Here is a 57,671-nt window from a genome sequence, read left to right on the forward strand (position 1 = left end):
GGACACGAAGAAAAAATTACGACCTGTGAAATAGGTTTATACAAATATCCCCCAATAGAGGGTGAGAAGGTGAGAAAGAGAATAAACAGGTCGCTCCTCTGGAGCTAATTTGTTATGAGAGATATATCTTACAAACATGTCGCTCCTCTGGAGCTAACCTGAATAAAGCTTCGGAGGAGTAATCTGTTTGTAGTATTTCACAAAAGCAATATATTTGCCGCTCCGTAGGAGCGACCTGTTTTTAGTAGTAGTAGAGCTTGAATATCTATGTCGAGGGGAAATTTCTTGCATTTTATTAGACCTATTTCACAGGTCGAAAAATTATTTAAAGATGGGATTAAAAGATTTGTTTTATCTTCGTGCCCTTCGTGTTCTTCGGGGTTTTTAAAAGATGTGAGTAAGGATAAGCCCCTCAAGGGAGAGGGAATTTTGCTTTGTCTCCCAACTAACTGCTTAACTTAGTCTTGAGTAGTTACCTGTAGGACAACCCTTTAGGGTTGCTTGCAGCAAGGTTAAAGCCGTGCCCTACGTCTACTTAATTTTAGCGTTCACTATAGATTTCGGAGGGAAAAGCTATGCAAGAAAAGGGTCGGATAATCAAGATCGAAGGCAATCTGGCTGAGGTGGCTTTGGAGCCTAAGGAAGCGTGCCATAGTTGCAAGCTCTGCCAGGTAGGCCGAAAGGGTGAGATGATTATCCGGGTAGAGAACTCGGTTGACGCCCGGCCGGGTGATCAGGTGAAGCTGGAGATTGAAGCAGAGATGGTGCTGAAATCAGCCTTACTCCTTTACGGAGTTCCACTTCTGGGACTCTTGATAGGATTTCTGGGAGGAGAAATAATGATCGGATCTGAAGGGGGGATAATAGCCAGTGGGTTGATGGCCCTTGGTCTTAGCTGGCTGGGACTCCACCTCTATGATAAGCGACTAAAAAAAACTGGTCAGCGGACAATTCGGTTGGTTCAGACATAATGCTCTGGTTTATCTACGCCCTTCTTTGTGCCTTTTCTTTAGCTACGGCTGATGCCTTTAGCAAAAAAACCCTGGAAGCCAGCGGGGCATACCTCATCGCCTGGGTAAGATGGGCTTATGCCTTCCCCTTTCTTTTACTTACCCTGCCCTTTATTTCTATTCCCCAATTGGATTCGACCTTCTTTGGGGTGACTCTCATCCTGCTCCCTCTGGAGATTACCACGGCCGTCCTTTATGTGAAGGCCATCAAGGACTCCCCTCTCTCGCTGACCATCCCCTTTTTAGCCACGACACCGGTCTTTACTATTCTCACCTCCTTCCTGATCTTAGAAGAACTGCCGGACCGGTCAGGGACATCAGGTATTATCCTCATTGGAATGGGGGCCTATCTTTTAAATGTGCATACCGGTAAAGCCGGAATACTTGCGCCCATCAAGGCTATCAAAAGGGAACGCGGCTCTGTGTTGATGCTGATTGTGGCCTTCATCTTTAGTATCACTTCTAATTTAGGCAAAGTAGCTATCCAGCACTCTTCACCGGCCTTCTTTGCCCTCTGTTACGATGCCCTTCTTTCCGTGGTCATTTTCCCCCTGGTCTTACTCAGAGAAAAACCCGGATTCAGCGGATTTATCTTGAAGGGCAGGGCCTTCCTGGTCATTGGTTTTTTCTACGCCCTGATGATCATTTTCCACAACCTGGCCATCACCCTGGTTGAAGTGCCCTACATGATCTCGGTTAAACGGACCAGCCTGATCTTCAGCGTTCTCTACGGGGCCGTCCTTTTCAAGGAAGCCTATATCAAAGAACGAATAATAGGAAGTATGGTAATGGTGGCTGGGGTGATATTGATTACCCTTTTTTAAGATACGTTCCGCTCTTGCCGCCGCTCTTTTTGACCAACTGAATAGACTCAACCTTCATCGCCCGATCAACCGCTTTACACATATCGTAGATAGTCAGAGCCGCTACTGATACGGCCGTCAGGGCCTCCATTTCTACGCCCGTTCGGGCTACTGTTTCTACCTGTGACTCTATTTCTATTTGACTTGCCTCTTCCTTTATCTCAAATCTTATCTCAATCTTGGTCAGTGGCAGTGGATGACAGAGGGGAATAAGTTCTGAGGTCCTTTTGGCCGCCATAATCCCGGCAATCCTGGCTATGCCCAAGACATCACCTTTTTTCGCCCCGCCTTCTTGAATTAAGCTGAGGGTCGCCGGCTGCATTGAAATATATCCTCTGGCTACCGCCATCCGGTGGGTCTCTTTTTTATCACCGACATCTACCATTACGGCCCTACCGCCCGCGTCAAAATGAGACAACTCCCTATTGCAGATTGCGCACCCATTTTGTGGGTACCCGGGATTGCGGATGGGGTCATTAGACATTATCCCTTTCTTCTCCTTTCTCCCCCCTTCTCTTTTTCCTGGCCAAGGCCACTCTTGAGACCCAGATGCTGCCTTCGTAAAGGATCATCATCGGCATGGCCATCAAAAGCTGGCTTACACAGTCGGGTGGGGTAAGAATGGCCGCTACTACCAGAATTACTAACAAGGCATGTTTTCTTTTCTTAGCTAAGAAGTCAGGCGTAACCACTCCCAGTTTGGTTAAGAAAAGAATAACCAGCGGTAATTCAAAGATAACTCCAAAGGCCAGTATCATCATGCCCAGAAAAGAGATATAGCTGGTTACAGAGATCATAGGTCGGATAGTTGAGGTAGTGAACCCCAGGAAGAATTTTATCCCAATAGGTAAGACCACCAGATAGCTGAATACAGCACCTACGAGGAAAAGAATAAGAGAGGCCGGTAAGTAAATAAGCGCCAGCCGTCTTTCAGAGACAAAAAGTCCGGCTGAAATAAACTTCCAGGCTTGATAGAGAGTAACAGGTAAAGAAAGAAATATACCAACGAAAAGGGCTAATTTTAGATAGGCGAAGAAGGCTTCATGGGGAGACAGGAAGACAAGGCTGGCCGCTTGTTCTGTCTTCGTCAGCGGCTTTATCAAAAAATCTATTATTCGCTCGATAAAAAAATAGGCGACTCCAAAGCCAATCATAATAGCTATGGCCGAAATAATTATCCTTCGCCTTAGCTCTTCTAAATGCTCTATTAAAGTAAGCTTCTCCTCAGTCCGGTCATTTTCCATAGCCTATATATTACCATAAAACTTACCATAAAACAAGACGAAAGTTGAAAATTTTGCTTGACCTTATGGCTTTTGGGCTTTATAATAATAAGTTAGAAACCAGGAGACAACATGAATATTCCGATATATCAAGTTTATGCCTTTACAAGTGAAGTCTTCTCGGGCAATCCAGCAGCTGTTTGCCTCCTTAAAGAGTGGCTTGATAATAGCATGATGCAAAGCATAGCGTCAGAAAATAACTTGTCAGAAACTGCATTTATAATACAAAGGGATGGCCAATCCAAAATCAGATGGTTTACACCAAAGATAGAAGTGGATTTATGTGGACATGCTACATTAGCAAGTGCGTTTGTTTTATTCGAGGAAAAATTGATTGAAGATAACACCGTTACATTTGAATCTCAAAGTGGACCTTTAACTGTAGAACAGTTAGATAATGGGTTGTTATCTATGAATTTTCCTTCAAGGAGACCGGTTGCCTGTGAAAAGCCAGAAGTGTTAGAGGAAGCATTGGGTACTAATGTAGTGACTACTTTAGCCTCCAGAGACTTATTAGTGATTCTTGAAAATGAAGAAGAAGTGCAAAGTCTCTTGCCAAATTTGGAACTTTTATCAACGATCGAAGAATATATGGCTGTGATTGTATCTGCCAAAGGAAATAAGGTTGACTTTGTTTCAAGATTCTTTGCTCCAAATGCGGGTATTCCAGAGGATCCTGTTACTGGCTCAGCACATTGTACACTAATTCCTTATTGGTCCGAACAGTTGAGGAAGGATAAATTGCATGCCTTACAACTTTCTCCAAGAGGCGGTGAGTTGTTCTGTGAAAAAATAGGAGCAAGAGTCATTATCAAAGGTAAAGCAGTAATGTATATGAAAGGTGAAATTTATATTTAAGTTTCTAACAACTCGCTGCAGCCGACCTCGCTTACGCTCGGCGGCTGAGCTCAGTCGTTAGGCGGATGGTGGAGACATGAATGAAGAATATCAACGGTATCGAGTAATCCCGAATTGGTGGGATAGAATCAATGACATCTTCAAGGAACTTGACTCAGGCCGTGAAGTTAGTAGGAAGAGGGGTCTCAGTGAACTCACCACTGAAGAGCTTGCTGCCACACTGAGACGTGTTTTAACGAATTCCCTGAATCTCAACAACAAAATCAACATAGCTCTCATGGATGCGTCAGTTGAGCTTTCAAGGGCGGAGTCAGAGTACCATCACAACGCCTTTGCGCCATTCTGGGATGCAGTTGAGAATGCCGCACAGGATCTCAATATTGCTCAAACGGCCATTAAGGATCTGGCGAAGAACGCGCGACTATACTACAATATCCTTAGCAACAGACGCCATACTTTTCCAACCTTCAATGTTCGGCTTGAGTCCATTCCTGATCCGATGCCACTTGCTGAGGAGCTGCGACGGATAGTTCGGATGGGTCAAACCAACTTCCAATTCGCAACCATATGGGAGCATCGCAGAACCCGAGAATGTCTAATTGCAGGATTCCGTACACTCGGGGAGGCCATAAACAACTTGGACCAAGCGATTGTGTCTTCGATAGTGGACCTCCGCGACTCAATCTCTTCTGACCTGGCGCGCGTTATTGAAGAGCATATTGCCACACGAGAGGCTATTGAGCGTAAAAAAGGCAGGATGGTGTAGAAAGCAAAAAATGAGCAAGAGAACTGCGAAGTGGAGCTTTTCGCCTAACCATTCGCTGCACCTCAAGCGCAGCCTATAAATCTGGTAGGACAAGCGGGTGAACCCCGTTAGATAGTGAACATCTAACGGGGTGAAAGTCCCGTCGGTGGAATTCCCGTTTTACCACACAAGTTTATCCGACCTTGTGAAGGGGTGATCCTTTGTGGGGAAAGCTTGGAAGTAAAAGTCTCATTTTAGTGGGGCGAGCAAGTATGAGGGCTCAAGCGATAAGCGAACATCTGTTTGAAGCATCGTTAAGCGATTAATTAAGAGTGCCAAGTCCATTCAGGTGGGATAATGGCTACTACCATCACCGAAGGAAACCTGATATGCAGGTGATGGGCTCTTCCCTGACAGAGGAGATGCTAATCTATACAAGTCTTGCAGACAAATTAGGGAAGGACTGAATGGCAGACAGGACTACCCTTGAATGACAAAGACTTCCTGTATAACCTAAAAGGGAAATCTCAAGAGAGCTATTCAGTCTGGCGGATGGGGCAGTAGTAGCGATGACGATAAGGACAACATAACCTTATCAGAGTAAAGAGCCCCTGGGCGTGGGTGGCCTTAAGAAAAGGGGAAAGCTGCCTGTAGTTGCCTGAATAGGCTATTAACACAGGGTTCGATAAAAGTTCCAGCGGTGAACCGAGTAATGAGGTCGAAGGCTTGATCAAACTTGTAGACAAGGTGATGTATGTTGAGTAGAACTTAAATCATTGGGTCTATGAGGAAGGTTCAAGTTGAACTGATAAGTGCCTACAGCTTGAAGCCGTATTGGGGAAAACCCAATGTATGAGAATTTTAGAGGGGGCGTTGGAAACAGGGTAGGACACTTCAAGGTTAGTAGATGCGTGCATCGAAAACCTGAAGGAATGAATATCACTGCACCAGCGCTCTACTCGACCTGCGGGGGCTGTGCCGTTTTCAAAGTTTTGTGATTTATCAAGCTTTTATCTTGCTTACAAGGTTAGTAGTAATTCTCCCTGCTGCAGGTGAACTCAATCGTTAGACAGATGCTGTGAAAAAGTATTAGAGGTAAAGAGAGGGAAATGAAATCACGAGTATATATAGAGACTACTATTCCAAGCTATTATCATGAAATTCGCAAAGATTCAGAATCTATTGCTAAAAGACAATGGACAAGAGAATGGTGGGATAACCATCGTCATAACTATGAGTTGGTAATAAGTCCAAGCGTTATGGACGAACTTGAACGAGGGAACTATCCCAGCAAGATAGATACCTTGAAACTTGTTGAAGGATTACCACTTTTAGAAGTTACTGAAGAGGTTGAAGATATTGTTTCTGAATATCTTTCTCATAAGCTTATGCCACAAGACCCTGGAGGTGATGCCCTTCATCTTGCTTTAGCATCATATTATCATTGTCATTTTCTTCTAACTTGGAATTGCCAGAATTTGGCCAATGCCAATAAATTTGAACATATTCGTCATGTCAATACTTTGCTTGGGTTATTTGTTCCAATACTGACAACGCCTTATGAATTAATGTATGAGGAGGTTTAAGATGCGACCAGATCCAACAATTGAAAGGATTCGTAGGATAAGACATGATATTTCAGAACAATGTGACCATGATCCCAAAAAGCTTGTCGAGTACTATCGGAAATATCAACAAAAGTTTTCAGGAAGACTTATCAGAAAACCTAAAATTGTATCGATGTCAATGTCCTCTGATTAGGTTAATCATCAAGACAATTGAGAAAGAAGTTATTTGTCTAACCCATCGCTGCACCTGACCCTCGCTTCGCTCGGGCACTCGGGCAGGTGAGCTCAGTCGTTAGCCAACAAAAAATGAGTACTATGAATTTGAGTAAATTTCGCTATATCCACTGAAAAATTAAAAAGGAATAGTATTATGCCTGACTTATGGACAAAAGAAAAGGAAATTGAATTCTTTCAAAATTGTGCTAAATTTGCAACACCTGAACAGTTATTCTATTTGGGTGATGATTCTCGTTATTATGCTTATTGGCCTAAGACATATAAAGGTAAAAAGACTACATTGCAAAGCAGAAATGCCTTAATTGGTAATTTTACAGAGAAATACTCGGTTGATTTGCTTCAAGGATTTGCCAGTTCTAAGGGACTTTATGCTGTTCAAGGCGCTATATGTAATGAAATTAGCTTGACTCCTCAGTCCCCTGCCGATGTTGTCTTATGTAAAAACAAAGGAAGAGAACAGGCAGCCAAAGACATTGCAGCAATTTTTGAAGTAAAAATGTCAATTGTTTGGAATTGGGTGCTAAAGAATAATCAGTTGATTTGTCTTGGCGACTTCAAAACTCATAAGGGCAATCCAGGACTATTACGTTCAGATTCAATGTTGAAAGCAATTTTGGCAAAAGCATTAGCATTCGTGTTTCCTCCTTACAGTGCTTCGCAAATTCCAATCATTATTCTTGGCAATACTCCAATAACTGAAAGCTACATTCAAAAAGTAGACCACCTTCTTTGCGCTGGAATCATTCAAGGCTTTTGGTCCGTGAATCCAAATCCGTTAGACGATGACGGGAACAATTTAAAACGAACATCCGGCAATGGCTTTATCAGAATGGATTCGTACAGTGAGTTAAAACAGAATCTCGATAATTTATTGTCTGAAAAGAGGGAATTCTTCTCCAGTATGAATTCGAGAAAAGAATTAGGAAAGATAATCGAAATTGCAAACCAAGAGGCACATTTTGAAGCAAAAGCAGAGAAATTTTTAATGCTTACAAGAGAAGGGGTATAAAAAAATGGCAATCAGTGAACAAATATATCGGCGAACAGGAACAATGACAAGTTCATTCGGGATTCCAGGTCGTATAAATCATGATTCGACAAGGTTCTATAGTAGTAGGCTCTACGAAGGATTGAATAACGGGAAAAAAGTAGACTACATCGAAAACAAAGTTCCTGAAAACATTCTGAATCAAATTTTTTGTAAATCCAGTGAAAAAATGAACGAATTACCAGATAATAGTATTCACTTGATGATTACTTCACCACCTTACAATGTGTCTAAAGAATATGATGATGATTTAAGCTTAAAAGAATATTTGGATCTACTGAATCGCGTTTGGAAAGAGACATACAGAGTATTAGTTCCTGGCGGACGTGCTTGTATAAATGTAGCTAATCTTGGGCGGAAACCATATATCCCGCTTCACAGTTACATTATTTCTGGGATGCACGGAATTGGTTTTCTGATGCGTGGAGAAATAATCTGGAATAAAGCTTCAAGTGCAAGTCCTTCAACCGCCTGGGGGAGTTGGCTTTCAGCTGCGAATCCTGTTTTGAGGGATATTCATGAATATATTTTAATTTTCTCAAAAGATACTTTTTCAAGAAAGAGAAAAAATAAGGAGAATACAATAAGGAAGGAAGAATTCTTGGAGTGGACAAAAAGTGTATGGACATTTCCTGCTGTTTCAGCAAGACAAATTGGACATCCCGCTCCCTTCCCAGAGGAACTACCCCACCGATTAATTCAACTATATACTTTCAAAGGTGATGTTGTTTTGGATCCCTTTGTTGGGAGTGGGTCGACTTGTTTGTCGGCAATAAAGGATAAAAGGAATTATGTTGGGTATGATATTGAGCCAGAGTATGTCAGATTGTCAAAAGAAAGGATTTATAGTTATACCAGTCAATTACAGCTATTTGCTAGTTAAATTAGCGCTGGAGCTGACGGGAAACCGCCCAAGGTAGTCGGTTGGTAATCAAAGGCTTCATGTGGTGGCCTCCCGCAGATCAGCTTTATCGTCAGGTTTGCATATACTTAAGAAGGAAAAAGGGAAACCTGTGATTGAAGTTGAATATTTGACGGACAAGAACGGCCAAGCAAAAGCCATTGTTGTGCCTATTGAGTTGTGGAAACATCTGCTTCCAAAAGATGATGCTTCTGTTGAGGATTTATCTGAGGGGATGGAAGGTTACTGTTTAAGTAAAGCAATGGATGAAGCTAAAAAAAGTCCTTTATTGACTCGGGAGGAAGCTCTATCTTATTGAGAGGAATAGTCAGGGTGGAAGTTCAATAGGGTCAACGTGAATTCGTGGGGTAATATTGTAAGTGTTCAGGTATCAGGTGTCATCTGTCAACAGTGAGCTAACCAGTGATGCCTGACACCTGACACCTGAGGGCGTTTACCCCTCGAATCTACGTTGAGCCGTTCAATATCGCTGCTTCGTAGCAGCAGTTGATCCCGGATGTTAGAGGTTAGTTAGAGATTAAATGAGCAAGCAATCCGCAATCAAATATATTTTATTAGTCGGAGACGGTATGGCGGATTATCCTATTCCTGAACTGGGAAATAAAACCCCCTTAGAGGCAGCCTCGACTCCAAACATGGACCGGCTGGCGGCGGAAGGGATGATAGGCACGGTGAGAACCCTGAGGGAAGGACTACCTCTGGGAAGCGATGTGGCCAATCTTACCCTTTTAGGTTACGAACCAGCCCAATATTACACGGGCCGGGGGCCGCTTGAGGCAGCTAATATGGGTATTGATCTGGGTAAGGACGAAACCGCGGCCCGATGCAACCTGGTTACGATTAAAGATAATCTACTTTTAGATTACAGCGCCGGTCATATCTCCAGTCAAGAGGCCGGAGAACTAATCGATGTCTTGAATGAGCGGCTGGGTTCTTCCCAAAAAAGATTTTACCCGGGGGTAAGCTACAGGCACCTGTTAGTTCTAAAAGGAGACTTCACTTCAGTAGAGGCTGTGCCACCTCACGATATAATAGGGAGACCTTATCGAGAATATTTGCCGGGAGGTAAAGGGGCCGAGGTATTTAGAGAGCTGATGGCGGCTTCATATCAGATATTGAAAGATCATCCTTTGAATCAATCACGGGACAAACCGGCTAATATGATCTGGCTCTGGGGTCAGGGCAAGGCCCCAACTCTACCTACCTTAAAAGAGAGGTTTGGGATTTCAGGGGTGGTAGTGGCGGCGGTTGATCTGGTCAAAGGTCTTGGCCGCTATGCCGGCCTTGAGGTAATTGATGTCCCTGGGGTAACAGGTTATCTGGATACTAATTATGAAGGCAAGGTGGCGGCCGGTCTGGAGGCCCTTAATCAGGCTGATTTTCTCTTCCTACATGTAGAGGCCCCGGATGAGGCCGGACACAGTGGCGTGCTTAAGACAAAAATAGAGGCGATAGAGGCCTTTGATGCCCGAATAGTTGGTCCTGTCCTTAAAGGGCTATCTAATTATAAAGAGTATCGGGTGCTGTTAATGCCCGATCATCTCACGCCCCTTTCAGTCAGAACTCATACCGTCGAACCAGTGCCTTTTTGTCTATTTGGTTTTGGAATTAAGCCAGATGAGGCTAAGGCCTTCAATGAAACCGAGGCTCAGAAAGGCTCAGTTCATCTGGAGCAGGGGTGGGAGTTGATAACCAGGTTTTTAGGAGGAGAATAGGTAAAAAAAAGATGGCTCTTATTGTTCAGAAATACGGCGGCACATCGGTGGCTAATCCGGAACGAATAAAGCGGGTGGCTGAGCGGATTGTTAGAACCAGGAAGGATGGTCACCAGGTAGTAGTGGTTGTCTCCGCCATGGGGGATACCACCGACGATCTGATTGATCTGGCCCGAAAGATATCTCCTCAACCCGATGAGAGAGAAATGGATATGCTGGTGGCCACGGGGGAGCAGGCTTCCTCCGCCCTGATGGCTATTGCCCTTCATACGCTGGGTGAACCGGCTATTTCCCTTACTGGCGCCCAGGTAGAAATCCTGACCGATGAGGTTCACTCTAAAGCCAGAATTATTAAAATCGGCGCAGACCGAATTAGAAAGGAGCTTGAAGCCGGTAAAATTGTGATTGTAGCCGGATTTCAGGGAATAACCCGAGAACAGGATATTACTACCCTGGGGAGGGGGGGGTCGGATACTACCGCGGTAGCTCTGGCGGCCGTCCTCTCTGCTTCTTCCTGTGAAATTTACACCGATGTGGATGGGGTCTTCACGGCTGATCCAAGGATTGTCCCTGAGGCCAGGAAACTTTCCCGTATCTCCTATGAGGAGATGTTGGAGATGGCCTCTTTAGGGGCCAAGGTTCTCCATGCCAGGTCGGTTGAATTTGCCAAGAAATACGGGGTTATTATCCATGTTCGTTCCAGTTTTACGGATCAAGAAGGAACCATTGTTACTGAGGAGGATAAAGATATGGAAGATGTCCTTATCACGGGAGTAACCCATGATGAGAATCAAGCTAAGGTAACGATTGTTGATGTTCCTGATCAACCTGGTATGGCGGCTAAGATCTTTTCGACTTTGGCCGCGGCTAATATCAATGTGGATATGATCACCCAGAGTTCCAGTGCTACGGGGACGAATGATATCTCGTTTACTATCGAAGAAAACAGCCTGGATAAGGTTCGGCCTTTGGTGGAACAACTGGCTAAAGATCTGACGGCCTGGGGGGTAACCTCTGATCGCAATATAGCCAAGATTTCCGTGGTGGGAATTGGTATGCGCTCCCATGCCGGTGTGGCCGCCAAAGTGTTTGAAGCCTTAGGATCTGAAGGGATTAATATTCAGATGATTTCTACTTCGGAGATAAAGATTTCATTCATCATTGAGCGAAACCGGGTTGCTCAGGCAGTTAAAGCTATTCACCAGGCATTTGAGCTGGGGAAAAAATAGAACACAGAGCCCAGAAGAGTCTGTCTTCTGACTTCTGTGTTTCGAGGAGATGGAAAAATGGAACGGATATATATCTTTGATACTACCCTTAGAGATGGGGAACAAACACCAGGGGCGGCTCTGAATACGGAGGAAAAGCTAACTATTGCCAGACAGTTAGCCAAGTTAGGGGTAGACATCATCGAAGCCGGATTTCCCATTTCTTCCCTGGGTGACTTTGAGGCGGTGAAACTGATCGCCCAGGAAGTAAAAGGCCCTATTATTTGCGCCCTATCCAGGGCCAGGCCTGAAGATATCGACCGGGCAGCCGAGGCCCTTAAACCAGCCGAACATCCCCGGATACATACCTTCATTTCCACCTCTGATATCCACCTTAAATATCAATTCCGAAAGACCAGGGAGGAAGTCTTAGAGATAGTGGGTAAAATGGTAGCCCGGGCTAAGGGCTATGTCAAAGATGTCGAATATTCTCCTATGGATGCCACCCGGTCTGATCCTGAATATCTCTACAAGGTCCTGGAGACAGCCATTGAAGCCGGGGCAACTACCGTCAATATCCCTGATACGGTAGGATATACTACGCCGGCTGAGTTTGGTGATTTAATCAGGGGGATTAAACAGAGGGTGAAAAATATCGACCAGGCAGTCATTAGTGTTCATTGTCATAATGATCTGGGCATGGCCACGGCCAATTCTCTAAGTGCGGTAATGGCTGGAGCCAGACAGATAGAATGTGCGGTCAACGGCCTGGGTGAACGGGCAGGAAATACTGCCCTGGAGGAGGTAGTGCTTAGCCTGGCTACCCGGGCGGACAATTTTAAGGCTGAAACAGGGATTAAACTGGATGAAATCTATCACACCTCCCGAATGGTCTCTTCTCTAACCGGAATAGTGGTGCAGCCCAATAAGGCTATTGTGGGGGCTAACGCCTTTGCCCATGAATCAGGCATCCACCAGGATGGAGTCCTTAAGGAGCGAAGCACTTATGAGATTATGCGGCCTGAGACGATCGGTCTTTCCAAAAGCCGGCTTGTTCTGGGAAAACTTTCCGGGCGGCATGCCCTGGGGCAACGTCTTCAAGAGTTAGGTTATCAGCTTTCTAAGGAAGAACTGGATGCGGCCTTTGTTCAATTTAAGGAATTGGCTGACAAGAAAAAAGAGGTCTTTGATGAAGACCTCATTGCCCTGGTGGAAGATGAGGTCTTTAGCATTCCTGAGACCTTTTCTCTGGAGGATGTTTATACGGTAAGCGGCAGCAGGCAGATCATCCCTGAAGCCACGGTCAAACTCAGGCGCGGGGATGAGGTCTTTGAGGAAAAAATTTGGGGTAATGGCCCGGTTGACGCTATCTATATGGCCATAGACAAGATTACCGGCGTGTCCTGCGAGCTGTTGGATTATTCTGTTAGGGCAGTCACTGAAAAAAAAGATGCCCTGGGTGAGGCGATGGTAAAGGTTAAACATGGCGAGGAGATAATCATCGGCCGGGGAGCCAGCACTGATGTGATTGAGGCTAGTGCCAAGGCCTATCTGGCGGCGGTCAATCGGTTGATTTACAAGAAGAGGAAAGAAGACTAATTTACTGAATTCTGAGGGAGGAGCCTGGTGGGAAAAACGATAGCCGAAAAGATATTAGGCGCACACCTGAATAGGGAAGTAAGTCCGGGAGAGCTAATTGAATGCCCGGTGGATATTGCCCTGGGAAACGACATTACCGCCCCTTTAGCCATTACTGAATTTGAAAAAGTCGGCGCTAAACGTGTCTTTGATCCGGAAAGGGTCATTCTTGTTCCGGATCACTTTGCCCCCAATAAGGACATTAAATCAGCCGAGCAATGCAAGATTCTGCGAGAGTTTGCTAAGCGTCAAGATTTGAAATATTACTTCGAAGTGGGCCGGATGGGAATCGAGCACGCCCTCTTACCGGAGCAAGGGCTGGTTTTGCCGGGTGATGTGATTATTGGAGCTGACTCGCACACCTGCACTTATGGCGCCCTGGGGGCCTTTGCTGCCGGCGTGGGAAGCACTGATCTGGCGGCGGCTATGGCTACGGGCGAACTTTGGTTCAAGGTGCCTGAGTCTATCCGGTTTATCTATTACGGTCAGACCGGTAAATGGGTAGGCGGCAAAGACCTTATCCTTTACACCATTGGGCAGATCGGGGTAGATGGGGCGCTCTACCAGGCCATGGAATTTACGGGTGAGGCCATATCATCTCTCCCCATGTCTGACAGGTTGACTATGTGCAATATGGCTATTGAGGCCGGAGGTAAGGCCGGAATCATTGAGCCGGATGAGATAACCCTGAGTTACGTTCGTAACCGGGCTAAAAGGGAGTGGAAGGTTTATCACAGCGATTCGGATGCTGTTTATGCGAAGGTCTACGAGTTTAATGCGGCCAACATAGAGCCTCAGGTCGCCTTTCCTCATCTTCCCTCTAATACGAAGCCGATAAGTGAGGTAGGACATATTGAGATTGACCAGGCGGTGATTGGCTCTTGCACCAACGGCAGGCTGGATGATTTGAGGGAAGCGGCCCAGGTTCTTAAGGGACATAAGGCCCATCCTGATGTCCGCTTGATTGTTATCCCGGCTACCCAGCATATTTATCAACAAGCCTTAAAGGAAGGGCTAATAGAAATCTTTTTAGCGGCTGAGGCAGTAGTGAGCACGCCCACTTGTGGTCCCTGTCTGGGAGGATATATGGGGGTCTTAGCTGAAGGTGAGCGGGCGATAGCCACGACTAATCGAAATTTCGCCGGTCGTATGGGCCATCCCAGGAGTGAAATCTACCTGTCTAATCCGGCCGTTACGGCGGCTTCCGCTATCCTCGGCCGAATCGCCGGACCAGCCGAGATGGCGGATGGCTAAGGGCGGATTTAAAATCTTGTAACCGTTCAGCACATGATGCTGGATCCTCGATGCTCGATCTTCGATGCTGGTAAAGGATCCAGTATCCAGGATCGAGCATCGAGCATCGAGTTTGTGCCTTAGTGGCTGAATAGTTACAACCTTTCATCCGCCATCCGAAATCCAAAAGGGGAGGTGTTTTCTATGTTAAAATCTGAATATGATAAGATTAATGCAGTTATCTTTACCGACTATTACCGCCTGGAAGGGACAATTCACGTCAAAGCCGGAGATAGATTTTCCGACTTCTTGAATGTCTCTAAGGATTTTATCCCTCTCACTAATGTATCTCTCTATACCATGCCCGATAATACCCTCCTTTACCAGGTTGGTTTTTTGGGCCTGAACCGGAAGGATATCACTATTATTTTCCCGGCTAACGAAAGGAAGAGGGAAACAGGATGAAGATTAAAGGACAGGTTTATAAATTCGGCGATGATGTCAATACCGATGACATTATCCCGGCCAGATTTCTGAATACCTCTGATCCTGAGGAGTTGGCCGGCCATTGTATGGAGGGGATAGACCCTACCTTTAGGCAAAGAGCCGGATCAGGAGGGATTATTGTGGCTGGTAAAAACTTTGGCTGTGGGTCCTCTCGGGAGCACGCCCCCCTGGCCATCAAGACCTTCGGTATTTCAGCGGTAGCAGCCGTTTCTTTTGCCCGCATCTTTTATCGAAATAGCCTCAATATTGGCCTGCCTATCATAGAATGTCCGGATACCCCTCAGATTACGGAGGGAAATAAGGTGGAAATCGACTTTGAAAAGGGACTCATAAAGGATATGACTACCAACAAGACATATCTCACCCAACCCTGGCCGGAATTTATGCAGCGATTGATTGAGGTTGGTGGGTTGATGAATTATGTCAGAGATAGATTGAGATGAAGGGGAGGAAACATAAATTGTATAACATAGCTGTTCTGCCCGGTGACGGGGTCGGGCCTGAGGTGATCAGAGAAGGCCTGAAGGTCCTGGAAGCAGCCGCTAAGGCGTATGACATAAGATATGATTTGATCCATTATGACCTGGGGGGAGAAAGATATCTGGCTACGGGTGAAGTTTTACCTGATTCAGTGTTGGAGGAACTAAAGAAAGTGGATGCTATCTATTTGGGAGCCGTGGGGCATCCGAAAGTCAAACCAGGCATCCTGGAAAAAGAATTACTGCTCCGGCTCAGGTTTGAGCTGGATCAGTATATTAACCTCAGACCAGTCAAACTTTATCCAGGGGTAGAGACACCGCTTAAGGATAAAGGGCCGGAGCACATAGACTTCATTGTGGTCAGAGAGAATACGGAGTGTCTTTACTCTGGGGCGGGCGGTTTCCTCAGAAAGGGTTCTCCTTATGAAGTAGCCATTCAGGAAATGATTTACACCAGACAGGGCACAGAGCGGTGTATTAGATATGCCTTTGAATTGACTCGGAAGAGAGGGAAGAAGCATACCCTTACTTTATGCGATAAATCAAATGTCCTCACCTATGGGCACGACCTCTGGCAGCGGGTCTTTGCTGAAGTAGGGGAAGAATATCCGGATATAAAGAGAGATCATGCTTACATTGATGCCTGCTGTATGTGGATGGTCAAGAATCCGGAGTGGTTTGATGTTATTGTCACCTGCAATATGTTTGGTGATATTATCACTGATCTGGGGGCCATTGTCCAGGGAGGCATGGGTATTGCCGCCGGAGGGAATATAAATCCTGAAGGGGTTTCTATGTTTGAACCTATCCATGGTTCTGCCCCTAAATATACGGACAAGAATGAAATTAATCCCCTGGCCACCATTAGCGCCGGCCAGATGATGTTGGAGCATCTGGGCGAAGATAAGGCCGCTGACTTGATTGAACAGGCTATCATAAGGTTATTATCCGAAGGCTGTATAAAAGATATGGCCGCTGGTAAGATGGGACTCTCCACCTCGGAAGTAGGCGATCTGCTGGTTAGATTTATTGAGGGGAAATACTCAGGCAGATAGGCTGAAGTCTTCTACGGACAGGGACGAGCCCTGTTTCCTACAACTCTGTCTTCTGTCCTCTGCTATCGGCTATTTATCCGTGTTAATTTTGGACTTTGGACAAAAAATAATTAGCTTTTTCATTATCAACTGGACACAGCTTCAGTGTATTTTTCAAAATATGGCGATTTTAAGTTCAAAAATCAAGAGTTTACCAGGTCTTTGACATCCTAAATCACTCTTTTTTTACTATCAAAAAGCGTATTCGCCGGCCGGGAGACTCCCCTTTTGCTCGGCCGGGGGATTTACCCCTGGGTTGCTTTTCTATTAATCTTATGTTATTATGGCGTTGTAAAGGTAGTTTTCCCCTGAAAGGAGAAGAGTCAATCTACCACAGATACTTTTCGCGATGGATGAACATCTTCCACCCATTACTCGACTTAGCCGAGGATTCTGTCCCATAGGGACACTTGATAATAGCCCAGCGATTTATCGTTGGAAAACGATGCGGCTGATGCCTGATGGCTGAACGCTTACACCAAATACTAAGAGCCTATCCCAAAACCTCGGCGCGATGAAAGCCGAGATAGGAGACAGCTACAACTGCCGATGGATAGAGGGCGCCAGTGGTCGCTCCTTAACGGTCGTGACTCGGATCGGTTTTGGGATAGGCTCTAAGAAGGAGACCTTATTTTGCTACCACAACTAAAGGTTCTTCATACGGCTGATCTTCATTTAGATTATCTTTTTGAGAGTTTTCCACCTGAGAAGAGGACTGAACGTCGGGCCGAACTTCTAACTACCTTCAGCCAAATCGTTGACATAGCTCTGGCCGAAGAAGTAGCAGCCGTCTTTATTTCAGGGGATCTATTTCACACTGAAACACCATCCAGGGAGACCATCGCTGCTGTAACAGCCGACCTTGCCAGACTGGCCCAAAAACGGATTAACTGCCTCATTATCCCTGGCAATCACGACCCCCTTAGGCCGGGTTCTATCTATCACTGGGCCGCTTTTCCGGATAATACTTATGTGTTTAAATCAGAGGAATTTGAGGCCTACACCCAGATCGCTGATTTAGTTGTCTATGGGTTGCCTTTTCGGGAGGAAGATAAAGGAAAACGAGTTTTAAGCAATTTCAAGAAAAATGACTCAGAGGGCTTCCATGTAGCTATGGTCCATGGCTCCTTTAAAGGGCTTCCCTTTGGAGAGGAAAATTACTGTCCCATTTATCCGGAGGACATCAGAGACAGTCACCTTGATTATGTGGCCCTGGGACATTATCATAATCAGAAGGACTGTTCAGAGGATATTATTAAGGCAGCCTATCCTGGCACCCCTGACAGGCTCACCTTTAATGAATTAGAACAACGATCAGTGCAACTTGTCACCTTTGGGATGAGGGGCACAGAGCGGCAATCCATCCTTCTGAAGACTCGCCCATATAAATCGATTTCCCCCTCCCCTGCAGAATTACAAGGTGATCTGAGTAAACTTACGCTGGCCATTAAAAACCTGGCTGATTCGACTCTTTGTCTAAGGGTTATTATCAAAGGTCTTGTCGAGGCTGGTTCTGAAATCAATACGCGGTTATTAACAGATCAAATGAAGGATCTTTTCTACTATCTTCAGATAGATGATAAGACCGAATCTTTAATCACCGAAGACCTAAAGGCAGAACGAAGTATTAGGGGGAGCTTTGTCCGGAAAATGGAAGGACTTATCAAAAATCCAACCTTGCCTGAAGAGGAAAGAAGGGTAGCCAAAGAGGCCCTGAAACTGGGGCTGGTTGCCCTGAAAAGCAGACGAGGTTAGAAGACAGAAGTCGGCTAATTCACCCTGATTTAGTAATTATTCAGCCACTAATTAACCCGGATTAGCCCGGATAGTAACCGTTCATCACATGATGCTGGATGCTCGATGCTCGATCCTCGATGCTCGATCTTCGATGCTGGCAAAGGATCCAGTATCCAGGATCGAGCATCCAGGATCGAGGATCGAGGTTATGTCTTCGTGCCTTGGTGGCTGAACGGTTACAGATAAAGATTCTTGTTAAATTCCAGGAGTTATCAAACAAAATAAAAGGAGAAAATAGGATTATCTGGACGATTTAACGGGCAGGGACCAGAATACCGAGGCATCGGTTAAACAATAGGAGGAAAGTAAAGTGGGTAGACGAATGCTATTCGAAACGCCTGTGGATATAGGTACTGAATATGAGCGTTTTCTTAGAAAACAAGAATATAAAAGGGCATACCATTGCCTTGAAAAGATGTCCCATTTTTTTCCTAATGACATTGGTTTATTAGAAGAGATAGTTAATTTATGCGTTTTCGAGTGGAGAAATCTTGAAAAGGGAAGTCAGTGGTTAACTAAATTAGCCAAACTCCGTCAGCTATGGAATGATTATGCCCTGCTTGCTCAGATACAAATAGAACTTGGACATATAGACAAGGCAAGACAATATTTAAATAAAACTAAGGAACTACAAAAGAACCAAAAATCTGGTAGACCGCAAGAAGATAAAAAGAAACTCAATGAATTAGAAAGGTATATAGAGTATTTAGAATGGAGTCGCCCTGGTAAAACAGCAAAAAAACAAACTCCATCTAAAAAGGAAAGCGGCAGTGAAGTAAAAACGGTAAAAACCGCTCCACCTCCAACATCTCACCCTTCTAAGACTAAAGAGGATAGAATTCAAAAGTCAAAACTCGCTCAGCAAAAATTAGAAGATAAACATCTCCTCCCCAAAACACAACCAGATATTCAAATACCATCCTACAATATTCCTGTAAAGGTAATACCCTTTAGAGAAGAGATATTCTCATCTTTCCTTAAAAGTAGTATCTTGCCTCTGAAAGAAAGTCAGTTGTTAATCAATTATGCCTATCTTACTCTTCAAGGAGGATTTAACGAACTTTTGTGTCTGAATGATCTAAACAATGTTGAGAAATACTGGTATCAGATTGAGACGGTGAAGAAAGTTCTCAGGTATTTTCGGGGGAGGGTGCTTTTATGTGATGAAGTTGGTCTTGGGAAGACCATAGAAGCAGGTATGGTCATAAAAGAATATCTTATCCGTCAAATGGTCAAAAATATCCTCATCCTTACACCCCCATCTCTTGTTTCTCAATGGAAAGAAGAGCTGCAGATAAAATTTGGTCTTGAATTTATGACCACTGAAGGCATCGAATTTATCAAAGATCGCCGTGAGTTCTGGAAACAAAGGTTTATTATTGCCTCTATCAGTATGGCCAAGGGCAAGGATAATATGCCAGCGATTATCGAAGAGTTTTATGACCTGGTAGTGGTTGACGAGGCGCATCATCTAAGAAACAGGACAACACTTTCCTGGAAACTTGTCAATCAGATAAAGAAAAAATTTATCCTCCTTCTAACCGCTACCCCTGTTCAAAATAACCTCATTGAACTCTTTAATCTCATTACCCTTTTAAATCCTGGACAGTTTAAAACAGAGAAACAGTTTAAGAAAGAATATCTCAAAAAAGGGAATCTGAAAGAGACTGCAAACAAAGAACTTTTACGAGAACTCTTAAAGGATGTAATGATAAGAAATACAAGGAGCGCCATAGACCTACGACTCCCAAAAAGATTTGCTACCACCATGAGACTTGAACCAACCGCAGAGGAAAGGAAAATTTATAGCCAGGTCAACGAATTCTTAAGAAAACATAATCTTAGAAAAATAGTGCTTAATCTTCTTTTAAGAGAACTTGGAAGTAGTCCCTATGCCCTAAAATTTAGCCTACAGGGAATGGATGGTGTAGATAAAGATGAAGTAAAACACCTCACCGACGACATCGATAACCTTAAAGAGATAGCCAAGGAGAAGGCACTGATAGAGATACTGATGAAGAATCCAGATGAAAAGAAGATTATCTTTACCCACTTCGTTAAAAGTATGGACTCCATTACCAATCTCCTCTTAAAACACAGAATCCCGTATGTTACCTTCAGAGGAGATATGGGGATTAAAGAAAAGGAGTCGGCAATCGCAAGATTTAAAGATGAAACACCTGTCCTTATCTCTACAGAATCCGGTGGAGAAGGTAGAAATTTACAATTCTGCAATACCATTATTAATTTTGACCTCCCCTGGAACCCTATGAGAATAGAGCAGAGGATTGGAAGACTTCATAGGATAGGACAGAAGCGAGATGTCTTCATCTTTAACCTTTCCATAAAAGACACCATCGAGGACTATATCATTGAAATACTTGATAATAAAATAAATATGTTTGAGATGGTCATTGGCGAGATTGAACCTATACTTGGGTATGTAGAAGAAGAGAAGGATTTTGAAGAGATAATTATGGAGATATGGTTAAAGAGTAGTGATGAAGAAGAGCTCAAGGATAACTTTGAACAATTAGGACAAACCCTTTTAAAGGCCAAGCAAGAGTATCTTAAAACCAAGACCCTTGATAATGAGATATTTGGTGAGGACTACGAGATATAATGGAAAGGACATTAGAGAATTTTATCGCGGAAATATTTAGTTATTATGGAGGTATAGTAGAAAAAACAGGTAGAAGTGATCTAAATGTTATAGTGCCTGAAGGCATCTCAAAATCTCTTCACATACCAGAATATACCAGCCTGAAATTTTCACCGGATGAATCCCCAGAAGAAGCAATATATATATCATACGACTCGGAGTTCTTTAACTCGATAAAGATCCTTCTTCCTGAAGAGAAGAGAATAACTTATGCCCAGTTTAAGCCTTATGTCCCAAACACAGAGAAATTGTCAAAGTCACTTCCTGTAAAGATAATCCTTAAGAATGCTGCCTTCCGTTTAGAAAAGATAGAGTTAGAGACCTTCTCTTATCTATTAATTTACTTTAGATATATAGCCATTTCTGACGAAAGATACGAAGGGATTTTGCCTTTACTGATAAATCAAAAAAACTTATCTACTATGGTATGGGAGGATACCCTTAACATAGATCTGGAAGGGCTAAAGGAATTAGACTCTGAGCCTGAAGGTCATAATCCTGAACTTTTAGGGATATTTCCATTAGCTTATTCTGCGGCGGGGTTCATAGTCCACCAAAGATTGAAAGATTTTATAACCGGACTTGAAAGAAGGCTTAACCGTGATATTAAAAGGGTCTATGAGTATTATCATAGTCTCAAAACTGAAACTAAAACCCTCATCGAGAAGAAAAGTACCTCCCTTGAAGAGATGAATCAGATTAACGACCCTTTGATAGATAAGCAGATTGACACCAGGAAAATAAAAGAGGCAGAAAGAGAGAGATTGCTTCAAAAGATGGATATCATTAAGGCGGAACAGAGATTAAAGATTCAGGATTTAATAGAAAAATATGCCTTGAATATCCAGATAGAGCCTATAGCCATCCTTAATATAGAAACAGACGCCCCTATCTTCTGGATAAATATAAAAAGGCGGCTGATGCAAAGGAAATTCCCGGTTACCTATAACCCATTTATTAGAGGAATTGACCCTTTACCTTGTGAAGCCTGTCTTTACCCTCAAAATGGGTATCACATCTGTGATCAAGCAGTTCATATTATTTGTGATAATTGCTTTAGTAAAGTATGCCCTCATTGCCAAAAACCATACTGTAGGGTATGCCATAAGCAGATATGCCCGAAGTGCAAAAAGTAGATGGCAGTGTACATTAAAGATTATCAGTAACCGTTCAATTAGATAAAGAGATTAGCCTCGTAGAGGCGTTCTGTTTGTAGAATGAAAATGGCCAACACCTATTCTTAAATTGTAAGCGTTCAGCCACTAAGGCACAAACTCGATGCTCGATGCTCGATCCTGGATACTGGATCCTTTACCAGCATCGAGGATCGAGCATCCAGCATCATGTGCTGAACGGTTACCTTATTTATATTCAGATTGTTTTTGCCGTAGAAGGCAGACAAGACCTTACAAAGCACTAGCCTCACCGGAGCACACTGCTTTTGGGCAGAGGATAGAGGAAACAAATTGCTACCCTGACAGGAGGTGATGCCTGGAGCCGAGTTCACAATACAGCGGTTATTGGGAGCAGAAAGGATTCAACACATCAAAAAGGAGGATCGAAATGTCTAAGCAAGTTCTGTTCATCGGTTTGGTCGCCGTGTTCGCGGTGATCGCCGCGTGCGCGCCCGAGCCCACGCCGGCGCCAACGTCTGCCCCGGCGACGCCTGCGCCGGCAGTGAAAACACTCAAAGCGTGCTACATCTATGTCGGTCCCATCGGCGACATTGGATGGACGCACGCGCATGACCAGGGACGCCTCTACGTCGAGAAGAAATTCCCCTGGCTGAAGACGGCTTACGCAGAGGCGGTGCCCGAGGCGGACGCCGATCGGTTCCTGGATCGCTTTGTGGTGGAAGAAAAGTGCGATGTCATCTTCACCACCAGTTTCGGGTATATGGACGCGACGATTGCCGCGGCCAAGAAATACCCGGACACGATCTTCTTCCACGTCTCCGGGTTCAAGCGGGCACCCAACGTCGGCACGCTGATGGCTGACTTTTACCAGATCTACTACCTGAACGGCTTGATGGCGGGCGCGACGACCAAGAGCGGGAAGATCGGCTACGTGGGTGCACACCCAATCCCCGAAGTCGTTCGCCACATTGACGCTTTCACGCTTGGCGTGCGGGAGGTCAATCCCAAGGCGACCGTAGATGTGCGCTGGATCTTTGCCTGGTACGATCCCGCCAAAGCACGTCAGGCGGCTGAGGCGTTGATCGCGGCGGGCGTTGACGTGCTCGCCTTCACCGAAGACACTGCCACGGTCATCCAGGTGGCTGAAGAGTACACGACGCAGAAGGGCAAGCCGGTGTATGCCTTCGGTCACTACAGCCCAATGGCGCAGTTTGGTCCCAACGCGCTCATCAGCGGGCAGTTAGTCAACTGGGGCTTGTTGTACGAGGACATCCTGAGCAAGGTCTATCTGGGTATCTACACCAACAAGAACTTGGGAAACGTGGACTACTGGTGGCTCTTGCGTGAGCGCGGCGTGGAACTGGGCAGCAAGTTCGATCAGCCGATCAATCCCAAGTTCGAGGCGGCGTTGAAGGGTGTGAAGGTGAAGGAGCCGCTGCTGGGTGAACTCACGGTGTACGATCTGGTCCTCAAGCGAATGGAGCAGATGAAAGACCCGGCGATGTTGTTCGATCCCTTCACCGGACCGATCAAGGATCAGGCGGGGAAAGAGCGCGTCAAGCCCGGTCAACGCCTCAACTATGGCGAACTGCTGAACATTGATTGGTTCGTCAAAGGTGTGGTGGGCAGCCCCAAGCCATAAGAGTTTGGTAACCGTTCTATTTTTGTGTCTTAGTGTCTTTGTGGCTGAACACTTACAGAGTTTGAAGTGTAGCAGGGAAGCAGGGGGGCACGGGTGCAGGGGTGCGGGGAAGATTCTCTCCTCTGCTCCCTTGCTCCCCTGCCTAGATTGCCTTCCGCTGCACACCATCAAGAAGGAGCGCGCTTTGCGCAATTCATCGGAATCGGAAATCACGGTCGCAATGCGAGGCATCAGCAAGCGCTTTCCCGGCGTGGTGGCGAATGACAATGTGACGTTCGAGGCGCGCGCCGGCGAGATCCACGCGCTGCTCGGCGAAAACGGCGCCGGCAAGACGACCTTGATAAACATCTTGTACGGCATCTATCACCCGGACGCAGGTGAGATTCACGTCAAGGGACGCCGCGTGACGATCCGCTCGCCGCGCGATGCGCTCCGCCTGGGCATCGGGATGGTGCACCAGCAGTTTCGGTTGGTGCCAACGCACACCGTCGCCGAGAACATCGTGCTGGGATTGCCCGGCGGTTTCATCTTTTCCGATCAAGCCGTCCGTCGGCAAGTCGAGACGTTTTCCAAGAAGTACGGCTTGAGCGTAGACCCTCAGGCGCGCATCTGGCAACTTTCCGCCGGCGAGCAGCAGCGCGTCGAAATCATCAAGGCGCTCTATCGCGGCGCCGATATTCTGATTCTGGACGAACCGACCTCGATGCTCACGCCGCGCGAGATCCAAGACCTGATGGACATCCTGCGCCGCATGGCCGCCGAAGGGCACACGATTATTTTCATCACGCACAAACTGGACGAGGTGACCGCGATCAGCCATCGCGTGACCGTGCTGCGCCAGGGACGCGTGGTCGCCACGCTGGAAACCGTGCAAACGGACGAACGTACGCTTGCCCGATTGATGGTGGGGCGCGAGGTGCTGTTCCATCTGGAGAAACAGCCAGCGAAGAGAGGTGCTACGGTGCTGCGCGTGGACGATCTGCACGCGTTGAACGACAAAGGCTTGCCCGCCGTCAAGAACGTCTCTTTCGAGATCGCGGCAGGTGAGATTCTGGGAATCGCCGGCGTAGCAGGCAATGGTCAGCGCGAACTGATCGAGACGCTCGTGGGCTTGCGTCCAGCGACGCGCGGTGGTGTCCTCATCAACGGGAAAGAAATAACGAACGCCTCGCCACGCGACTTGATTGAACAAGGTGTGTGTTACATACCGGGCGAACGCACGCTTGGCTTGGTGCCCGGGCTCGGCGTGGCGGAGAATTTCATTCTGAAGAACTATCGTCACGCGCCTTTCTCCAACGGACTGTTCTTGAATCGTGCCGCAATTAACGCGTATGCCGATCAACTCATTGCGCAGTACGGCGTGGCAGCGGCAAGCCACGAGACACCGGTAAAACTACTCTCGGGCGGCAATCTGCAAAAGGTGCTCCTGGCGCGTGAAACGTCGTCCGCGCCGGCGCTGCTGATTGCGGCGCATCCGACGAGCGGCTTGGATGTGGGCGCGACGGAGTACATTCGCCAATTGCTCCTCGCGCAGCGCGACCAGGGAAGAGCCGTGCTGCTTGTCTCCGAAGACCTGGAGGAAGTGCTGGCGTTGAGCGACCGCATCGCGGTGATGTTCGAAGGAGAATTTATGGGCATCCTCGCGGCAGAGCAGGCTGAGTTGGAGACGATTGGCTTGATGATGGCGGGAAAGAGACTTTCAAATGTCTATGCGTAAACACGTGCTAAAGGTCTTTGCCAAGACCGACCAAATCTCTGTCCTACACCTGCTGACGTCCGATATGAAGCTTGCCGATGCGCTGGGCGCGGCGATTCATATTGACGTGGTGGAGCGCCTGCGGCATCTGCCGTGGGAGCTGCTGCGCAAAGAGGGCGCCTTCCTCTGCGCCCATCCGTACCGCCCGTTCACGCCCGTGCGCCGCGTGTCGGAGAAAAAGGATTCGTTCGAACGCGCCAATCGTCCCCTGCGCGTCCTGTTTATGGCGTGTTCGCCGGAAGGGGTCTGTAGATGAGACTTGTCATCGAACGACGCCTGACTACACCGCGCTGGATGGAAATCCTGGCGCCAGCGGTATCACTGCTGCTCGCGCTTTTGGTGATCGCCGTCCTCTTTCGCGCCCTCGGCGTTGATCCGCTCGTCGCCTACGCGGGCATCTTTCGCGGCGCGTTCGGCAGCATGTATGGGCTGTCCGAGACAATCGTCAAGGCGATCCCTTTGATGTTGAGCGGCATTGGCTTGGCACTGGCTTTCCATGCTGGCATCTACAACATCGGCGCGGAGGGGCAGCTGCTCATCGGCGCGGTATGCGCGTCGGGACTGGCGCTCGCGTATCCGAATCTGCCAGCCGAGGTACTGCTGCCCGCGATGTTTATCGTCGGCTTTGTGGGCGGCGCGCTGTGGGGCTTGGTGCCTGCCTGGCTCAAAGCGCGTTTTCAGGTGAACGAAGTCATCACGACCTTGATGATGGTGTACATCGCGAGCGAGTTGGTGAATCACCTGGTGTACGGCCCCTGGAAAGCGCCGGAGGAATTGGGCTTTCCGTATTCGGCAAAATTCTCTGCCTCGGCACAATTGCCACGTCTTTTGCTCACGCGCATCCACTATCCCACGCTGATTCTGGCGGTGCTGTTCGCGGTGCTCGTCTACATCTTGCTCACGCGCACGCGCTGGGGCTATGAAATCCGCGTCACGGGCGAAAATCCTGCCGTAGCGCGTTACGCGGGAATGGACTATCTCAAAGTGGTCTCGTTGGTAATGATTATCAGTGGAGGCTTGGCGGGACTGGCGGGCGTCGGCGAAGTGGCGGGCATTCAGCATCGCCTGCGTTACCCGCAGGGCATTTCGCCTGGCTATGGCTTTACCGCGATCATCGTCGCGTGGCTGGCGCGCCTGAATCCGCTGGTTTGCATTCTGACCGCGCTGCTCCTGGGCGGCTTGCTCGTCGGCGGAGACGCAATCCAAGTGGTCGTGGGCTTGCCGATTGCGACAATCTACATTTTTAACGGCGTCATTCTCTTGTTCGTGCTGAGCGGCGAGTTGCTCACGCGGTATCGGATTCGTTGGGAGATTAGAGATTGGAGAGTGGAGATTGGAAGTTAGACTTGCCTAACCTCTAATCTCAGTACATCACGAATTGGGTTCGTAGTACGCGCTTCACACTTTTGGAGCGATAACTCGCTCACTACGAACAAGATTTATGATGTGCTGCGCGTCGAATAAGCAGTACGAGGATCGGCTTGCAGAGAGGAAAGGTATGGGTAAAGCGCTAGCAGATACAATGGATGGCCTGGACGAAAAAGGGCTCCGCGCACTCGCGCGGCGATATGACATCGCATTGATCGTCCTGTTCGGCTCGCGGATGCGTGGAGACGCGCGCGTCCACAGCGATCTCGACATTGGTGTCTGGTTTGCAGGTAATGGCTGTCACACGCCACAGCAACTGAATAAACTCGATCTGGAGTTGGCGCAGTTATTTGCCGATGATGTTCACGTCGTCGCCTTAAATCACACCAACCCCCAACTGCGCGCCGCGATTGTCCGCGAAGGGCGCGTCCTTTACGAGCGTACGCCGGGGCTTTTTGCGCGGTTTGGAGGCGAGACTTTGCATCGCTTGCATCAGTATTACTGCCTGCGCCGAAGTGATCGCGATTTCGTGAAAGGTTATCTGCAAGGGAGGCGTGCGATGACACAACTTTATGCAACCGTTGAAGCGCGGCGCATTTTGGGTGAGATGGTGACCAGTCTTGAACGGTTGAAAGAAGTGGGGAAACGCTCACTCAAGGCGTATTTGGCTGATTGGAAAACTATAACGATCACGGAACGGCTCCTGAGCCTGATTGTCAATTATGCGATAGACGTCAATCGCTTTCTTTTGCAGACCGCTGGGGTGCAAATGCCCAATTCCTATTATGAAACTTTTATCGCTGTAGGGCGTTTGGGGATCATTTCGAGGCGATTGGCTGTCCAACTGGCTGGGACAACCGCCGTACGGAATCGCCTGGAGCATGAATATGATACGATTGACCAGACACGCATCTATGTATTGACCAAAAAATTTCCGCGTTGGTATCGTGCGTACATCGCGGCGGTGAACCGCTGGTTAGACGCCGAAGAAGCCCGACGTGACGTGAAACACAAAACATGAACCTTGCTTGCGGAGGCTTGGCATAATGCTTGACTTCATCCTCTCGGCTCTGTGCGCCGCCATCCCAGCGGGCACTCCTCTGTTGTATGGCACTCTGGGCGAGGTGGTCGCCGAGCGTTCCGGCGTGTTGAACCTGGGTGTCGAAGGGATGATGATTATGGGTGCGGTGACTGCATTTGGAGTCACCCACGCCACGGGCAACGTCTGGCTTGGCATCGCCGCGGCGATGCTGGTCGGAGGGCTGCTGGCGATGGTGCACGCTTTTGCCAGCATCACGCTGCGCGTGAATCAGGTTGTCTCGGGTCTCGCCCTGACGATGCTGGGGTTGGGCACCAGCGGACTGATCGGCAAGCGTTATATCGGCACGCCGCTTGCCGTTCGCCCGGAGTCATTACGCTTTCCCATTCTAAGCGATTTGTCGATTCTCGGTCCTTTGTTGTTTCAGTTCGATGCCCTGGTCTATCTCGCGATTCTTCTGGTGCCGCTGCTCTGGTTCATCCTGTACAAAACGCGTTGGGGAATTACGCTGCGTTCGGTCGGCGAAAGTCCGGCGACGGCGGATGCGCTGGGCATCAACGTTTTCCTGGTGCGCTATCTTGCGGTCTTTTTCGGCGGGATGATGGCGGGCATTGGCGGCGCTTACCTTTCGATTGTGTACGCTCCCGCGTGGATCGAAGGGATGACCGCGGGCGCAGGCTGGATCGTCATCGGCTTGACGATCTTCGCGCTGTGGGACCCGGTGCGCGCTTTGATCGGAGCATATCTTTTCGGCGGCGTGCGCGTGTTGCAGTACCGACTTCAGCCATTGGGCATCTCGCCGCCGTTGCTGAATACGCTGCCGTACATCCTCACGATCCTGGTCCTCTTGATCAGCGCGGGCGAGACGCTGCGCAAGCGCATTGGCGCGCCCGCGGCGCTGATGCTGCCGTACGCGCGGGAGGAGCGGTAGGGTGTGATGCGTCCCTTCGGTTGCACTCAGGGCAAGGATGCGTAATGCGTGAGGAGCCTGTCCTGAGCGGAACGAAGTGGAGTCGAAGGATGATGCGTAAGGCGTAAAACGTAAGGAGATGGTGTATGGCAACTCATTCGACCGAAGAACGCAGTGGATACTTGCGGACGACGGTGCAGTTGGAGTCGGGCGAACAGGTCGCGATGCGCCGCTGTTTCAAGTCCAAAAAATTCCCGTTTTGCGACGGGACACATCGGCAAGAACCCAGCAACGTGGGTCTGGTGATTGTGCAAGCACCGCAGACGGTTAAGCCAGGCACGTAGAGCAGCCTTCAGCGTAACCAAAACCTAATCGGACGCGGATACACGCGGATGAACGCTGATATTTTTCCCATACTACCAAGCCAAAGGAGTAATCAATCAGGGATTTTAGATTTTAGGTAACCGTTCACCTCACCACGGAGACACAGAGACACTGAGAAAAATCTAAAGGACAAATCTCTTTAATCCCATCTTTCAAAACAGGTATGTTGAAATTTGGCATCGTTTCAAAATGCTGAAATAGCAGCTTTACACTTTTAGCAATTTTAGGCAATGTGTGCAGCAAACATAAACAGCCTTTTCCCGCTCTGAAAGCCAGTTTGGGACTTTTTTGTGTTCCGGTTGGAGAACAAAAAGTGTAAACCGATCTCTCCCTTCTCAAGTAGCGATTTGAAACGATGCCTGAAATTTATAATAAGGCCTATTTTAACCCCTGATAATCTCATATAGGTCAACAACGGTGCTTCATAAATGGGTGCTATTGTATCAACTGCTTTAAGTTGAAGGATAATCTTCAGACTAGATAAATGTCATACAAGAAACTGATTGAAAAGGGGATGAACGTGGCGCATACGAACATATGCGACGAGGATAAAGTTTGGTCGCGCTACAGCCACGACAAGGTTGATATAGGAGAAGAGCTTGCAAGGGTGATACGAACCCTATCCAAGGCCATGCCGTTGGATACGGACCTATCCGCGCTCTCAATCGGGTCGAGTGATGAGCCGCAATTCAGACTCCTTGAGAGCGCATTTAGAGGGGGGTTATATCTACTCGATATAAATGAGTGCGCCCTCGCCATCGTTAAAGAGCGCCTGAAACGGCAGAGGACGGATCATGTGAATACCGTGAAGGGCGATTACAAAAGGACCTTTTTGAATTCTAAAAAGTCAAAGGCCTTTTTTAAGGATAAGCTTGGAAGTAAACGCGTCAATCTCATTACATTGCACCATTCGCTCTATTATTGTGAGGAGCAAAAGTGGCGCGCTATCTTCGATACCTTATACCGCGAATTTCTTGCGCCATGCAGTGCCATCCATACCGTTCTCATGGCCTCAATCAGCGAAAACCAATTCAGCACCACCTGGCTCTATAACCATTTTGCCGGAAGGTTCTTTGGCTGCCGTAATGACCAGGATCTTCGTGTTTTCGCAGCCGAGCTCGAAGAGGATAAGTTTTTTAAAAGTTCACAGGTCCTGTCACGCACAAATTCCGTATATTTTTTTGTGGACGATTTCGAGAAGTTCATGTCCGTCGTGTGGATGATTCTTCTCTATCCGCAGGTGCATAAGTATAATGAAGGCCAGAGGGAGGAGATAACGGAGTTCATCTATAAAAAATTCTGGCGCCGTAAAAGGCCGCTCATACAGGAACAGGACCATCTCGTAGTCTACAAGGGTCTTAAATTTAAGGGGCTAATTTAGATGATTAAGATTACGTTCTTAGGAACCAACGGATGGTATGACACGGAGACCGAAATACCCCATACGTTCTTATCGAGACAGAAAATTCACTTATCGTCTGCGATGCGGGATTTGGTTTCTATAAATTGAAACAGTATGCACTTTCGAATAAGCCGGTGCGTCTCTTCATAAGCCATCTGCACTATGACCACATAATCGGCCTACACACGCTTCCCATGTTTAAACTTTCGTAAGGTATAGACATATACGCTCACAAGGCGCTCGTCAAAGGATTGCGCTCATTCTTAAAAAGGCCGTTTACATCTCCACCGCTTCTACTTCCCACAAAGATCAGGTTTCATGAGCTAAACGCCAGTTCAAACGTGCCAATCGAGTTCGAAATGCTGCGGCTTCAGCATCCAGTGCCGTGTTATGGATATAGTTTTAATATAGAAGGTAAGAAGTTAAGGAATCGCCTTCAGTTTTTTACCGACGGGCAAAAGACGCTTAAGATAGCGGTAATCGTTCACCACAGAGACACTGAGACACGGAGAACGATTACAGTTCGGTTAAAAAATGGCGAAACTACAGATGAATAAAATCATCATTAAAGGGGCCAGGGAACATAATCTAAAGTCTATCGACCTGGAACTCCCCAGGGATAAATTAATTGTCATCACCGGACTTTCCGGTTCAGGAAAATCCTCGCTGGCCTTTGATACTATTTACGCCGAGGGCCAGCGGCGGTATGTAGAGTCCCTATCCGCTTATGCCAGACAATTTTTGGGCCAGATGGAAAAACCGGATGTGGACTACATCGAGGGGCTTTCTCCGGCTATCTCCATTGAACAGCGCTCGGCCTCTAAAAATCCCCGCTCCACGGTAGGCACAGTCACTGAGATCTACGATTATCTCCGCCTCCTTTTTGCCCGCATTGGCATTCCCCACTGCTACAATTGCGGCCGCCGAATATCCAAACAAAGCCCGGATGAGATTGTCGAAGCCGTAGAAAAATTAGGCACGGGTGCCCGGATACAAATCCTGGCCCCCCTTGTCCGAGGAAGGAAGGGAGAATACCAGCACCTTCTGACCAAGGCCAGGAAAGAGGGCTATGTCCGAATTCGAGTAGATGGTGAGACTAAAAACCTGGATGAGGACATCCCACTGGATAAAAATAAGAGGCACACCCTGGAGGTGGTGGTTGACCGGCTGGTCATCAAAGAAGGCATCAGAACCAGATTGGCTGATTCAATTGAAACAGCCTTGAAGCTGGCTAACGGAATAGTAGTTATTGACCGGGTAGGCGAAGGTGAATGCCTCTTTTCGGAACACCTGGCCTGCCCTGAATGCGAAATAAGTTACGAAGAACTTGCTCCCCGCATGTTTTCCTTCAATTCCCCTTACGGGGCCTGCCCGCAATGTAATGGACTGGGCACGAAATTGGAGATCGATCCCGAACGCGTCATTACCGATCCCCATAAGCCCATCTATGAAGGTATTGTCCAGTCCTTTGGCCTGGGTTCCTTTATGCATCACACCATGATGGAAGGTGTGGCCAATTATTACGGCTTTAGTCTTGATACCCCTTTCTCAAAACTAAGTGAAGAACATCAACGCCTTCTCCTTTACGGGACAGGCAGAGAGACCATTGAGTTTACCTTTGTGGGCGAGAAATCAGAATTTAAAACAAGACAGGCCTATGAAGGAGTTATTACCAACCTCCGAAGAAGGTATAAAGAGACCAATTCCGAATATATCCGGGGGCAGATTGAGGCCCTGATGAGCCGGCGACCCTGCCCTGAGTGTGGCGGGGCCAGGCTCAAAAAAGAGAGCCTGGCGGTCAGGGTGGTGGATAAATCTATTGCTGAAATAACCAGCTTTTCTGTCTCGGCTGCCCTGGACTTCTTCGAGCATATTTCTCTGAATGAGCGAGAAAGGCTGATCGCCGGCCAGGTCTTAAAGGAGGTAAAGACCAGACTTGGATTTTTGCGTGATGTGGGGCTTGACTACCTTACCCTCGACCGGCAGGCCAGCACCCTCTCCGGGGGAGAGGCCCAGCGAATCCGTCTGGCTACCCAGGTTGGTTCCGGGCTGGTGGGAGTGCTCTATGTCCTAGATGAGCCCAGCATTGGCTTACATCAGCGGGACAATCGAAGACTGCTTAATACCCTCCTCAGGCTGCGTGATCTGGGAAATACCCTGATCGTGGTAGAGCACGATGAAGAGACTATCAGACAGGCTGATTTTGTGGTCGATCTTGGACCGGGGGCAGGAGAAAGAGGCGGGGAAGTAGTGGCGGCCGGCCCGCTGGAGATGATTATCCACACCCCGGAATCCCTGACCGGTCAATATCTGACAGGGAAATTGGAGATACCCATTCCCCGGAAGAGGGCCAAACCAAAGGGGAAGTTTTTGACCATCAAGGGGGCCAGGGTCAACAATTTGAAAGATATTGAGGTCAGGATACCGCTCGGTTTATTTACTTGCATTACTGGAGTATCCGGTTCGGGTAAAAGCAGCCTGATTGAAGAGACCCTCTACCCGACTCTGGCCAACTATTTCTATCCCACGGCCAACTATCGTCCCGGAACTTACGATAAAATCACCGGGCTGGAATATCTGGATAAAGTCATTGACATTGACCAATCTCCCATCGGCCGCACCCCCCGATCTAACCCGGCCACTTATACCGGAACATTCACCCCTATCCGTGACCTCTTTGCCCAGTTGCCTGAATCAAAGATACGGGGGTATAAACCAGGCCGATTTAGTTTTAATGTGAAGGGCGGACGGTGTGAGGCATGCAGTGGAGACGGAATCATCAAGATCGAGATGCACTTTCTGCCTGATGTTTATATCCCCTGTGAGGTTTGTAAGGGGAAGCGCTACAACCAGGAGACCCTGGAAGCGAAATACAAAGGCAAGAATATCTCTGACTGCCTGGAGATGACGGTGACCGAGGCGGAACAATTTTTTGCCAATATCCCGATGATTAAAAGGAAACTTTCCACCTTAGCTGATGTTGGCCTGGGATACATCAAACTGGGACAGCCAGCCACTACCCTTTCCGGAGGAGAGGCCCAGCGGGTTAAGCTCTCCACTGAGTTGGCCAAAAGGGCTACCGGCCGGACACTTTATCTATTGGATGAGCCAACCACCGGCCTTCATTTTGATGACATAAAAAAACTCTTAGGCGTTTTGCTTCGCCTTCGAGATGCTGGTAATACGGTAGTCGTTATCGAGCACAACTTAGACGTAATTAAGACGGCTGATTACATCATTGACCTTGGCCCTGAAGGAGGGGAAGAGGGGGGCCGGGTGGTAGCGGTTGGCTCCCCGGAAAAAGTAAGCCAGGTGGAGGCTTCTTACACCGGCCGGTTCCTATGTCGGGCGCTACACCTTGAGTGAAAGGCTTCTAATAGTCTAAAGTATCTAAGCCACGGTGATTCAGACATAAGCTTTCTTACCTGCCTGCCGAAAACTCTTAAACTTCTCATCTGTAACATTAAATCTTTCCTCCATCTTGTTTTCAAGAGCCTTAAATCTTTCATCTACGACATTAAATCTTTCATTCATCTCATATTCAAGGGTCTTAAATCGCTCATCTACGACATTAAACCTTTCCTCAAACAGGTCTTTCGTCACCAGTTCTTTTCTTAATCCATCTTGCAATTCAGTTTTTATCTGGCTCTTTTTTTCTACGATTACCTCTTTTGCCTGCTCATCAATTGCCTCGATTGCTGACTCTATTGCCTTAGCAAATATCTCTGCCTTTTGTCTTTGTCCTAATGCCTCTATTAATAAATCAAATGCTGACCGCGGTAAGGCATATGTCCTCATCTTCTTTGTCTCCTCTCTACCCAAGCTTAGAAATCTCTTTCAAGAAACATTTTTATCATAGTATATCTTCACTTTCCTGTCAATAACTTTTTTTCGACCTGTATGGTTAGGTCTATACTACTGTATCTTCTCCTTCGCCCCTGCGGGGCTTAATTAATTTTCAATCTAATGTTCCGTAGGTTCAAACCTACGGCTAACATACTACAGCCCTTCGGGCTTTAATAATGATTCCTGAACTCCAGAGCCTGTCAGGAGCAGGTTCTGTCAGAACTTGCCCTGATGAAAATCAGGGAACAGGTTTTATTAATATATCCTATTATACGCCGAAGGCGTAAAGGAATTTAGCCGCAGATTTCAATCTACGGAATAATGGTATCCCCTAAGGTCAAGCCCTGACAGGGCGTAGGAAAGATTTCAACCCATTGTTTATAATCTCTAACCATACAGGTCGAAAAATTTCACTCAAGTCTTTTTTATATCAGCCGATAAAGGATAATAGATAGTTACGGCTATCCTGGTCTAAAAAATGATTCAAAAAATAGTGGGAGGGATTTATATGTACCGTAAGAGGAATTACTTATGGTTAAACGTCTTTATTATTTCTTTGTTAGTCGGCTGTGGGGGAGGGGATAAAAATCCGCTCGCCCCTGATCCATATAGTGATAATAATCCGCCGATTATAACCAATATTTCAGCGGCGTCGGGTCGAGAGGGAACCACGGCCGTTATCACCTGGCTGACCAATGAGTCGAGCACCAGTGAGGTAGAATACGGACTTTCGTTGAATTACGGCCTTACCACTCGTGAGGTAGGCAGTTACAGCAATCCGGTGATCAGCCACAGGGTTTGTTTAACCAACCTGGTTTCCGCCGCCCAAATAGGCAATTCTCAACGGGCTCCTTTAGCTTCCCTTTCGGTTAATACCGATACCACCGATACCGGCGGGAACCAAAACCGCCTTACTTACCATTATCGGGTAAAATCAAGGGATATGGCCGGCAATCTGGCCGTATCTGGCGATTACACCTTTCAGACCCTCTCTCTTCTCCCGCCTTATCCCCAGACCTACATTGAGGCAGGTCCGGATAAGATTACCAGCTTAAAGAAGGCTGCCTTCCGCTGGAGGGCCACAGATGATGTCACACCAGCCGAAAATTTGCTCTATGCCTACTTCCTGGAAGGATATGATCAGGGTTATTCCCCTTACACTAACTCTACGGAAAAAACTTACGCTGACCTGTCTTCCGGCCAATACACCTTCTACGTTCGGGCCAAGGATGAAGATGGCAATGTAGACCCTGATCCGGCCCAGTGGTCATTTACTATTGTCGGAGACGAGGCGTTCCCTGAAACAACTATCACCGAGGGGCCGAAAGGAATCACTCCACAAACCACCATTACTTTTACCTGGACCGGCAGCGATAATAACACTGCTGCCAAAGACCTTGTATATGCTTACTTTTTAGAAGGAAAGGAAACCGGTTATTCCTCCTTTAGCTCCCAAACAACTAAGACTTACACCGATCTTCCGTTAGGGAACTATGCCTTTCGAGTTAAGGCCAAGGATAAGGATGGCTATGAAGATACTACGCCGGCCGAAAGGTCTTTCACCGTCAAGGAGCCAGGGGGAGAGCCGGAAACGACTATTGTGGATGGCCCCAACGGCGTCATTACTCAAACCAACTCGGTTACTTTTACCTGGACGGGTGAAGACGATAAGACGCCGGCTTCGGCCCTTACTTATGCCTATCGTCTATCCGGCTACGAAACAACCGACTCGCCTTTCAGTTCCAAGACAAGTGTCTCTTACCATAACCTCCCTCGAGGCGCCTATACCTTCTATGTCATTGCCAAAGATGGGGATGGATTGGAAGACCCCACGCCGGCCAAGAGGTCATTTTCAATAGACTTCACTCCACAAGATACCACCCCGCCGGAGACAACCATCACCGAAGGTCCGAGCGGAGCCATAACCACTACCCAGGCGACCTTCAAATGGACCGGCACGGATGACATTACCCCGGTAGCTGATCTCAAATACAGATATATGTTAAAAGGCGTTGATGATGATTACAGCTCTATCAGTTCCGACCTCTTAAAGACCTATCAAAAGCTCCCCCTGGGGTCTTACACCTTCAAGGTCAAAGCGGTGGATAAGGCCGGCCACGAAGATGCCACGCCGGCCGAGAGGAGCTTTACTATTGGCGAGGCTTCAACTAAACTGGGAATGTCTCTGAAACCGAGCGTTACTCAGATATCAGTAGGCGAGAGCTTTACTCTTGATGTCTGGATCAATAACGTTAGTAATCTTATAGGCGCTGCTTTTGCCATTGAATTTGAAAGCGCTATCCTCGAAGTAGATGATGTTACCCTCAAAAGCAGTTCTCTGTTCTTGGGGAAAGATGTAGTGGATATCTATACCGATGATGGCCAAGGCCGTCTGGAAGCAGGCGTAAGTCAACAAGGCACATCCAGCGGAGGTAAAAGCGGGTCTGGTGTCCTGGCTACCATTAAATTCGTGGGCAAGAAGTCCGGGCAAAGTTATCTTAGCCTGGTTAAAGAGAAGCTGGAACTGAAAAACGCAGCCAGCGCTACCATTGATACTTCAGATATAGAGTTAAGCCGGACGTTAATCAGGGTCGAATGAAGCCTTCGACGTAAGCGTTCAGCCATTAAGGCACAAAGACACAAACTCGATCCTCGATGCTCGATCCTGGATGCTCGATCCTGGATATTGGATCCTTTACCAGCATCGAGAATCGAGAATCGAGCCTCATATTTCCCCCCGTTCCCAGACTCGGCCTGGGAACGAGGTGAGCCTTCAGCTACTTAGGGCCTATCCCAAAACCGGTAAAAAAGTAGCCCAGCTGTCCCCGCTGTGAGTATGCCCACAGTCAAGACGCCTGGGCTACTTTTAATTGCTTCCTGGCCGTCTCTTCTTCTGTCAACAATCCTAAGGAGAAGGCTTCCCTAAAACATGATTTAGGAGAATTACACATTATCCCTTCTTCTTGCTTAAGATATTCCTTTAAGAATTTCCATATTGCTTCAAAGGTATATTCAAATCGTTGAATAGCTGCATCTCGGACAATAATAGAAACTGGGCACGGTCAAGTCGAACCTCTATAAGAATTCTGGAATGTTTTTTTAGACAAAAATGGATGCCACTGTTTCTTTTCCCTTTCCATATAAAGAGTATATACCCCCAAGAAAGGATTATACTCGAGCAAGACAGATTTTGCGGAAATATTTACCAATAATCTGAAAAATTCTCAGTCAATGTTGTAGATGAGTATAAATATCTATTTTCTTTAATACAAATCCTTCAATTTTATCCGCCGCTTCAATAGCTTCTATCGCATCATCCTCACCAATGCTTTCAAAGGGTAGATCCCCTGGATAACGGGCTTCAGTGATATATTCATTTAGCAGTCCACATTCTTCTTTTAAGTTTTCAAACGCCGGTTCAAAGTCTATACAAAAAGTTAATAAATCCTCTAAATCATGGATTTTCTTAAGTTCCCAGCCATTCCATATCAAAAATGCTTTCAAGTATTTCTCCGCACTTGCCTGAGACAGAAAGCAAATCGTATGATAGGGAGTATAATCTTCTTTCATTCCCGAGTGGGCAAATAAGAGGTTTTCTCGAGCAAATCTCAACCAATCTTCGACTAATTTAATCTCTTCTTCATTCTTTTTCATAAAGTACCTTTCCATTCTTAAAGATGTGATATAAATAAAATGGATTTTTGGCCTTAAAATTCCATTCCACTTCTGCTGGTTTTCGCACGATTATATCCATCGGAAATCGTCGTCCCCAGAGCAAACCATCTACCTTTCGTCTTATCATCCGGCTAGATTCTTTACTTTCTTTAATTATAAATAGATCTATATCACTATCTTGGTTAAAATCACCCCTGGCATATGAGCCAAATAGGATAATCTTTTCTGGTTGAATCTCCCGAATGATTTTGGCAACTATATAGTCTATCAACTCGGATGTTATCTTTTCTGTATTTAATCTTTGATCTCTGGACATTTCTATTCCCTTAAATTAAAGCAAGTAATTTCATCCATAAATGTTCTAACGGGATGCACATTTTGCATTTTGTTTTAGGCAGTTGCGTATAACTTGCTAATAGGTAAGGTTACACTACTCTTTCTGTTAAGTATAACATACTCATCTTTCTTTTTCAACAAATTTTCGACCGGTGCGGTTAGGTTTCTACTGCGAATGAGAAATCCCAATGACCAATCTGCAATGATATTGGGCATTGAGTCATTGGACATTTACGCCGTTAGAGAATTGTGGAGTAATAAGTTATCGAGAGAAGTTAGGTTCTTTAATGGGGTGAATTTGACATCTGAACTTGGGGCTTAAAAGAGGGGCTATTTTCAGGGGAATTTCCCCAATAACTGACCCTAACCGCCCAGGTTGGAAATTTTCTGAGCGGTTTCAGCCAGGTTCGAGGATTCAAGGATTCAAGAGGAGATTTCTGTTAATATTCACTTGATCCCTGGAACCCTTGAGCCCTATCTGAGAATCTTCTACCATCTAAACAGAAGGGCCAGGCGGTGGGCCAGTTCTTCTAATTCCTTTCCGTAAGTAACTACCGCATAATCCAACTTATATCCACCATGTGAAATTCCAACCCCAGCCGAGAAGCCGGAAAGGGCATCTTGTTTATTTCGATCAGCCAGAAACTTGTAACCGGCCCTGATGACAGCAAATTCATTAACCTGCTTTTCCCCGCCAGCCGCCAGTGAGAGAATATTGTCACGAGGAATGTCAACTTCCAGACCCAGGATAAAGTCGTCTCGCAACTGATGGCTGGTCCCTATCTTTACGGCAAAAGGAAGCGGATCATCATTTATGTCCGGGCCGATATTTTGTAGCACAAAGGATATCTTGTTTGACTTAGGGCCAAGGGGAAGCACATAAAGGAGTCCCAGGTCTATGGCCACCCCTTCATCGGATTCTTCGGCTATCTTTTGATGGATAATCTTCACGGCTGCCCCCGCCGACAGATTATACCTCGTCTGAAAGCCCCAGCCCACAGAAAAGGCCATTAATCGGCCATTATGAGTTCCTGATCGTCCCAGAGGTTCCCCTTGATCACCCTCCTTTTCATTGGGTATCTCCCCGGCATCAAAGATGGCTAAACCGGCTCCGATTGAGCCTATCGGTCTAAGTTGTTGGCCAAAGCCAAGATATTCATAGCGGGTGTCAAGCAGCCATTCGGTGTGCATAAAGGATAACTCCCTGGCCTTCAGGTTAACCAAGCCGGCTGGATTCCAGTACAGGGCAAAGACATCATCAGCTATGGCCCCATAAGCCTCCCCCATCGCGGCCGATCTGGCCCCTACGCCTATCTTCAAGAAATTGCTGGCCGTTGACCCGGTCTCGTCACTGGCTCCCCAGCCAGAACCGGCTAAACTAACAACTATAAGTGCAGCTAAACTCCAGATCTTGATCCTTTTTTTCATAATATATTCCCCCCTTTTCTGTTTCTAATTGGTGGTCGGGTGTCAAGTGGACTGGGTGGACTAAGTGGACTGAGTGGACGGTGGACCATATCCTGACTGGCCCAAACGATAAACGAGGCCTCTAAATCGACCTGCCTCCATTCCCAGACACCAGACCACCAGTCTACCAGACACCAGATGGCAGCACTGTGTGTGCCTATGAAGGCAGTACGGTGGACCAGACCACCAAACACCAGCCTACCAGACACCAGACTATCCGACACCAGTTACTTCTATAATCGGCTTTGATGATGAAATACTTTACAGAATCTCGCCTCTCGGCAGACGGTGTGAAAAGTCAAATTTAGCAACCGAAAGATACATTATATAGGTGTATTCTCAAGTAATGATACTACATCTTGTGGCAATAAAATCCAATTCTGGAGTTTTCACACAATCTGTCGGATGACAAATCGGTCATAGCCCGGGGCTTTGAGCTTGGAGCATGGCAACTTCTTTTACTCGATGTTCAAGTTTTTTCGACCTGCGCCATCAGACTTTCAGGGGTTGAAACCGCTAAAGCGGTTATGATTTTGGATGCTATCCTATCCGTAACACCCTGATAAATCAGGGTGCTAAACTCAAGTAAGCATGAGAATAGCACCCCGATTTATCGGGGTGAATCGGGGGAAACTAATAAACCAAAGCAACCGCTTTAGCGGTTTATAAGAAAACCTTGAACATCGAGTTTTAGCTCCATGCTCTTTGCCCTAAGCTTCAGGCTCTTTACCCCAAGCTCCATGCTACCTTACGATTTCCGATCCACAATTCTTCTTGACTTCCCCTTGGTTCAATGGTATACTAAACTTTGGTTTTGCTCTTCTGGCTCTCTATTTATCAAAAAAGAAAAAAGACAAATGAATGAAACATCTCAGTTCCATCTGACAATTTTCTTCCTCATAGGCAATGTAATAGCCTGGGGGGGGTTAGCCCCCTCGCCTATTACCTGGACCACCGCAAGAAACCATCGGAGAAGGAGAAATAGCCGATCGCATTTCGCCTTCGGGATAGCGAATGGCGAACATACTCCTTTAAATCCACCATCCGCCATCCGCCATCCCCTATCCGCCATCCACAATCCCCTATCCGCCATCCGTCATCCCGGGTACTCACGAAGTGGGTGCGCCATCTTACTTACCTACCTTACCGCCGACAGCTTACCTAACTTATTATCCCCATCGAGCATCCAGCATCCAGCATCGAGCATCCAGCATCCAGCATCGAGCATCCAGCATCGAGCATCCAGCATCGAGCATCGAGCATCCAGCATCCAGCATCGAGCATCGAGCATCGAGCATCGAGCATCCAGCATCGAGCATCGAGCATCCAACATCCAGCATCGAGCATTAAGCATTAAGCATCGAGCATCGAGCATCCAGCATCGAGCATCAAGCATCGAGCATCCAGCATCGAGCATCGAGCATCCAGCATCGAGCATCCAGCATCCAGCATCGAGCATCGAGCATCCAGCATCGAGCATCAAGCATCGAGCATCGAGCATCCCTACCTTATCACCGATAGCTTACCTAACTTATCCCCCCCACCTTGAATCAGATAAATATAAATACCAGTAGCCACATGATCTCCATTCTCGTTCGTCCCATCCCAGGTTGTGCCATAATAAACCTGCCGCCCATAAGAAAGAGTAGAGAGCTTATCCGAGTCAATAGTCTTAATCAATTCTCCGCTCAAGGTATATATACTTATCTGGCTATCCTTTCTCAGGTTGATGAATTTCACTATTCCATCGACGGCCTCGCTGGGTCGGAAGGGATTAGGATAGACCTTAACCTGCTTCAAGCTATTGGCCGGCGGGGCCAATTTGGCCATTAAGGTATAAACCCCGGTTTGATTTATGCCGGCCCAGACTACCCCGTCTTCAGTCGGCTCACTTTCAACCTCCTCCCAGCGGTCTGTCTTCAGTTTAAATACCTTAAGAGCCGCCACCGGGAAATCTGTTCCATCCACCACTCCATCCTGATTGGTATCAGGATAGGGCAGGGCAATGCTTAAAGATTGATTGAAAGGTATGCTGAGCGGATTACCTCCTCTATCATAAAGCATCAAATGGGCGATAAGATCGGCAAAGCTATTCCCTTCCGACCGAGGAATTATGCCTAAGGAGACATCTGCCTTTGCCTTAAGGTTGGCGGCATCTATGGCCGAAGTAACATTTTCACCTAAGTTACGAAGGCCATCATAATCAGAAAGCGCCACTGCTGCCGCTGAATTGGGGAGACTGAAGGCCGGGATTTCCAGAAGAACCCCATTGGAAAATTTCATAAACTGGGATTTACTAAAGTCAACCTGGTTAGACTCCAGATCAGGATTACGGTGATCAACCCATAAGGTGATCGGCTCTGCAATGCCTACATTTCCGGCTTCATCCCAGCCTTCAGCTTTGATCTGATATTCACCATCACCCAGGCCTGATGTATTCCACCAGGTCACGTAAGGTGAGGCATCCAGATCAGCCATCATCTGCCAGCCTTTTACTTCCTGATCCCAGCGATAGAACAGATTAACTCTCACGTTTCCATCAACCGGGACCTTTACCGGCACCCCGTTACCAGCCACCTTGGCTTGGGCTGGCGGTAATATTACCTCTACCTCAGGAGGGGTTTTATCCAGTTCAATCGAGTCAGAAACCGGATCAGTTTCATTGCCGGCCTCATCGCTGAATTTAACCCGCAGGGTTTTAAGTCCATCACTCGGGTTGGAAAGGGTCCACACTTTAGAAGAAGCGAATGCCTCCCATACCTCGGTGTCAAAGACACCATCTTCGCTGATCATCATCCGGCTGGCCTCTGTGGCCTTCAGGGCTAAGGTGAAATAGGGAGAATTAGTTAGCTGAGCGCCGGCATTGATGGTAATTCCGGCTCCGGTAGGCGGCTTAGTATCCAGCAGGATTTGATCGCTAATGACCTGACTGAGATTGCCGACCTCATCTTTAAACTGAGCATAGACTGTTTTTGTTCCCTCCCCGCTGCTTAACTGGAAGGAAAGTTCGGCCGTATACGCCCGCCAGGAAGCGCCTACGAAATCATCTTTCTCACTAAGCCGGACCTTATCTGGAGTTCCCGTCACCTTCAGGGCAATGATTACCTCCCTCAAATTAGTGGCTGCTTGATCGGAGCTTATCTTCATAGAGACCGGGACGGGGGCAGTCTTATCTACATAAATAGTGACAGATAGGGTTAAGGTTCCGAGGTTACCTGCCTTATCCTTACCACGAGCCTGGAGGCTAAAGGCCCCCTCCTTGGTGGGGTGCCATTCATAGCTCCAGGCGGTAGTTCCGCTAACGCTTATCCAGTTATTGCCTCCATCAAGGCTTATTTGGACCAATTCCACGCCGACCCCTTCATCCTGGGAACCGCCGCTAATATTAACTACTTCTCCGCCTACGGTTGTTCCTGCTTCCGGCATAGTAATCCGGACATCAGGTCCGACAGTATCCAGGATAATGGAGGCGGACAGGGTATCCGACTCATTAGTCGCTTCATCACGCCACCTGGCGTAAATCACCTTTTTCCCGTCGCCAGAGCTGGTAAAGGTAAAGGAAATGGCTGGCGCGTATGTCCTCCACTTGGCGCCTGTAAATCCGGCCTCTTCCGACAGCATTATCTGGGCCGGATATCCCTCCACCGTAGAGCTGACCGTAACCTCACGGCTTGTGGTATACGCCTCTCCGGCATTTATGACCATTGAAACAGGTAGAGGCGCCATTCGGTCAATATGGAGTCGCCTGGACTCCGACTCTTTCTGGTTCCCGGCCAGATCAATTGCCCTCACTTTTAAGTCATAAGTTCCATCCTGACCGGGCGACCACTCATGACTCCATAAGGCCGTCCCACTCACCTTGAACCAGCTTCCTCCATTTATCTGAAGTTCCACCCTATCCAGCCCTGAGCCATAATCAGCTGCTGTTCCTTTAATAAGGATGGTATTCTGATTAAGGAAGGCCCCGGGGGCAGGCGTATCTATGACCACGGTCGGAGAAACAGTATCCAGCATAATGGAGGCAGAATCAGAAGCGCTTATATTGGAGGCCTCATCCATATACTTGACATAGATGGTCTTGTCGCTATCACCCAGACTGAGTTTAAAGGTCGAACTACTCACATAATCTTCCCACCGGCCTTCCTCAAACTTCGGATCCTCAGAGATCATCATCCAGGTCGGGGTGCCGCTGACATCAAGTGCCACTGTTACCAGTCGATCCTTAGTCGCCGGCGCCCCCTGGTTGATCGAGATCAACTTGGAAACAGGCGGCTCTTCATCGATCAAGATAGTCGCCTTGCCATCCTGAAGCAGACTCGGCGAGAGTGAACTTTCTAAGGGGTTGCCGGTGGTATCCTTACCGGTAATCCAGTAGTCTACCTTTTCGCCGTGAGCGGCCTCTTTGTCCTTAAGGGGCAAGACAGCCTTAAAGGTCCACAAAGAGGGCTTGCCTGATCTAACCATAGGCGCTGTCATGGCCCCGCCTGCCGGAGGCAAATCGCCACTGTAGATCTTGTAGTTGAGAGTCAATGACCCTACTTCCAGTTGTTCCACTACCTTGACTATAATCTCTCTGTTCAACGGTTTAGTAGAGTCTCCATGTTTAGGTGAACCGGCGTCCAGGGAAGTCATAAGTGGTGGGGTCCGGTCAATGGTGAAGGTAGAAATCTTCGTCTCTCCAATCAGACCGGCATAGTCTACTGGAGTGACGGTAACCTCATACAACCCATCACCAAATCCGTTAGTCGGGGTGAAGATCAGATGATCGGGTTGGGAACGATCTATGTTCCCCTGATCTAAATAATCTCCACCGTTCCTGGTAATAATTAGTTGAGAATGCTCCTCATCTATCCCCGAAACCCCATTGCTTAGAAAGGCATCAATCTTTGTAGGCAGAAGACTCTCTACATTTATTACGGACTTATCGGCCGGAGTTATCCGAATAACAGCCGGCATCGTATTATCAACCGTGAATATCTCCTCAGACTGGTCAGCGGAGTATAATATACCGTCCGAAGCCGAGACCCGAATGAGATAGGTCTTGGCTTCTTGAACCAGGCTTGTATCCCAAAGGTATTCACCATCATTATCTTCTCCGGTAGCCAGTGGAAGCCATGTGCTGCCGCTATTCCGGCTATAGGCGATAGTGATGTAAACCGTGTCCTCAGGGTCAATGTCGTATGCCTGCCAGCGAATATAGACCTCTCCCCGCAAGTTTTCTCCGCCATTAGGTGAAATAAGGGTCACGGTGGGGGCATGCCGATTGTCTATGGCAAAGATCCCCCTGGTCTGGTCATTATTAATCATATGTCCGTCATTAACGGTTACCCTGACAAGATAGTCAGCATCCGGCAGGTCTTTGGTTTCCCAGTTATACCTGTAAATACCGCTGACGGCCGGCGGCGGACTAAAGGCCGGATTATCCGCTTTGGCATTGATAATCTCTTCCCAATACCGGCCGCCGTCATAGCTGAACTCTATTTTAAAGCTGTCCACCCGGTTATCCACATCCTCTAATTCCCACTCAATCTGGATGCGGCTTGAAGTCTTATGCACATCTCCGTAAGCCTTACCCGCCTGAGGTGAAAGAAGTCTGATGACAGGAATGTGTGGATCATTGTCAATGATAAAGGCCTGGGCAGATTGATCTTCGCCTACCTCTGAATTATCATCTTCATCATCAGCCACTACTTTGATCTTATATCTGACCCCATCAGGCACCGAAGTGGTATCCCACGCATAATAGCCATCATCGGCCTCTCCCAGGGCGATAGGATACCAGACCTCAACCGCTCCAGTGGCCTCGCTTATCCGGCCATAATAGATATTAATCTTCAACTTGTCTCCATCAAGATCAGAGGCCTCCCACAGGATAGCCTCCTGGCCGGAATAAACCTCCCCTCCCTTCGGGCTGAGCAATTCAATCGTCGGCTTGTGCCAGTTATTGTCTATTCTGAAAGACGCCTCTGACCGGTCACTCACCCGATGGCTCCCATCAAAGGCCGTAATCCTGACCAGGTAGTTTGTCCCATTTTCCACGGTGGTGGTCTCCCAATAGAAATTCCCGCCACCTGATGACCTTTCCTCTTCCAGTAATTTATACCAGTGCCAGCCATTATCAAAGGAGAATTCCACCGTAACCACCAGAATATCAGCCGCGTCAGGGTCGTTTACATACCATTCTATCTTTTGTCGGCTATGCCAATCTTCTCCACCGTTGGGAGAAATAAGCTCTACTACCGGCGCATCCGGATTGTTTATCTGTAGGACCGGTGAGACAGCCTCCCCGATCAATGTCCCGTCTGTGGCCTGCACCCTGAGGCGATAATTGATATTATCATTCACCCGGCTGGTATCCCACAGGAAACGGCCGGTATTCTCCAAATTAGATATAATAGGCTCCCAGGTTACGCCATTATTTAAGGTGTAAGCAAGGTTGATTAGAAGCCTATCCCCATCAGGATCGCTGGCCTCCCATTTGATCTGCTTAAGACCCGCCCATATTTCTCCGCCGGCTGGAGAGATGAGATTCACTACCGGCGCATCCGGCACATCGATCGTAAAAACCTTATCAGAGACATCTTCACCTTTCAGGCCGCTCGAATCGGTAGCCACAATCCTGATAAGATAGTCAAGGCCATTCCCCGGCATTTTGGTGGTATCCCATACAAATCGGCCGGTATTGGGCAATTCCCCGCCTTGGGGGATCATAGCCCAATTATTCACGCCATCGCCTTTGTAATAAATGCTTACAAAGATATGATCTTCAGGGTCCACATCCGTGGCTGTCCATCTGATCTCATAACTGCCCTTAATCTCTTCCCCGCCATTGGGACTAAGCACCGTTACCTTCGGGGCGTGCTGGTTGTCGATCTCAAAGGCAGCATCAGAGACATCCTCCCGTCCCAGGTTGACATCCGAGGCCACCACCTTGACTAAATAATGGATGCCATCAGGGAGATCGTTGGTTACCCAGTCGTAACTACCGTTGGACCCAATGGGATTCTTCAGATTACTGGCGATGATGTGCCAACTGGCCCCGGCATCATCGCTGTAGAGGAGGGTAATCGTCAGCTCATCATTATCAGCATCTGAGGCGTGCCACTGGATAGGGATAGTGTTACTCCAGGGTAGTTCAGTCTTCCCGCATGGTGGGGCCTCGCAGATACCGTTAGGCGAAATAACCCTGACTACCGGGGCATGGGGGATATTATCGATCTTAAAGACCCTCATCGAACAATCTGTGGCTTTAAGGCCGCTGGCATCCCTGGCCGTTATCATGATAAGGTAGTTTACCCCATCGGCCACGGTTCTGGTATCCCAGTTGTAAACGCCATCATTGGCTTCATTGGCGGCGAGGGTATGCCAGCTTGTCCCGTTATCCACCGAGTAGGCCAGATCAATGGTTATCTTTTCTCCATCACCGTCTTCCGCTGTCCAGCGGATAAGCCTCGACCCGCTCCAGTATTCCCCGCCATCCGGCGAAAGAAGCTCCACCACCGGACCATTGGGATTTTTATCAATAGTGAAGAGGCCTGAGATGGCCTCCCCCATAAGGCCAGTGCCATCCGCCGCCACCACCTTGACCTGGTAAGAAAGTCCATCTTCAACCGTTCTGATGTCCAGGACAGTGGTTTCCTCAGTTAGTCCGGCGGCTATCTCATACCAGAATTCAGAGCCGGCTACTCGATAGTAACAATCAAAAGTAAGGGGATCATTATCGGCATCGGTAGACTCCCAGGTAATCTCTTTAAGGAAACCGCCGGTCTGATCGGTCCATTGATCACCGGCTTGAGGCGCCGTAATATTTACCACAGGCGGATGCAGGTTGTCTATGGTTACCTGGGGATAAGGTGGCATAGTCTCGGTCGTGGCATATCCATCAGTGACCCTGGCCATTATTTCATAATCTCCGTCAACGACTCCGGTCGTATCCCAGGTAAAGACGCCGTCATTAGACTCCCCTGAAGCAATCCTTATCCAATTGGTAGCCCTAACCTGACGGACAAGGATATCGATGGTTAGGGGATCACCATCGAGATCAGTTGCCCGCCAGGTAAGGTTAACAGATTCAGACCACCTCTCGCCACCGGTCAAAGAGGTAATCTCTATCCGTGGGGCATGAGGTGGGGCGGCTGGATTATTATCGATCATAAAGGTCTGGTTGGATTGATCACTCCCGGTCAGGACCCCGTCCGAGGCCTTTACTTTAATCAGGTAATTCACCCCATCCGGAACCGTCTTGGTATCCCAGGAGGCGCTGAAGCGTCCTCCCTCTTCCTCCGTGATATCCAAAGGCGAGATTTCATACCAGTGCCCGCCCCGATCTGGGCTGTAGCTGACCGTATAAGTCGGATGGTCGCCATCCACATCATAGGCGGTCCATTCTATGTTCTGCACCCCCTGCCAGTATTCACGGCCATTAGGACTCAAAAGCTCAACCACCGGGGCAAAGGGTTGATTGTCGATCCTGACGGCTGTCTTTAGCTGAGCTTCCCCAGTTTGGGTCCCGTCACTGGCCATAACCTTAAGCAAATAGTTATCCCCATCCGCCATAGCCCTGGTATCCCAGCGATAGGCCCCGTCATTTCGCTCGTCCTTAGCTATAGTGTACCAGGTCTCCTCGTCGATACTATATTGGATGGTGATGGTCAGCTCATCTCCGTCGCTGTCCCAGGCCTCCCACTTGATGTAGCTGGTCCCTTTCAGGCTCTCGCCACCTGCAGGTTGAAGTATTTTGACCACTGGTTTGTTTTTAGAATTGTCAATAGTAAAGACGCCGTCCGAGGCATCCCAGCTCTCCCGTGGAGAAAAATCCCGAGCCACTACTCGAACCCGATAATTCTGCCCGTCAGGAACGGTGGTTGTATCCCAGGAATAGGCATAGACGGCCTCTTCCGGACTCTCGAAGTCGCTCTGGGAGCCGGATACGATTTTATACCAGGGATCATAATTCTCCACCATGTATTCCATGGTAAAGGCGAGCGTATCGCCGTCTTCATCTCCGGCTGTCCATTTAACGGAAATAGAATCACGTAACACCTCACCGCCATTAGGATAAATCATTCGCACATGGGGGGTGTGGGGGTTATTATCAATAATGACGGTCTGTTTAGCGGTGCCGGTGTAGGTCCCATCTGAAGCCGAGACCCGGATAGTATACCGGCCGTCAGCTACGGTCCAGGTATTCCAGACATACCGTCCACTCTGGAGGTCTTTTTCAGGAATAGGGATGGGATACCAGTGGTCTTTTTCCCCACCAGTGACCGGATAGGCTTGGAATTCAACCTTTACGGTCAAGGGATTACCATCCGGATCGCTGGCCTCCCACCGGATTTCCCGGTTCCCCCACCAGTATTCATCGGCCATCGAGGGAGAGATCAAGGTCACCTGCGGCGTTCCCGGCGGATTCCCGGCCAGACAGTAGATGGCGAAATGACTGACACCCGTTTTGATCTCCTTATTCCTCTTATCTACGACCTCTACCCCTCCCTCCTCGATGGTTTCCCAAACTGCTTCGGTTTCATTCAAGCGATAGATCTGAAGCTCATCTACCGGCACATCTGTCCCATCCACGAGGCCGTTACCATCGGCATCCTGGCAAGGTATTCTAATCTCGACTAAGGAAGCAAAATCCCCAGTAAATCCCTGGCCGGTTGATTTCCAGTAAGCCAGATATTCCCAAACCGTTCCTGGAATAGGCTCAATACTGTTTACATTCTGCCAGTCTTTAGTTATCTCGCTTTCATCATTAATCAGGATGATCAGATCATCGGACACATCGCCCGATTCAAAGACAGCCCTGACCCGGCTCCCCTCAAAGAGAGTTGCCCCAGCCGGCCCGACCTCATGCCCGATGATGAATGGTCCGTCCAAGGTCTTTGTAACCGTATAGGTCCCATCTGTGGCCGTTATCCTGATCAGATTATTCAAGCCATCAGCGAAAGGAGAGAAGTTTAGGTTATATGTCCCATCATTGACCTCGCCGGCCGCGATAGTCTGCCAGGTAAGGCCGCCCTCCGGACTGAACTCGATGGTAATACTTAAGGTGTCATTATCAGGATCACTGGCTGTCCAGGTAATATCTCGAAGCCCGCTCCAGACATCACCAGGATGGGGGGCAGTAATATCAATGACCGGCGGCTTGGGATTATCAATATTAAAGGCAGCCGAAGTGGCCGATCCGGTGCCGCTCAAGGCATCCTGGTCATCAGCCGTAACCCTGATCAGATATTCACCATCCGGCAGATCAGTAGTATCCCAGTCATAGGCGCTGTCATTAAGTTCATTCTCAGCGATAGTGTGCCAGGTGGCTCCGCCATCATGGCTATATTCCAGGGTGATCTTAAGCGCATCCCCATCAGTGTCCGAGGCGTTCCAGGTAATAGTGAGGGTATCACTTACGGTCTGTCCCTGTCCCGGCCAGGTTACGGCCACTACCGGGGTGCAGGGTAGGTTGTCAATCATAAAGACGGCGTCTGAGGTATCTTCCCCACTCAGGCCGGTAGTATCGGTAGCCTTCACTTTCACCAGGTAATTATTGCCATCCAACACGGCCGTAGTATCCCACGCCTTTACCCCGTCGTTGGCCTCTCCCTGACCAATGAATATCCAACTTGCCCCCCCATTGCTGCTGTAGGAGATATCAATAGAGAGCGCCTGGCCATCCTCATCGGAGGCCTGCCACCGGATCTCCGTGCCCCGGAGTTTCTCTCCTCCGTTAGGATAGGTAAGGGTCACCACCGGGGCAGATGGATTATCAACGCTAAAGACAGCATTGGAGACATCTTCATGGGCCAGTCCTGTATCGTCCTGGGCCCTCACTTTAATCAGATAATTTTGTCCATCAGCCACACCGGTCGTGTTCCAATCAAAGCTACCATCATTGGTCTCACCTGTGGCTATCACCTCCCAGGTGAGGTCCCCACTCCGTCGGTAATAAATATCTATCAGCAGTGGATCGCCATCGGGATCGTTGGCCTGCCAGGTGATAGTCCGGGTGCCGCTCCAGGTCTCACCGCCGTTGGGTTGAAGAACCTGAACTACCGGGGAGTAAGGGTGATTATCGATTTTGAAGGCCCCTGAGGTGTCTGAGGCAGTCGATGTCCCATCCGAGATAGTAACGGCCACCCTATACCCTCTTCCATCAGCAACCGTGGTGGTATTCCAGGGATAGAGGCCGTCATTGGCCTCATTATCAGCCAATAGTCTCCAGGTAGTCCCACTATCGGCGCTTACTTCTATCTTAAGGGTGAGGATATCCCCCGGATCCAGATCCCGGCCGTCCCACTTGATATTCTGAGTCCCTGACCAAATGACGCCTGTGGTCGGCGAAGTCAAAGCCACCGTCGGAGAATGGGCATCATTGTCAATGGTAAAGGCCGCCTCTGAAGTATCATTGCCGCTGAGACCATCAGCATCAATAGCCGTAACCCGGACCAGGTAATCCGTGGCATCACCTACTGAGGTCGTATCCCAGGAATAGGTTCCATCATTGGCTTCATTGGTGGCAATGGTATACCAGACACCATTCACTCGATACTCGATAGTGATACCGCTGATATTTCCATCAGTATCTACCGCCGTCCATTGAATCGTCCGGGTACCGCTCCAATGTTCACCGCCATTAGGGGAGATGAGGCTGACCGTTGGGGCATAAAGATTATCGACCGCAAAGGCCCCATCAGACTCATCTTGAGTAGGTGGAAGGGCGCTTCCATCGCTGGCCTCCACCCTTATCCGGTAATTGGTGCCTTCAGGAAAACCTTTTGTCTGCCAGAGGTAAGAGCCATCATTAACCTCGTTGGTAGACAAGGTCTGCCACCCCGTCCCGCTGTTGTAATATATATTTATGACCAGTAAGTCGCCATCTGCATCGGTGGCCTGCCATTTAATCTCGGCCGTTTCCTTCAGATTCTCCCCGCCATTAGGAAAAAGCACTCTCACTTGAGGCGCCCGGTTATTGTTATTCACCTTAAAAACCTTATCCGATTGATCCTGTCCGATGGTATTGCCATCATTGCCGGTGATCCGGATAAGATAATTATTTCCATTAGGAACGCTGAGTGTATTCCAGAGATAACTACTCACACCCTGAAGACCAGCGGCGATATTCAACCAGCTCGATCCCCCGTTAGGACTATATTCGATGGCGACGAGCGGACTGTCTCCGACATCCTCGTCACTCAACTGCCAGGTGATGGACTTATTCCCGCTCCAATTTTCCCCGCCATTAGGTGAGGTCACACTTATCTGCGGGGCATGGGGGATATTATCGATCATAAAGACCCCATCCGAGGCGTCGCTAACCGTATAGGTCCCGTTATTAGCCGTTACCATAATCCGATAATCAGGGCCTTCAGCCATCCGGGTGGTATCCCAGGAGAACTGGCCATCATTGATCTCATTGGTGGCTAAGGGGTAAGAGTCCCCATTGTCCACCTGATAGTAGATGCCTATGGTTAAAGCCTCCCCATAGTGGCTGACCGCCGTCCATTTGACCCAGACTATCCCGTTTAGCTTTTCTCCACCATTGGGACTTAATACCTTAACCTCCGCTAATATCTTTTCCGTCTGGGTCTGAATCTCATTAGAATAACCTAAATAGCCCAGGGCATTATAGGCCTTAATCCGATATGAATAAGGCGTGTTATCAGGAAGACCGCTATCATTGTATGTAGTTACACCTGCCGAAACCTTGCCTATCTCTGCATATACCCCGCCCTCAGATTTCCTCTCGACCGCAAAACCGGTCTCATTATCAGAGGTATCTACCCAACTCAGGGCGATATGAGAAATAGAGCGGCCAGTTACTTGAAGATTAGTAGGAATGGAAGGCGGGCCAGTGTCAACTGCATTGGAATAAGCTGATTCGCCTAATAAATTGTAGGCCTGCACCCGGTAGTAAAGGTGAACATTTAAACTATGAGAATTATCAGTATAAGTAGCCACATCGGCGGTAACTATGGCTATTCCCGTGTAACTTCCGCTTCCCTCCTTCCGCTCGATTCTAAATCCCTGCTCATTATCCGAATTATCTGTCCAGGTGAGAATAATACTGGAAATACCCGCTATGGCCAAATTGGTGGGAGCAGCCGGCGGTCCAACCTTGACTTCATTAGAATAATCAGAATTCCCTGCCACATTATAGGCCCGGACCCGGTAAGAATAATCTGTATTCGGGATAATTCCAGTATCACTATAAGTAGTTACATTGACTCCTACTGTTCCGATTTCCACGTAACTTCCCGAACCTGTCTTTCTCTCAATCCTAAAACCATCTTCATTATGTGAGTTATCCTGCCAGAAGAGATTGATTTGGCTGCTTGAGATAACTTGCGCCGAGAGATTGGTTGGGGCGGATGGCGGAGCGTTCTGAGTAGTGGCTGCGGCCTCATTGGAATATCCTGAATAGCCGATGGCATTAAAGGCCCTGACCCGGTAGGTATAAGTTACCGCCGGGAGAAGCCCGGTATCACTGTAGGTTGTCACGCCAGTCGAGACAGTGGCTATTTCAGCATAGCTGCCGCCACTTGTTTTTCTTTCGATGGAGAAGCCGGTTTCATTGTCGGAATTATCCTGCCAGGAGAGATCAATCCGGGTATTGGAAATGGCCGTGGCATTAAGATTACCCGGATTGGAAGGAACTGTATCCAGGGTAGTAGCAGAGGTGGTATTGGAATAGTCAGAATTAAAGGTCCCCCGATATGCCCTCACCCGGTAATAGTAGGTCGTAGTTTTGGTTAGACCCTGGTCTGCATAAGAAGTTGAATTGGCCGGAGCCGTAGCTATTTGAGTAAAATTAATCCCCTCCAGACTCCTTTCAATCTTAAAGCCATTCTCATCAGTTGAATTATCCTGCCAGGCAAGGTTGATCTGAGAGCTTGAAGCGGCCTGAGCCGAAAGATTGGTCGGGGCATTAGGCGGGGCCTCTTCCGTGGCCGCGCTATCCTCGTTGGAATAACCTGAGTAGCCGGCTCCATTAAAGGCCCTGACCCGGTAGGTATAAGTGGTGGCCGGGGTAAGACTGGTGTCATTATAAGTAGTCGTCCCGGCTGAAACCGTGGTTATCTCGCTAAAGACACCACCGGTTGTTTTTCTTTCGATAGAGAAGCCGGTTTCGTTGTCTGAATTATCCTGCCAGGAAAGGCGAAGTTGAGTGCTTGAAATAACCACGACATCCAGGTTGGTCGGGGCAGCCGGAGGAGTAGCTGAGGTAGTGGCCGCCGCCACGTTGGAATAATTGGAGTTGTTACCAGCACATCCATTCCAGCTATGAAAGGCCTGGACCCGGTAGTAATAAGTTGTGTTAGATGTAAGATTAGTATTGCTCCACGAAGTCGTCCCGGCGCCAAGTGTTTGGACTACAGTGTATGTGGTGCTGCTCGTTCTCCGTTCCACGTAAAATCCAGTCTCATTGGCAGAATTATCCTGCCAGGCAAGATTAACTTGAGTGCTTGAGACGGCAGTGGCCGTTAGATTTCCTGGCGCGGCAGGCACATCACCTGGACTATTAGCCACGGTATACATAGCGGGGATCATAACCTCAACAGGTATCACCTGTCCTAAGGTGTTGGATAACTCAGTAAAGGAAGAGTCAAGACTAATATTACTTGAGTCACACCAATTACCTTCAAGGACATTGAAATTAATCTTAAGTAATTCTCCGGACCCACTTTTCCCAGAAAAGCTCTCATAGCGAATAATTGCCCTGGCCCATCCTGCCGTATTATCGGCATTTACATTTATAATAGGGGCATCTGACACCAAACCCCCTTTCAGTATGTTTGAGGCAAAAGGCGTTGGAATAGTCAAAATAGTAGGATCAAACTCTACCTCCATCTGTAGGGAATATAGATCAGTAACCGTAGTTGTTTCTACAGTGGCCGTAAAAGGAATATTAGGGACGACACTGCCCGGACCATTGACCGTCAAGGTAGCTGCTTCCGCCGAGCCCAAGGTAATGAGCCACACGCCTATCGCTAAAAATATGGTTAATTTGGTTTTCATAATACATTCCTCCCCCTTTTTTGCTGTGATTTGAGTTGAGTTGTAGTAGGTCTATCTTCATACCTTCGTGTCTTGGTAGTGAAAGATTATCACCACCAAGACACCAAGCCACGAAAATTGGGGCCGGTGGTAGGTCTTTGGCTGACCCACCACCGGCTTTTTGTGGTCTTACTTCAACACAATCATCTTCCTGGTCGAGGTAAAATCACCTGCCTTCAACTGATAGAGATAAACCCCGCTGGCTACCTCATATCCCTGGTTATCTTTACCATCCCAGTAAGCAGCTTTCTCTTTAACCTCGTATATCCCGACTGCCTTTTCACCCAGATCAAGGGTCCTGACCAATTGACCGGAGAGTGAATAAATATTAATCACTACCTTAGCTGACTGGCTCAGACCAAAGGGTATCCAGGCCTCAGGATTGAGAGGATTGGGATAGTTCTGAGAGAGGAAAGACCGGATTGGTCTCACCTCAGAATTAAGAAGCTCAAAGGGAAGCTCAATAGCCTGATTACTGCCCAGGGTAATCTCCTTTATAGAGATATCCCCGGCTGAAGCTACTGAAGCCAGTGTAATCTTCAAGAGGTCTCCGGAACCACTTACCCCGGATACGCCGGGCATATTGAGTAAGACCCTCAGTCTACCCTGCTCATTTTGGATATTACTCAGGAGACGAGCCCCCTGGGTTAAACTCCCGGCTTCCACCTTTTCAATCCTCACCCTGGCCGGATCATAGCTGAGGTCACACTGGAGGGTATCAAAACCCTTAACTTCGCTGACAGACAAGGTAAGTTCCCTGGTAGCCACCCCTCTCATCTTCAGTTTGGCTATTTCCTCCGGCGTGGTAATCTTAGTCGGCGCTGGGGCCGAAGGTAAGCCCAGAATAATCCGCTCAATCGCCGTAATATCGGCTGAGCTTACCTTGCCGTCCTGATTAGCATCGGCATTAGCCCAATTGCAGTAGCAGTCGCTGTCAAGGCCCAGAAGGCATCTCTCTAACTTGGTAATATCCAAGATATTAACCACTCCATCACAGTTGACATCACCCCGCAGAGTCGGCGTGGGGAAGGGTTGGCCGCTTATACAGATAGTCGTGTCACTTATATCCATCACGCATATCTCCTGGGCGGCAGTGTCGCCCATGGTCGGGCTATCACTTAAGGTGCTGCAGTTGGTGCTACGGAGGTCAAGGGTGCAGCACGTCCCCACATCTCCTATCGCCCAGAGATATATCTCGACTAAGGAGGTGTCAGAAGTAGTGGTAACCCAACTGTCCACATCTAACATATTGACCAGAAACTCGATGGTTCCAGTCGTGGTATCCATATCTACCATCAGATTCGTCCCCGGGTGAACCGAAGTGTCAGTAGCATCTCCCAACTGGACGGTAGGCGTAGCAAAGCAATTGGTGTCATAAGTAAGGCAAGCGTGAAGTGTATCCATGTAATAAACGGTATCACACATTATATCGGCTCTAAACTGGGTCCCCTGGGCTACAGTATCGCCGCTAGCCACTTGAACCCAGAGATTGGTCCAATTGATAAAGTTTTCCTCAGAAGGGTCACTCCACTCAGAAGCACCGGCCAGATTCCAGCCCTGCACCCTATAGGCTACCGTGCAACCTTGGAGATCGAGGGCCGTAGTGTCAAGATAGGTGGTATCCGAGGTCGAGGCTATCGTAGTCCATGCGGTATAAGGGGAACAACTTGAACTTATCTGAATCTCAAAGGTATCCTCACTATCAGCCGGGCTGCCCCTATCCCAGGTCAATCTGACGCCGGAATCAGTGGCCACGCATTGGAAGGTCTTCACCACGTTAGTCGGGCTATCAGGTTCATTCACCTGGGCCCAACTGGGGGTGTTCATTTCCATATATTCGATACCGGAGTCGTCGACACAGAGTGTCCACGTAGCGGGGTCAGCGCTGTCACTTTCGTCAGCCACTTTCATATAGAGCCTGCCCTTGGCTGTTTGATGAGCGGAAATAAAGACCACCGAATCTCCGCTGTCGCCTACGAAATAAGAAGATACCTGAGTAGAAGCAATGATATCACTGATCACATCCACCACGGTTCCATCGGGACGCCTCACGTAAATATTGGTGGTATCTCCAGGGCTACTGCATCGATCAGAAGTAAAGGTGATGGTATCGCCGGTAGAGGTTATGGCCGGGTCCATATCATAGGCATCGTGGTTGGTTAAATTAGTCAATCCATTACCGTCCATGTCCATCCGCATGATCTCCCAATTATTATTGGTCCCCCGATTGGATTGGAAAACAATGTAAGTTCCATTGTGGGACGGCGCCTGGTTATTATAACCATCATTGGTTAACCTTGCCTGGCCGGTCCCATCTGTCTCCACCTTATATATCTCCCAATCACTCTCACCACTCGGAACAGCGGAGAAAACTACCCACTCAGTGCCTGTCGTCCTACTGGTGGAAAAAGCTGGTTGAGCCGCTGTATCCATAGTTTCACTGAGCGTCGTCTCAACTCCAGTGAAGATATTCTTCTTATATATCCCAAACTTACCATTCTTCTTGGCCGCGAAAACTACCTCTCTACCATCGGGTGAGATGCAAGGATCGATATCATCATAGGCATTGTTAGTCACCTGTTTTGGTTTTGTATCCGGAAAATCGAGGTAATAAATCTCCCAATCTCCCTTGCCATCATTATCAGGGTCGTCAAAGCCCTCAAAGACGAACCGGTCTATCTGGGCCATAGCCTGGCCTGCAAAAACAAAACCTAAGCTCAAGACAACCAGTAAAGCCAACATCCAACCATTTCCTCGTTTCATAACCTACCTCCTTATGTTTTTAGGTCTTTGGG

The 57,671-nt window shown here is 48.0% G+C and carries 44 protein-coding genes; 30 read left to right on the forward strand and 14 right to left on the reverse strand.

Annotation, left to right across the window (positions count from 1 at the left end; translation table 11 throughout):
• Nucleotides 1-575: 575 nt before the first annotated feature.
• A complete protein-coding gene (locus AB1797_01350) occupies nucleotides 576-971 on the forward strand; it encodes a SoxR reducing system RseC family protein (GenBank protein MEW5766257.1) in 396 nt (131 codons plus the stop codon).
• Nucleotides 971-1,834 (forward strand): DMT family transporter, encoded by an 864-nt coding sequence (locus AB1797_01355; protein MEW5766258.1) that lies wholly within the window; start codon nucleotides 971-973, stop codon nucleotides 1,832-1,834. The genes AB1797_01350 and AB1797_01355 overlap by 1 nt, the downstream gene beginning before the upstream one ends.
• Here the strand turns inward: AB1797_01355 and moaC are convergent.
• Together moaC and tatC are read right to left on the reverse strand one after the other, a co-directional pair.
• Entirely contained in the window at nucleotides 1,821-2,306 is a 486-nt protein-coding gene (gene moaC, locus AB1797_01360) for a cyclic pyranopterin monophosphate synthase MoaC (GenBank protein ID MEW5766259.1), read from the reverse strand. The genes AB1797_01355 and moaC overlap by 14 nt on opposite strands.
• A gap of 43 nt (nucleotides 2,307-2,349) precedes the next feature.
• Nucleotides 2,350-3,117: a twin-arginine translocase subunit TatC gene (gene tatC / locus AB1797_01365; protein MEW5766260.1), complete on the reverse strand. Its 768-nt coding sequence runs from the start codon at nucleotides 3,115-3,117 to the stop codon at nucleotides 2,350-2,352.
• A gap of 111 nt (nucleotides 3,118-3,228) precedes the next feature.
• Here tatC and AB1797_01370 point away from each other — a divergent pair, with 111 nt between their 5' ends.
• The 17 genes from AB1797_01370 to AB1797_01450 all read left to right on the forward strand — a co-directional run bounded on the left by AB1797_01370 (nucleotide 3,229) and on the right by AB1797_01450 (nucleotide 22,003).
• Nucleotides 3,229-4,014, forward strand: a complete 786-nt coding sequence (locus AB1797_01370) for a PhzF family phenazine biosynthesis protein (protein MEW5766261.1) — start codon at nucleotides 3,229-3,231, stop codon at nucleotides 4,012-4,014.
• A gap of 76 nt (nucleotides 4,015-4,090) precedes the next feature.
• On the forward strand, nucleotides 4,091-4,780 hold the full coding sequence (locus AB1797_01375) for a hypothetical protein (GenBank protein ID MEW5766262.1): 690 nt from the start codon (nucleotides 4,091-4,093) through the stop codon (nucleotides 4,778-4,780).
• Between the two features lie 1,088 nt (nucleotides 4,781-5,868).
• Nucleotides 5,869-6,345, forward strand: coding sequence for a type II toxin-antitoxin system VapC family toxin (locus tag AB1797_01380; GenBank protein MEW5766263.1), 477 nt, complete (start codon nucleotides 5,869-5,871; stop codon nucleotides 6,343-6,345).
• 352 nt (nucleotides 6,346-6,697) lie between these two features.
• Nucleotides 6,698-7,573, forward strand: coding sequence for a hypothetical protein (locus AB1797_01385; protein ID MEW5766264.1), 876 nt, complete (start codon nucleotides 6,698-6,700; stop codon nucleotides 7,571-7,573).
• Between the two features lie 4 nt (nucleotides 7,574-7,577).
• On the forward strand, nucleotides 7,578-8,495 hold the full coding sequence (locus AB1797_01390; GenBank protein MEW5766265.1) for a site-specific DNA-methyltransferase: 918 nt from the start codon (nucleotides 7,578-7,580) through the stop codon (nucleotides 8,493-8,495).
• Nucleotides 8,496-8,625: 130 nt separating this feature from the next.
• Nucleotides 8,626-8,832, forward strand: a complete 207-nt coding sequence (locus tag AB1797_01395) for a hypothetical protein (protein MEW5766266.1) — start codon at nucleotides 8,626-8,628, stop codon at nucleotides 8,830-8,832.
• A gap of 223 nt (nucleotides 8,833-9,055) precedes the next feature.
• Complete coding sequence (locus AB1797_01400) at nucleotides 9,056-10,249, forward strand: cofactor-independent phosphoglycerate mutase (GenBank protein ID MEW5766267.1); 1,194 nt, start codon at nucleotides 9,056-9,058, stop codon at nucleotides 10,247-10,249.
• A gap of 11 nt (nucleotides 10,250-10,260) precedes the next feature.
• Nucleotides 10,261-11,478, forward strand: a complete 1,218-nt coding sequence (locus tag AB1797_01405) for an aspartate kinase (protein ID MEW5766268.1) — start codon at nucleotides 10,261-10,263, stop codon at nucleotides 11,476-11,478.
• A 57-nt stretch (nucleotides 11,479-11,535) separates the two neighbouring features.
• Nucleotides 11,536-13,056, forward strand: a complete 1,521-nt coding sequence (locus tag AB1797_01410; protein MEW5766269.1) for a 2-isopropylmalate synthase — start codon at nucleotides 11,536-11,538, stop codon at nucleotides 13,054-13,056.
• Nucleotides 13,057-13,083: 27 nt separating this feature from the next.
• Entirely contained in the window at nucleotides 13,084-14,349 is a 1,266-nt protein-coding gene (gene leuC / locus AB1797_01415; GenBank protein ID MEW5766270.1) for a 3-isopropylmalate dehydratase large subunit, read from the forward strand.
• 183 nt (nucleotides 14,350-14,532) lie between these two features.
• Nucleotides 14,533-14,793 (forward strand): hypothetical protein, encoded by a 261-nt coding sequence (locus AB1797_01420; GenBank protein ID MEW5766271.1) that lies wholly within the window; start codon nucleotides 14,533-14,535, stop codon nucleotides 14,791-14,793.
• Nucleotides 14,790-15,278, forward strand: coding sequence for a 3-isopropylmalate dehydratase small subunit (locus AB1797_01425; GenBank protein ID MEW5766272.1), 489 nt, complete (start codon nucleotides 14,790-14,792; stop codon nucleotides 15,276-15,278). Before AB1797_01420 ends, AB1797_01425 begins: the two co-directional genes overlap by 4 nt.
• Nucleotides 15,275-16,369 (forward strand): 3-isopropylmalate dehydrogenase, encoded by a 1,095-nt coding sequence (locus AB1797_01430; protein MEW5766273.1) that lies wholly within the window; start codon nucleotides 15,275-15,277, stop codon nucleotides 16,367-16,369. Before AB1797_01425 ends, AB1797_01430 begins: the two co-directional genes overlap by 4 nt.
• A gap of 672 nt (nucleotides 16,370-17,041) precedes the next feature.
• Nucleotides 17,042-18,163, forward strand: a complete 1,122-nt coding sequence (locus AB1797_01435; protein ID MEW5766274.1) for a metallophosphoesterase — start codon at nucleotides 17,042-17,044, stop codon at nucleotides 18,161-18,163.
• A 98-nt stretch (nucleotides 18,164-18,261) separates the two neighbouring features.
• On the forward strand, nucleotides 18,262-18,462 hold the full coding sequence (locus AB1797_01440; GenBank protein ID MEW5766275.1) for a hypothetical protein: 201 nt from the start codon (nucleotides 18,262-18,264) through the stop codon (nucleotides 18,460-18,462).
• Between the two features lie 53 nt (nucleotides 18,463-18,515).
• Nucleotides 18,516-20,828, forward strand: a complete 2,313-nt coding sequence (locus tag AB1797_01445; protein ID MEW5766276.1) for an SNF2-related protein — start codon at nucleotides 18,516-18,518, stop codon at nucleotides 20,826-20,828.
• Entirely contained in the window at nucleotides 20,828-22,003 is a 1,176-nt protein-coding gene (locus tag AB1797_01450) for a hypothetical protein (GenBank protein ID MEW5766277.1), read from the forward strand. Before AB1797_01445 ends, AB1797_01450 begins: the two co-directional genes overlap by 1 nt.
• Nucleotides 22,004-22,122: 119 nt before the next feature.
• Here the strand turns inward: AB1797_01450 and AB1797_01455 are convergent, their stop codons facing one another.
• A complete protein-coding gene (locus AB1797_01455; protein MEW5766278.1) occupies nucleotides 22,123-22,374 on the reverse strand; it encodes a hypothetical protein in 252 nt (83 codons plus the stop codon).
• A gap of 56 nt (nucleotides 22,375-22,430) precedes the next feature.
• On the opposite strand from AB1797_01455, the gene AB1797_01460 reads away from it, so the two are divergent.
• The 7 genes from AB1797_01460 (at nucleotide 22,431) to AB1797_01490 (ending at nucleotide 29,062) form a co-directional block, all read left to right on the forward strand.
• On the forward strand, nucleotides 22,431-23,645 hold the full coding sequence (locus AB1797_01460; GenBank protein ID MEW5766279.1) for a BMP family ABC transporter substrate-binding protein: 1,215 nt from the start codon (nucleotides 22,431-22,433) through the stop codon (nucleotides 23,643-23,645).
• A 184-nt stretch (nucleotides 23,646-23,829) separates the two neighbouring features.
• A complete protein-coding gene (locus tag AB1797_01465; GenBank protein MEW5766280.1) occupies nucleotides 23,830-25,362 on the forward strand; it encodes an ABC transporter ATP-binding protein in 1,533 nt (510 codons plus the stop codon).
• Nucleotides 25,349-25,657 carry a hypothetical protein gene (locus AB1797_01470; GenBank protein ID MEW5766281.1) on the forward strand — a complete coding sequence of 103 codons (309 nt, stop codon included), beginning with the start codon at nucleotides 25,349-25,351 and terminating at the stop codon, nucleotides 25,655-25,657. Before AB1797_01465 ends, AB1797_01470 begins: the two co-directional genes overlap by 14 nt.
• Nucleotides 25,654-26,745 carry an ABC transporter permease gene (locus tag AB1797_01475; protein ID MEW5766282.1) on the forward strand — a complete coding sequence of 364 codons (1,092 nt, stop codon included), beginning with the start codon at nucleotides 25,654-25,656 and terminating at the stop codon, nucleotides 26,743-26,745. The genes AB1797_01470 and AB1797_01475 overlap by 4 nt, the downstream gene beginning before the upstream one ends.
• 154 nt (nucleotides 26,746-26,899) lie before the next feature.
• The gene (locus AB1797_01480; GenBank protein MEW5766283.1) at nucleotides 26,900-27,790 is read left to right on the forward strand and encodes a HepT-like ribonuclease domain-containing protein; all 891 of its coding nucleotides are present in this window, start codon (nucleotides 26,900-26,902) and stop codon (nucleotides 27,788-27,790) included.
• A 25-nt stretch (nucleotides 27,791-27,815) separates the two neighbouring features.
• Nucleotides 27,816-28,739, forward strand: coding sequence for an ABC transporter permease (locus tag AB1797_01485; protein ID MEW5766284.1), 924 nt, complete (start codon nucleotides 27,816-27,818; stop codon nucleotides 28,737-28,739).
• A gap of 125 nt (nucleotides 28,740-28,864) precedes the next feature.
• Complete coding sequence (locus AB1797_01490) at nucleotides 28,865-29,062, forward strand: CDGSH iron-sulfur domain-containing protein (GenBank protein ID MEW5766285.1); 198 nt, start codon at nucleotides 28,865-28,867, stop codon at nucleotides 29,060-29,062.
• 263 nt (nucleotides 29,063-29,325) lie between these two features.
• Here the strand turns inward: AB1797_01490 and AB1797_01495 are convergent, their stop codons facing one another.
• Entirely contained in the window at nucleotides 29,326-29,577 is a 252-nt protein-coding gene (locus tag AB1797_01495) for a GxxExxY protein (GenBank protein ID MEW5766286.1), read from the reverse strand.
• A 9-nt stretch (nucleotides 29,578-29,586) separates the two neighbouring features.
• On the opposite strand from AB1797_01495, the gene AB1797_01500 reads away from it, so the two are divergent.
• The 3 genes from AB1797_01500 (at nucleotide 29,587) to uvrA (ending at nucleotide 33,870) form a co-directional block, all read left to right on the forward strand.
• A complete protein-coding gene (locus AB1797_01500; GenBank protein ID MEW5766287.1) occupies nucleotides 29,587-30,483 on the forward strand; it encodes a class I SAM-dependent methyltransferase in 897 nt (298 codons plus the stop codon).
• A 92-nt stretch (nucleotides 30,484-30,575) separates the two neighbouring features.
• On the forward strand, nucleotides 30,576-30,716 hold the full coding sequence (locus AB1797_01505) for a hypothetical protein (GenBank protein ID MEW5766288.1): 141 nt from the start codon (nucleotides 30,576-30,578) through the stop codon (nucleotides 30,714-30,716).
• Nucleotides 30,717-31,038: 322 nt separating this feature from the next.
• On the forward strand, nucleotides 31,039-33,870 hold the full coding sequence (gene uvrA / locus AB1797_01510; protein ID MEW5766289.1) for an excinuclease ABC subunit UvrA: 2,832 nt from the start codon (nucleotides 31,039-31,041) through the stop codon (nucleotides 33,868-33,870).
• A gap of 39 nt (nucleotides 33,871-33,909) precedes the next feature.
• Here uvrA and AB1797_01515 read toward each other — a convergent pair whose 3' ends face one another.
• Nucleotides 33,910-34,302 (reverse strand): hypothetical protein, encoded by a 393-nt coding sequence (locus AB1797_01515; GenBank protein ID MEW5766290.1) that lies wholly within the window; start codon nucleotides 34,300-34,302, stop codon nucleotides 33,910-33,912.
• Between the two features lie 556 nt (nucleotides 34,303-34,858).
• Here AB1797_01515 and AB1797_01520 point away from each other — a divergent pair.
• Nucleotides 34,859-36,949 carry a triple tyrosine motif-containing protein gene (locus AB1797_01520; GenBank protein ID MEW5766291.1) on the forward strand — a complete coding sequence of 697 codons (2,091 nt, stop codon included), beginning with the start codon at nucleotides 34,859-34,861 and terminating at the stop codon, nucleotides 36,947-36,949.
• A 247-nt stretch (nucleotides 36,950-37,196) separates the two neighbouring features.
• Here AB1797_01520 and AB1797_01525 read toward each other — a convergent pair whose 3' ends face one another.
• The 9 genes from AB1797_01525 to AB1797_01565 form a co-directional block, all read right to left on the reverse strand.
• A complete protein-coding gene (locus AB1797_01525; GenBank protein MEW5766292.1) occupies nucleotides 37,197-37,397 on the reverse strand; it encodes a nucleotidyltransferase substrate binding protein in 201 nt (66 codons plus the stop codon).
• Nucleotides 37,398-37,578: 181 nt separating this feature from the next.
• A complete protein-coding gene (locus AB1797_01530; protein ID MEW5766293.1) occupies nucleotides 37,579-38,004 on the reverse strand; it encodes a HEPN domain-containing protein in 426 nt (141 codons plus the stop codon).
• Nucleotides 37,991-38,341 (reverse strand): nucleotidyltransferase domain-containing protein, encoded by a 351-nt coding sequence (locus tag AB1797_01535; GenBank protein MEW5766294.1) that lies wholly within the window; start codon nucleotides 38,339-38,341, stop codon nucleotides 37,991-37,993. The genes AB1797_01530 and AB1797_01535 overlap by 14 nt, the downstream gene beginning before the upstream one ends.
• A gap of 509 nt (nucleotides 38,342-38,850) precedes the next feature.
• The gene (locus tag AB1797_01540) at nucleotides 38,851-39,789 is read right to left on the reverse strand and encodes a PorV/PorQ family protein (protein MEW5766295.1); all 939 of its coding nucleotides are present in this window, start codon (nucleotides 39,787-39,789) and stop codon (nucleotides 38,851-38,853) included.
• Between the two features lie 910 nt (nucleotides 39,790-40,699).
• Nucleotides 40,700-40,921 (reverse strand): hypothetical protein, encoded by a 222-nt coding sequence (locus AB1797_01545; GenBank protein MEW5766296.1) that lies wholly within the window; start codon nucleotides 40,919-40,921, stop codon nucleotides 40,700-40,702.
• 45 nt (nucleotides 40,922-40,966) lie between these two features.
• Complete coding sequence (locus AB1797_01550; GenBank protein ID MEW5766297.1) at nucleotides 40,967-41,161, reverse strand: hypothetical protein; 195 nt, start codon at nucleotides 41,159-41,161, stop codon at nucleotides 40,967-40,969.
• Nucleotides 41,162-41,216: 55 nt separating this feature from the next.
• Nucleotides 41,217-41,315, reverse strand: coding sequence for a phosphotransferase (locus AB1797_01555; GenBank protein ID MEW5766298.1), 99 nt, complete (start codon nucleotides 41,313-41,315; stop codon nucleotides 41,217-41,219).
• 16 nt (nucleotides 41,316-41,331) lie between these two features.
• Nucleotides 41,332-54,837, reverse strand: coding sequence for an Ig-like domain-containing protein (locus AB1797_01560; GenBank protein ID MEW5766299.1), 13,506 nt, complete (start codon nucleotides 54,835-54,837; stop codon nucleotides 41,332-41,334).
• Nucleotides 54,838-55,005: 168 nt separating this feature from the next.
• The gene (locus AB1797_01565; protein ID MEW5766300.1) at nucleotides 55,006-57,639 is read right to left on the reverse strand and encodes a dockerin type I domain-containing protein; all 2,634 of its coding nucleotides are present in this window, start codon (nucleotides 57,637-57,639) and stop codon (nucleotides 55,006-55,008) included.
• Nucleotides 57,640-57,671: the final 32 nt, after the last annotated feature.

Source organism: bacterium (assembly GCA_040753085.1).
Classification (GTDB): Bacteria; UBA9089; JASEGY01; order JASEGY01; family JASEGY01; genus JASEGY01.

Excerpts from the sequence above, each read along its gene's own strand:
- AB1797_01350 (MEW5766257.1), top strand. The coding sequence starts at position 576 with ATGCAAGAAAAGGGTCGGATAATCAAGATCGAAGGCAATCTGGCTGAG.
- AB1797_01355 (MEW5766258.1), top strand. The coding sequence starts at position 971 with ATGCTCTGGTTTATCTACGCCCTTCTTTGTGCCTTTTCTTTAGCTACG.
- tatC (MEW5766260.1), bottom strand. The coding sequence starts at position 3,117 with ATGGAAAATGACCGGACTGAGGAGAAGCTTACTTTAATAGAGCATTTA.
- AB1797_01370 (MEW5766261.1), top strand. The coding sequence starts at position 3,229 with ATGAATATTCCGATATATCAAGTTTATGCCTTTACAAGTGAAGTCTTC.
- AB1797_01375 (MEW5766262.1), top strand. The coding sequence starts at position 4,091 with ATGAATGAAGAATATCAACGGTATCGAGTAATCCCGAATTGGTGGGAT.
- AB1797_01380 (MEW5766263.1), top strand. The coding sequence starts at position 5,869 with ATGAAATCACGAGTATATATAGAGACTACTATTCCAAGCTATTATCAT.
- AB1797_01385 (MEW5766264.1), top strand. The coding sequence starts at position 6,698 with ATGCCTGACTTATGGACAAAAGAAAAGGAAATTGAATTCTTTCAAAAT.
- AB1797_01390 (MEW5766265.1), top strand. The coding sequence starts at position 7,578 with ATGGCAATCAGTGAACAAATATATCGGCGAACAGGAACAATGACAAGT.
- AB1797_01400 (MEW5766267.1), top strand. The coding sequence starts at position 9,056 with ATGAGCAAGCAATCCGCAATCAAATATATTTTATTAGTCGGAGACGGT.
- AB1797_01405 (MEW5766268.1), top strand. The coding sequence starts at position 10,261 with ATGGCTCTTATTGTTCAGAAATACGGCGGCACATCGGTGGCTAATCCG.
- AB1797_01410 (MEW5766269.1), top strand. The coding sequence starts at position 11,536 with ATGGAACGGATATATATCTTTGATACTACCCTTAGAGATGGGGAACAA.
- AB1797_01420 (MEW5766271.1), top strand. The coding sequence starts at position 14,533 with ATGTTAAAATCTGAATATGATAAGATTAATGCAGTTATCTTTACCGAC.
- AB1797_01425 (MEW5766272.1), top strand. The coding sequence starts at position 14,790 with ATGAAGATTAAAGGACAGGTTTATAAATTCGGCGATGATGTCAATACC.
- AB1797_01430 (MEW5766273.1), top strand. The coding sequence starts at position 15,275 with ATGAAGGGGAGGAAACATAAATTGTATAACATAGCTGTTCTGCCCGGT.
- AB1797_01440 (MEW5766275.1), top strand. The coding sequence starts at position 18,262 with ATGCTCGATGCTCGATCCTCGATGCTCGATCTTCGATGCTGGCAAAGG.
- AB1797_01450 (MEW5766277.1), top strand. The coding sequence starts at position 20,828 with ATGGAAAGGACATTAGAGAATTTTATCGCGGAAATATTTAGTTATTAT.
- AB1797_01460 (MEW5766279.1), top strand. The coding sequence starts at position 22,431 with ATGTCTAAGCAAGTTCTGTTCATCGGTTTGGTCGCCGTGTTCGCGGTG.
- AB1797_01470 (MEW5766281.1), top strand. The coding sequence starts at position 25,349 with ATGTCTATGCGTAAACACGTGCTAAAGGTCTTTGCCAAGACCGACCAA.
- AB1797_01475 (MEW5766282.1), top strand. The coding sequence starts at position 25,654 with ATGAGACTTGTCATCGAACGACGCCTGACTACACCGCGCTGGATGGAA.
- AB1797_01480 (MEW5766283.1), top strand. The coding sequence starts at position 26,900 with ATGGGTAAAGCGCTAGCAGATACAATGGATGGCCTGGACGAAAAAGGG.
- AB1797_01485 (MEW5766284.1), top strand. The coding sequence starts at position 27,816 with ATGCTTGACTTCATCCTCTCGGCTCTGTGCGCCGCCATCCCAGCGGGC.
- AB1797_01490 (MEW5766285.1), top strand. The coding sequence starts at position 28,865 with ATGGCAACTCATTCGACCGAAGAACGCAGTGGATACTTGCGGACGACG.
- AB1797_01500 (MEW5766287.1), top strand. The coding sequence starts at position 29,587 with ATGTCATACAAGAAACTGATTGAAAAGGGGATGAACGTGGCGCATACG.
- uvrA (MEW5766289.1), top strand. The coding sequence starts at position 31,039 with ATGGCGAAACTACAGATGAATAAAATCATCATTAAAGGGGCCAGGGAA.
- AB1797_01515 (MEW5766290.1), bottom strand. The coding sequence starts at position 34,302 with ATGAGGACATATGCCTTACCGCGGTCAGCATTTGATTTATTAATAGAG.
- AB1797_01520 (MEW5766291.1), top strand. The coding sequence starts at position 34,859 with ATGTACCGTAAGAGGAATTACTTATGGTTAAACGTCTTTATTATTTCT.
- AB1797_01530 (MEW5766293.1), bottom strand. The coding sequence starts at position 38,004 with ATGAAAAAGAATGAAGAAGAGATTAAATTAGTCGAAGATTGGTTGAGA.
- AB1797_01535 (MEW5766294.1), bottom strand. The coding sequence starts at position 38,341 with ATGTCCAGAGATCAAAGATTAAATACAGAAAAGATAACATCCGAGTTG.
- AB1797_01540 (MEW5766295.1), bottom strand. The coding sequence starts at position 39,789 with ATGAAAAAAAGGATCAAGATCTGGAGTTTAGCTGCACTTATAGTTGTT.
- AB1797_01545 (MEW5766296.1), bottom strand. The coding sequence starts at position 40,921 with ATGGCGGATAGGGGATTGTGGATGGCGGATAGGGGATGGCGGATGGCG.
- AB1797_01550 (MEW5766297.1), bottom strand. The coding sequence starts at position 41,161 with ATGTTGGATGCTCGATGCTCGATGCTGGATGCTCGATGCTCGATGCTC.
- AB1797_01555 (MEW5766298.1), bottom strand. The coding sequence starts at position 41,315 with ATGCTTGATGCTCGATGCTGGATGCTCGATGCTCGATGCTGGATGCTG.
- AB1797_01560 (MEW5766299.1), bottom strand. The coding sequence starts at position 54,837 with ATGAAAACCAAATTAACCATATTTTTAGCGATAGGCGTGTGGCTCATT.
- AB1797_01565 (MEW5766300.1), bottom strand. The coding sequence starts at position 57,639 with ATGAAACGAGGAAATGGTTGGATGTTGGCTTTACTGGTTGTCTTGAGC.